This window comes from Phenylobacterium sp. SCN 70-31 (assembly GCF_001724605.1).
Lineage (GTDB): Bacteria > Pseudomonadota > Alphaproteobacteria > Caulobacterales > Caulobacteraceae > Phenylobacterium.
The window spans coordinates 1-55,808 of the sequence record NZ_MEEX01000031.1 but is presented as its reverse complement, the minus strand read 5'-3'; the positions used below and the strand labels follow the sequence as shown (position 1 = coordinate 55,808).

Sequence of the window (55,808 nt, the reverse complement as noted above, 5' to 3'; positions counted from 1 at the left end):
GCCGGGCGAAGTAGACCGTCACGATGCCCTTGGCCCGGCGGTTCAGGACGCACTCGGGCAGCCGGTCGGCGAAGACGCTCCGGGCGAACGCCCGGTCGTAGCTCGAGCCCGCAAGGGCGGGCGTCGGGATCCGCAGGGCGTGCTCGAGCACAGGCTGGGCGAAGAGGGGGTAGAGGACATCCGCTTCGTGCCGCCGGCGGCTTGGGCCCTCGTTCAGGAAGAACCGGGCAAGCGCGTGGATGTGCAGCTGCTTTCCGGGCCCAAGCCCGCAGTGCTCCGCCTCATGCAGCCACTTGGGCTTCAGGTCGGCTGTGGCGGCGCGCACCTCGCGCGAGATCAACGACGACCAGAGACCTTCGACCGGCGGCGCCCGGCCAACCGCTTCGGCGCGAGCGGACCGAAGGACCTCCCACACCGAGCGCCGGGTGCGGCGCGCGACGTTCGCTAGGACGGGGTCCCGAAGGACCGACCAGCCCTTCACCCGCCAGGCGTCCGCGACGATCCCGGCGCCGGCCATCTGCATGAAGACGGCGTCGCCGCCCTGGCCCGAGATGATCGCCTCGGCGCCGGTCTCCCGAATCCGCTCGATCTCGTCGCGGTCCCATTTCGGATCCACGGCGTTCGCGGAAGGGCGCTGCTCGCGCGCGAACGCCTCCAGGTCGCTGAGGTCCAGGGCCGAGGGCTCGTGCCGCCGTTGGACGAGGGTAAGGCCGGCCCGGGCCGCCACCGCGGTCGCGTAAGCCTGTTCATCCGACTCCGGCCGTCCGAACGCGATGTTGATGGCCTCCACGACCCGGGAGGTCCGGCCGGAGGCGTGCAGGGACCCTGCAATGATGGCCGAGTCCAGACCCCCGGAGACCTCCAGGATCACGCGCTTGTAGCCGCCAACCAGCGACGCGGCGCAGGCGCTGACGCGGGCGCGGAGCTCGTCGGCCGCAGCGCCGAGATCATCGATGGGATTGCCGGCGAAGGCCGAGGGGCTCCACACGACGTCCGACGTGCCCGTGGACCCAAGTCGCAACGCCTCCCCCGGCTGCACCGCGATGACGTCATCCACCAGGACCTGGGTCGCGCAGACCGCGGGCTTCGCGACGAAGTCGGCGATCCTGTCCCAATTGAGCAGCGGCCATCGCGGCCCCACGCCGGCCGGCAGGCCCGTCATCGCCGATCCGACCACTTCGAGTCCGTCGCCCAGCGACCAGGCGAAGCCGGGAAGGGCGCCGCTCGGATCCCGGTACACCCAGGTTTCGCCGCCGCGAGCACTGGCGACCAGCGCGACGTAGCGGCCCCACCGACGCCGGCTGAGCTCCGCGATCAGCTGTCGTGGCGTGGCGTCGGGAAGGTCCCGGCAAGGCGGCGCCCCGGGCATGGGGAACGTGGCGCCGATCAGCACACCGCGGTCGCCATCGATCGGCTCCACGCTCAAGGGCGCGTGGGTCGACGTCCAGACACGAAGGCCCGCGGCCGCATGGGCCAGGCCCCAGTCGGAGGTCGCGGCCAAGGCTTCCCCGAGCTCCCGCGCGCGGCTGGCGGCGCACGCCGACTCCAGGACCCATGACAGAGCGAGGAAGGCGGCGCGCACCGTCACAGGACCATTATCGGCGTGAAGGCCCGGATGCGGTCCGGTTCGTCGTCGAGGACCAGGTCCTCGCACTGCAGCCAGCAATGGGCGTGGAAGGGCCAGGTTCTCACGCCGAAGACCCACAAGGCGTCGTGGCCCTGGCGGCGTAGGAGGCGGAGGAGCATGAAGGCGCGAAGCAGGCACTTGGCGCTCGTCGGCGCGAACGGCGCCCAGCGATGGAAATCGTCGACCGTCTCCACCAACTGCTCGCTCACGGAGGGCGGTCGCGTGCGCTGAGCCCGCCCGGCGTCGACGATTTCCTTGAACGGCCGCCCGCGATAGGCCGCGAGCATGTCGGCGATGGCGACGGCGATCTGCATCCCATCGCGCAGTGTCGGGACGCCGTAACGGTCGCGCAGGGCGCTCTTCGCGGGGGTGGCGAGGGCCGGCGGCTGCGGCGACTCGCATGAGTTGGCTGGCGACCACGAAGCCTGAACCAGGCCCACTTCGAGAAGGTCCTGCGCCATTCCCGGGTCAGTCGGGCAAAGGGCTCGGCGGCCGGGTTCGAGGGGAGCCCGGTGCTCGCCTTCGGGCAAGCAGACGTAGGCGTCTCGCTCGACGTCGAGGAAGACGAGGTCGCCGTTCACGCCAACGGCGTGGACGTGGTCAGCGAGAAACAGTCTCTTGGCCATCCGCAGCGCCGGTGACCCGTCCCGGCGCGAAAACGCCGGGACGGGCGCAGGCCTTATTCCGGCAGGCCGTCGTCGGGCTGGCCTTCGGCGTCGCCGAAGTAGCCGGCCTTCGTGGCGAGCTTAGCGCCGCCCAGGCAGATGAGACGGCTCGTCGGGATCGACAGATGCTTGGACATTGTAGTCTCCTGCTTCAGTGAATGCCGCGTTTGCAGCAGAAGCAGTTCGCGCTCCGGTTGTGATATATTCAAACTATATCGACTCTATAGTGTCGGCCGCGTCCAGCGCCCTGATCAGGGCCGCGGCGACGCCGATGCGGCGGGCGAAGAAGGCGTTGAGCGCACTGCGGACCGTCTCCGTCGCGCCGCTCGATATGACGTCCAGGAGCTGACCGAACTCCGCCGGCAGGCCGTGCAGGACGCGGGGTTCGACGGTGCGCAGCGGCGCGAGCTGATCCTGCAATCGAGCCAGATGCCGCGCCAAGGGCGGGCTTGAAGCCGACGCGAAGACCCGGAACAGCCGCTCACTGGCAAGCACGAAGGCCGCGTCCGGCGGTGTCTCCGTGGCCGTGGGGACGAGCCGGTCGAGGTCGAGAGGGGGTAGCGAAGATCGCTCGTCGCAGGCGATCAGCAGCAATTCCAGCTCGAGGCGGAAGAGCGCGATGAGATCCTGTTCGGCGAGGCTTTGAACGAAGAAGCCCTGCCCGCGACGATCCAGCAGCAGACCTTCTCCGGCCAGCCGGGAGAGCGCTTCGCGCACGGGGGTCTGGCTGAGGCTCAATCGTTCAGCGATGTCGTTGGCCGTGAGCCTGGAGCCCGCTCTGTGGACGCCTGCCCGCAGTTCCTCCCTCAGCGTGTCGAGAGCGATCTTGAATGAATCAGCGCGCTTCCTCGTCATGGGGTGCTCCGCAACAAGGCCGCAGACTGAAGCCAAAATCCGGATCATGTCGAGATGTCACGACCTCCGTGATTGATAACCCGACAATAATCGTCGGACATTCCGACAAGACGCGTCGGATCAGACGGCAAGTTCATCATGAAACAACAAGCATCATCATAACTAAACTTGGTTCAGGCGCGGAATGGCGTGCAGATTGCGGGTCAGTGCCTTCCCCACCTGTGCATGGATCGCCTTTGACGGATTGACGACGACCTAGGGCTGCTCTGAGGATGCGGCGAAATGTAAGGTTGTTGGTGTGGTTCGGGCGATGTCGCGTTCGAGTTCGAGAAAGCCGCGTGAGCGCGACGAGGCCCTGTCCTGCGTCCTGAAGGCGATCCGAAATCACCGGCGGATGACCGTGCAGCAGGTGGCCGACCTGATGGCCCTGAACAAGCGGACCTACGAGCGCTTCGAGGCCGGCGAGGGTTTCCTCAAGGTCGACAGGATCTTCGCCTTCGCCCGCGCCACCGACAGCGATCCCTACGCCAACTGGGCCAGCGTGAAGATGGGCGCGCCCGACTTCGCCATCGCCTGCATCGACAGCAAGCTGTTGCTCCTCTGCGTCGCTCACGCCCGCGAGCTCTTTCTCCAGGAGGGCGCCGACCTCGCCAACCTCCAGGCCGCTCCGATCGTGGAGGCGCTGAAGGTGGCCTTCACCATGCTGAGCGCAGAGCTGGACCGAAGCCGCAAGGCCGCGAACCGCTGGCTCGGCGATCCAGGCGATCCAGGCGACCCCGGCGATCCGACGGCGGAGGACTGATCGCCCGTCGCAAGACCGACACTTCTTGTCGGTCCATCCGACAAACAATGTCGGAAAAATAAATAAAAACAAAGAGTTGGAACGATATCGCGCCGATCTCGGTTCTGACGCCAGTGGAAGCGTCGGTGCAGCTCCAAAGATGAGTGGCCTTGTCAGTCGTCTCACGGCCGTGGCCCTTGGCGCCCTTTCGGGGCTGCAGGCCGCGACCCAGTATGTGGCCTGGTCGTTTCGCTACGCCTCGCCCCTCGGCGATGGCCTCCCGCTCGCAGATGACGCCAGGCTCTACGCGCCCTGGTCGGTGCTCCACTGGCGGGCCGAGTTCCTCAACGAAGGTCCCAGGGTGTTTGCGGGCGCGGGCGCGCTCATGATGCTCGGCGTGGCCCTGGGCCTCGGCGCCTGCATGCTCCTCGAGCCCACGGCGGGACGGCGCCGTGCGCGGGGGTGGGGCGGTCATGACGAGGCGCGCCGGGCGGGCCTCACCGCGCGCACGGGATGTGTCCTCGGGGACCTCGACGGACGCCTCCTGGTGACGGCGGACCTGCGCCCCACGCTGGTGACCGGCGGCACGCGCTCCGGGAAGGGCCGCGGCCACGTCGTGCCCAGCCTGCTCTGCTGGACCGAGAGCGCCATGATCCACGACCCGAAAGGCGAGCTCTGGCGGGTGACGGCCGGATGGCGGGCGACCTTCTCGCACGCCCTTCGCTTCAACCCGCGCGATCCGGACACTGCCCGATGGAATCCGCTGGCCGAGATCCAGCCGGGGCCCGGTGAACTCGCCCAGGTGCAGCGCCTCGTGGCGATCCTCTCCGATCCGGGCGGCGTGCGCGACGAGGAGGCGATCTGGGACAAGTCGGCGTCGGAGATCCTCGAGGCCGTGATCCTCCATGTCCTCTACACCGCGGACGACGAGGCCAAGTCGCTGCTGAAGGTCCGGGAGCTCCTCGCGGACCTGGACGAGGCGGCGGAGGCGATGGTGCGCACGCAGCACGTGGTCGGCGCCGACGGGGAGCCCGCGACCCACCCCTTCATCCGCACGGCGGTGAAGGGCTATGCCGCCATGCACGACCGCTTCCGTACGTCCGTCCAGGGGACTGCGCGCTCCTATCTGAAGTGGCTGGCCGGGGCCGACGTCGAGCGCGCTCTCTCCGCATCGGACTTCGCGGTCGGCGACCTGATGTGCGCCGGGGCGCCGGTGAGTCTCTACGTTCAGGTGGCGCCGGCCGATGTGTCGGCGTTGAAACCCCTGGTGCGCTTGCTGTTCTACGCCGCCGCCCAGTCGCTCACGGCGCACGAGCATACCGACGCCAACGGGCGGCCCAAGCGCCACAAGCTCCTGATGGCGATGGACGAGTTTCCGCTGCTGGGCCGGGTCGAGTTCTTCGAGAAGAGCCTGCGCCTGATGAGCGGCTACGGCCTGAAGACCATGTTCGTCGCCCAGAGCCTGAACGACATCGTCGAGACCTACGGCCCCAACAACACCATCCTCGACAACTGCTTCGTCTACACCGCCTTCGCAGCCCTCGACCCCCTGACGCAGGACAAGGTCTCGCGCCTGACCGGCGCCATTTCCGAGACGCGCACGAGCCGTAGCGGTCCCGCGGGCCTCGGCGCCGGCCGCAGCTCGATATCCCGGTCCGAGGTGGAGCGTCCACTGCTTGAGCCCGGCGAAATCCGCGCGCTCGCTGACGACGAGCAGCTCGTCTTCGTGGCCGGCCGTCGTCCGCTCCGGACCCGAAAGGTCCGCTACGACGTCCGCGAGCCGTTCCGCTCACGCGCCGCGATCGAGGCGCCGGACGGCGCCGTCGACACGCCCGGGCGCCCCTCGCATCCCTGGGCAGGTCAACGCGCGCTCGGCGAAAATCCCGCCGCCAGCTTGCCGCTCTTCAAGGAGGTGGCGGCCGCCATGGACGACAAGAAGGCCGCGAAGAAGGCGGTCCAGATCTACGAGCGCGTCGCCGAGGAATTCGCCGCCCAGGAGGCCGCGCTCGATCACCTGCAAGGACGCAACAATGGCCAAGGCTGACGACCGACCGACTCCCAGGGTCCAGGTCTATTTCGAAAACCCCAAGACCGAGGTCGCGCTGCGCCGCGAGGCGCGCGCGAACCGCATGACGCTGAGCCGCGCCGCCGAGCAGGCGATCGCGCGCGGACTTCAGCGCCGGCCCGCTGCCGATCCGGAGGATCGCGTCCTCGCCCTGGACCGCGCGCTGCGCGATCACATGCGGGCCATGGCGAGGGACATGACCATCGTGCAGGAACTCATGGTGGAGTTCGCCCGCGCCTTCTTCTCGCGGCTCCCCGACACCGCCGCCGACCAGGACCCCGTCCTGCGGGCCGCGGTCGAGGCCCGCATCGAGCGGCTGCTCGACGCCGCGGCGGCGCGCATCGTGGCCGGCGGCGCCCAGCCGCTCGGCCCGCAGGCCGAGACGGAGGCGCGCAGCTTCGCGCCGGCGGCCGAATGACCGCTGACGCGCTCGGCGCCCAGCGCAGACGCGACGCGCTCCACCACGCCCTGGGGCCGGTGATCCTGGCGGCGCTTGCCGAAGCTGACGTCGTCGAGATCCTGGCCAATCCGGACGGGCGCATCGTGCTCGACCGGACGGGACGCGGGCGCGAGGACACGGGACATCTCATGGCGTCCGGGGCGCGGGAGCGGGTCATCCGCCTGGTCGCCGACCACGTCGGAGAACCGGTCCTCCGCGACGACCCGCGCCTGTCGGGCGTCCTGCCCTCGGGCGAGCGTTTCCAGGGCTTCCTGCCACCGGTGTGTGCGCAGCCGACCTTCTCGATCCGCAAACGGCCCGGCGTCATCTGGACCCTCAGCGACTACGTGCGCGACGGCGTGATGCGTCAGGCGGACGCCGAGACGATCGCCGCCGCGGCGCGCGAACGCCGCAACATCGTGATCTCCGGGGGGGCCGGCTCCGGCAAGACCACGCTCGCGAACGCGGTGCTCGCCGAGCCGGCCTTCGCCGCGGATCGGGTATTCATCATCGAGGACACCCCCGAGCTCCAATGCGCGGCGTGGGACTGCGTGGCGGTCCTGACGCGGCGGAGCCCGAAGCCCATCGGCGTGGTCGATCTCGTACGGGACGCCCTGCGGATGCGGCCTGACCGCATCGTCCTCGGAGAGATCCGGGACGGCGCCGCGGCGCTGGAGGCGCTGAAGGCGTGGAACACGGGCCACCCAGGTGGCGTGACAACGGTCCACGCCAATTCGGCTGCGGAGTGCGTGCCGCGGCTCGAGGACCTGCTGCGGGAGGTGGTGGTCGATCCGCCCAGGCGCCTGATCAACCAGGCCGTCGACCTGATCGTCCATATCGGCCGCACGGGCGCCGGACGACGGATTGAAGGCCTTCTTGGACGCGAGGACTTCGCCGGTCCCGGCTGATGCCTGGTGGCGGGCTCAGAGCCCGCTCACGTGGGGCCGAAGCTCGTTGACGGTCTCGGTGAGGCCGGCCGCCTCCAGCCTGAGCAGGAACTCCTCCGCGCCCATCCGCGGCGGGTTCTTCAACCGCGCGCGCATGAGGCGCACCGCTTCGACGCCGCGCCCGATGTGCAGGCTGAGGGTGTCCGCGATGAAGGCGTCCGCGGACTTCGCCTCGATATTGAGGGGCCCAGCACGAGCGCCGGGAAATCCTTCAGGTTCTCGGTGACAATCATGTGCGCTTCGGTCTTCAGCGCCGCGGCCAGAACGTGGGCGTCCTTGGGGTCCGGCAGCCCCGCGCTGGTCGGCAGGAAGTCGGCATAGCCGCAGACCATCGCGTCTTCGAAGGCCTCCTCCATGGCGCGGCGGTTGCGCAGCGCCTGGTCGGCGGCGTCGGCCACGCCCTGGGCCGAGAGGATCCTGGCGATCGCCCGCTCGGTCTCGTGGAGGATCTCGTCCGACCAGCGGAGGCGGAAGAACTCCGCCTCCGCGAGCGTCAGGAGAAGGTTGCGCGAGGCCACGCCCGCGAGAGAGCAGGCGTCCACGAGGGCGGTGAAGCGGTTTGCGAACACATCCTAAAGGTAGTCCGAGTCGGCCGCTGCCAGGTCTTCGAGGGCGCGGCCCCGGCGGGCGTCACGATCCTTCTTGTAGGCGAAAAGGTGCTCGGCGCGGATGCGTCGATGGCGACCCACCAGGTGATGCTCGATCTCGCCGCGATCGAGGAGCGACACGAGGTGAGGCCGCGAGACGTTCAGGATGTCGGCGGCCTGCTGGGTGGTGAGCATCTGGCTCACCGGCACCAGGGTGACGGCGTCGCCGCTGCCGATATGGCGCAGCAGATCCATCAGCAGGCGCGAAAGGGCCGGCGCGAGGATGATTTCCGCCGTCTGGTTGTCCGCGTCCAGGACGCGGAGCGTCTGGCCCGCCTCGTCCGTGGCTTGAGCGGCGAGGATCTGGCGCAACCGATTGGCCGCCGCCTTCTCGTCGGCGGACGGCAGCCGATCGCCGAAGGGCTCGGCGAAGGCGGGCAGGGTCATGAGGGGCTCCGGGTTCCAGGCAAGTCCTACTGCATATTCGAAATAGACGCAACAAACGAAACGCCCGAAACCCGAGCCCGGTTCATGACAGCGCACGGCCGACTCTCAATCACGCGGGGCGCCGCAGAGGCGTGCCGATGACTTCGCGCGTTCGCCGAGGCAAACCGAAAGTCATCTGAAGGTTGTGCGCATGTCGTGAAAGACCTGCGCACAAGTCGCAGAAACTATTTCATATTTTTCCACATGACCGTGTTGACAACTCGAATCGCGCTGCGCTTGGATTGCAACTATAGCGCGACGAAGCGCTGAGGATTGCACGAATGCGCAAGGAACTCTTACGCGGCCTCTCGGCCGCGACGGCGGCTTGCGGCCTGATGATCGCCGGCCCTGCCATGGCCGGCGGCGCCGGCATGCCCTGGGAGGGGCCGCTCCAGCAGATCGTCGAGTCCGTCACCGGCCCGGTGGTGCAGGCCGCCGCGGTGGTGGCGGTGGTCATCTTCGGCGCCGGCATCGCCATGAGCGAAAGCGGGTCGGGCATGCGGCGCGGCCTGGGCATCCTCTTCGGCCTCTCCATCGCGTTCGCGGCCTCGACCTTCTTCCTGGACTTCTTCGGCTTCGCCGGCGGCGCGGAGATCGGGTGATGAGCGAGCTCCTCCATCGGGAAGGCTGGGACGTCCCCGTGGCCCAGGGCCTCGCCGAACCCGTCCTGCTCGCCGGCATGCCCCGCGACTATGCGATCGTCATGGGCACCGTGGCGCTGGTCCTTGGCCTGGCGCTGCGCATCTGGTGGCTCGGCCTGCTCTGGTGGGCCGCCGCCCATGCGCTCGGCCTCTATGTGGCGCGCGCCGACAAGCGCTTCTTCGATGTGCTGCGCCGCCACCTCGGCCGCGCCGGCCACCTGGACGCGTGAGGCGGCGATGCGGTTCCTCGACGAAGCCCGCCGTCGTCCGGCCACCCTGGCCGACCACCTGCCCTGGGCCGCGCTGGTCGCGCCCGGCGTGGTCCTCAACAAGGATGGGTCCTTCCTGACCGGTCTCGGTTTCCGCGGTCCGGACCTGGAGTCCTCCACGGAGGACGAGCTGATGGCGGTCCGCGCGCGCCTCAACAACGCCTTGCGGCGGCTGGGGACGGGGTGGTGCGTGCATGTCGAGGCGCGTCGTCGGCCGGCGGAGACCTATCCCGCGAGTGAGATCCCGGTCGCCGCGGCCTGGCTGCTGGACGCGGAACGGCAGGCCGCCTTTGAGACGGCGGAGCCCGCGTTCGAGACGGACTTCCGTCTCAGCCTGACTTGGCTGCCGCCGGCCGACGAGACGCGCCGGATCGAGCGGGTGATGTTCGATGGCCTGGCGCGCGGCGGCCGCGACTGGCGCGCCGCACTCGAGGCGTTCCAGCGGGAAGCCGACGCCATCCTCGACCTTATCGCCGACACGCTGCCTGAGGCGCGGCGGCTGGACGACGCCGACCTCCTGTCTTGGCTCCACGCCTGCGCTTCCGGACGCACACAGCGCCTCGCCCCGTCCGAGACGCCGATGTTCCTGGACGCGGCCCTGGCCGACGAGGCCCTCACCGGCGGGATCAGCCCGCGGCTGGGCGCTCAATGGCTCAAGGTGGTCTCGGTGCGCAGCCTTCCGGCGGCGACCCGGCCCGGCCTGCTCGACGCGCTCTCCTGCCTGCCGTTCGAGTACCGGTGGACCGCGCGTTGGATCGCCCTCGACAAGGCCGATGGCGAACGGGAGATCACCCGCCTGCGCAAGCGCTGGTTCGCCAAGCGCAAGGGCATCGGCGTTCTCCTGCGTGAGGCCATCACCAAGGAGGAGGTCCCGCTCCTCGACACCGACGCGGCGGGCAAGACCGAGGAGTGCGACGGGGCGCTCGCCGCCCTCGGGGCCGAGACCTGTGCGTTCGGCTACCTGACCCTCACGGTGACGGTGTTGGACGCGGACGAGGAGCGCGCCGCCGAGAAGGCCCGGCTGGTGGAGATGGCGCTGAACGCCCAGGGCCTCGTCGCGCGCACCGAGGACCTCAACGCCGTCGAGGCCTGGCTGGGGGCGTTGCCCGGCGAGCCTTACGCCGACGTGCGGCGTCCGCTCGTCAGCACCCTGAACCTCGCCGACCTGCTGCCGGTCTCTGCGGTTTGGGCCGGCCCCCCGGGCGACGCCTGCCTGGACGGGCCGCCGCTCGCCGTCGCGCGGACCACGGGCTCCACGCCCTTCCGCCTCGTGCTGCACGTGGGCGACGTCGGCCACGCGATGGTCGTGGGACCGACCGGTTCGGGCAAGAGCGCCTTCCTCTCGTTCCTGGCGCTGCAGTGGTTCCGCTACCCCGGGGCGCGCGTGGTCTTCCTGGACAAGGGGCGCAGCGCCCGGGCCGCGACCTTGGCCAGCGGCGGCGCCTGGTGGGCGCTCGAACCCGGCGCGGGCCTCTCTCTGCAGCCCCTCGCGCGGGTCGAGCAGTCCGCGGAGCGCGCCTGGGCGGCCGAGTGGATCGAGGATGCGGTGCGCAAGGCCGGCGTGGAGATCACACCCCGCCTTCGCGAAGAGGTGTGGAGCGCACTGGGCGCGCTGGCCGACGCGCCAATGGAACAACGGTCGCTGACCGTGTTCTGCGCCCTGGTGCAGGACCGCGCCGTCGCCGCCGCGCTCGAACCGCTCACGCTGAAAGGGCCGCACGGCAGCCTGCTCGACGGCGCCGGCGTCGCGTTCGGCGAGAGCCCGTTCGACACCTTCGAGCTCGAGACCCTGATGGCCACCCGCTCGGCGCTGGCGCCGGTGCTCGCCGCGCTGTTCCACGAGCTCGAGCGCGGTTTCGACGGCCGGCCCACGCTGCTCGTCCTGGACGAGGCTTGGCTGCTCCTCGACGACACCACGTTCGCGGCCAAGATCCGCGAGTGGCTGAAGACGCTGCGCAAGAAGCGTGTGGCCGTCGTCTTCGCCACCCAGTCGCTGGAGGACGTGGCCGGATCATCGATCGCGGCCAGCCTGATCGAGTCCTGCCCGACCCAGGTCTTCCTGCCGAACCCGCGCGCCCTGGAGCCGGCGTCGGCGCCGCTCTACCAGGGATTCGGCCTCAACCGGCGGCAGCTCGAGCTGATCGCCTTCGCGACCCCCAAGCGCGCCTACTATTGGCGACAGCCCCAGGGCCGCCGGCTCTTCGACCTGAAGCTCTCCGGCGTGGGCCTGGCGCTCTGCGGCGCTTCGTCTCCTGAAGACCAGACCCTCATCGACCAGGTCCTCGCCCGCGCCGGCGCCGACGGCTTCGCGCGCGCCTTCCTCGCAGCCAAGGGGTTCTCCCATGTCGACACCCTCTTCGATGCCCTCGCCGAGCCGCCGATCGCGGCGGAGTAGCTGGATCGGCGCGGTGGCGCCGTTGGTCCTGGCGCTCACCGCATGCTCCGAGCCGAAGCCGGCGCAGGCGCAGCAGGTGGTGTTCGACCCCAAGAACCATCTCGAGAACGCCCTGCAGGCGGCCCGCCAGTTGGAGAGCCTCGCCAACGAGGCCCGCAGTCTCGCCAACCAGGCCCGTGAACTCGCGTCGTCGCCGTACAGCCACCTCGCCGAGACCTCCCAGACCCTCAAGGACATCGGCGAGCTCGCCCGTTCGGTGCGCGGCATCGCCAGCGACGTCGACGGCCTGCAGAAGGACTTCGAGAAGCTCTATCCCGCGACGGTCGACGGGCTCGATCCGCGCCGCGCCCTGGAGCAGGCGAGAGCGCGCAACAGCCAGGCGCGGGAGACCGCGCAGGACCTGGCGCGAACCGCCGCCGAGCTCGAGCGGCTGAGCCGCGGCCGCACCGGTCGCCTCGAGGGCGCCCTCGGCGCCAGCAAGGCCGCCGACGGCCAGACCGCCGCGATCCAGTCCTCGACCCAGGTCCTCGCTGTGCTCGCCGAAGACCTGGGTTCGATGCGAACCCTCCTCATGGCGCAGTCGCGGCTCCTGGCGGCGGAGAGCGCGCGACGCGCCTCGGAGAGGGCGGCCAGCGCCGAGGCGCGACGGCAGTTCTGGGGTCGGGAGAAGACCACGATCCCGAACCCTGATTTCGACCCGTTCCCTCACGCGCGTAAGTGAGGAGGGCCTAGATCATGGCGGCCAGTCCCCAGACTGCAAACGACCTGATGACGGTTTTCTCGAATACCGTCTCGGCCGGCTTTGATGCGCTCAGCGGCGCTGTGAACGGCGTGTTCGGTCTGATGATCGCCCTCGTGGTGGCGCTGACCGGCATTCAGTGGGCGCTGTCGTCGAACCGCGAGGTCTTAGCGGCAGGCTTCGGAAAGGTGCTGCTGATCGGCGCCTTCGCCTACCTGATCAATGACTGGCAGGGTCTCTCCCAGACGATCCAAGTCGGCTTCATCGAACTCGGCCTGACTGCCGGCGGGGGCAATCTCTCACGCGCCGACTTCCTCAACCCCGGCGCCATCCTCCAGCAGGGCTGGGAGATCGTTAAGTCGCTTGGCGAGTCGCCGATGCCGGCAGCGGACGTATGGGATGTCGGCGGCAATCTGATGGACGCCCTGATCCTCGGCCTGGCCATGATCGGCATCATGCTGGCCTTCGCGGTGCTGGCGCTGCAGATCATCGTCACCCTGCTCGAGTTCAAGATCGTGACCCTCGGTGGCTTCGTGCTGCTGCCGTTCGGCATCTGGTCGAAGTCATCGTTCCTGGCGGAGCGCCCTCTCGGGTTCGTCGTCTCCTCCGGTCTGAAGGTCCTGGCGCTTGCGATCGTGGTCTCCGGCGCCCGGTCCGTGTTCGACCAGCTGCAGCCCTCGGCCAACCCGGACCTCTACGAGGCGCTCGCCATCCTCGCGGCGTCTCTGCTCCTGGCAATGCTCGCGCTCTTCATCCCGAACCTGGCCTCGGCGCTGGTGACCGGCGGACCGGCCCTCGGCGCAGGTGCGCTCGCCGCCGGGACGCTTGCGGTCGGCGGCGCGGCGGCCGCCGCGGTCAGTGGCGTCGCCGCGGCGACGGGCGCCTCCAGGATCGCCGCGCCCAGCCGCGCGGCCGCCGGCGCCGGATCCGGGCGTCCGCCATCCGCGCCCGGCACGCCGCCGCCGCGACCGTCGAACGACAACCCGCCGAGAGGTCCGGGCTCGGGCCCGACGGCGTCGGGGTCGGGGCCCGGCATGGCCGAGGCGCCGGCGAAATGGACGTCCGCACCGGACGGCCCAGCGGTCCCGAAGGACGCCGCCGCGCCCGACGCCGAGCAGGGACCCGCCCCATCGACGCGCATCGCCAACGAGAACGAGGCCGCCAGGCGGGCCTTCCATCGCGCCCTCGAGGCTGAGCGACGGCCGCAACCGCCCCCGGCTCGGAGCAGCCGAAACGCGGCCATGCGGGCCTTCTTCGTCGCCAACGCAGGACGCGCCCTGCTGCCCGGCAACGAGGCCTCGGGCGCGCTCGCGCCACAGATCCGCGACGAGGAGGCGTAAGCCATGCACCCCTTCTTCCGTCCGAAGCGCGCACTGTCCGCCAGCCCCGAAGCGACGCCCTATCAGCGCGCCGGGCAGGTGTGGGACGACCGCATGGGGCTCAGCCTGGCGCACGCCCGCAACTGGCGGCGCATGGCCTTCGCGAACCTCGCCGTGGCCGCGTTCCTGGGCGGCGGCTGGTGGATGCAGGCGCAGCAGGCGGTGGTGAAGCCCTTCGTGGTGGAGGTGAGCCAATGGGGCCAGACCCAGCGCATCACGGCGATCGGGGGACGCTACGAACCCACCGAGGCGCAGGTCGGCCATGCGCTCGCCAGCTGGATCCGCAGCGTGCGGGCCAAGTCGGTGGATCCGGTGGTGATCCGCCAGAACTGGCTCGCGGCCTATGACTTCGTCACCCCCAAGACGGCCAGCTTCCTGAACAGCTGGGCGCAGGCCCACGATCCGTTCGCCGAGGTCGGCCGCGAGGCCGTCAACGTCGAGATCCTCAACGTCGTGCGGCGCAGCGCCCGCACCTACGACCTGCAGTGGCGCGAGACCCGCTTCGTCAACGGCCAGGCGGCCGCGACGGAGCGCTGGCGCGCGTTGATCACCGTGAAGCTGCAACCTCCGAAGACGGAGGCGGAGCTGCTCAAGAACCCGCTCGGCATCCGCATAGAGGACGTGTCATGGACGCCCGACGCCTCCTGATCCTGCTAAGCTGCAGCCTGCTGTCAGCGGGCTGCGCGACGCTCGAGCGCTTCGGCGTTGACGACCCGCCGGCCGGCCCCCCCGAGCCGGTCGCGGCCACCACGACAGCGCCGGAGCCGACGTCAGTGGTCGGCGCCACCGATGCGCCGACGGCCCCAACGATTTTCGCGACCATGGCGCCGATCCCGGATCCGCCCGCGGCCGACGCCCGCGGCGTCCGGCCCAGCGCCACGGCCAGTACGCCGCGTGTGGTGACCGGCCGGGCGGCGATCGCGGCCGCTAACGCGACGGCGCGTGAGACCTCGCGGTCACGTGGCTTCGTGGGCGGCGTGCAGGTCTTCGCCTACGACCCGGGGCGGGTCTACGAGGTCTGGACCGCACCTCTTCGCGTTACGACCCTCACCCTCTCGCCAGGTGAGACCGTCACCTCCAAGGCGGCCGGCGACACGGTGCGCTGGCAGATCGGAGAGACGTCGTCCGGGGAAGGTTCGAACCAGCGATCTCACGTGATGATCAAGCCGCTGCAGCGCGGGCTCGAGACGAACCTCGTGCTGGCCACCAATCGCCGGGTCTACCTCCTGCAGCTGCGCAGCGGCGCCGCCGAAGCCTTCAATGCGGCGGTGACCTGGGACGTGGCGGCGGTCCTCGAGGGGCCGGACCCAGGTGCGCCGCCGGCCACACCAGAGCCCCAGGGGCTCGTCACCCCGCAGGGGCCGCTCGACGCCGGCTTCCGCATCACCGCGAAGGGCAGGCGCCCGGCGTGGATGCCCGCGGCCGTCATGACCGACGGCGTGCGCACCTTCCTGACCTTCCCGCCGAGCGTGACGGCCGGCGAGGCCCCGGCCCTCTTCGCGCTGGCCCCCGATGGGAAGGCGCAGCTCGTGAACTACCGCCAGCAGGGCGGCCTCTGGGTCGTCGATCGGGTGCTGCACGCCGCCGAGCTGAGGGTGGGCGGGCGCCGGCCCCAGGTGGTCCGCATCGAACGCGTAGGAGCTTCGTCATGACCGATGCTGCGCCGTCGAACGATCGCGCCGGGCCACTGCCGAAGGCGCCCATCGCCCCCTTGGACACCCGCGCGCCGCGCCCGCCGGTGGTGCGGCTGCGCAAGGGCGTCGTGACCGGCCTCGTCATGGTCGCGTCCGGCCTCGTGGCGGGTTCGTTGGCCTGGGCCTTCGTGGTCCAGCCGGAATTGCGCGCGCAGGCCGCCGAAGCCCGGCTGGAGGGTCGCGCGAACGAGGTCCGCGGCGCGGTTCGGCCGAGCGACCGGGTGACCGATGCGCCGGCAACCTACGCCGACCTCGACCGCCTCCCTGAGCCCCGCAAGCTGGGCGGCTCCGCCGACGAGACCCCGCGGGCTGTCCCTGGAGCCCCGGTCGACCGATCGCCGCGCCGCACGCCCGCCGGCGGCCTGTCGCAGGACGCCCGCGCCTCCGGCCTCTTCTTCGGCGGTGTGTCGCCGAGCGCGCCCACCGCTCAACGGTCGGCCACGGGCCAGGGTCGAGAAGACTATGGCCAAGTCTACAACACCCACGCGCTCCTGCCGCCGCTCAGCCCCTACGAAGTGAAGGCCGGCGCCATCCTGCCGGCGGCGCTCCTCACTGCGGTCGACACCTCGCGGGCCGGCCCCGTCACCGCCACGGTGACCGAGAACGTCTTCGACAGCGTCAGCGGACGCCACCTCCTGATCCCCCAGGGCGCGCGGCTGATCGGTCGCCACGAGGGCGAGAGCCGGCATGGCGACCGCCGCGCCTTCATCCTGTGGGAGCGGCTCATCCTGCCAAACGGCAAGAGCCTCGTCCTGCCCAAGGAGCCGGGCGTCGATGCGCACGGCGCGATCGGCGCGAGGGGAGAGGTCGATCGGCGGCTCTTTCCGATGGTCGTCGCGACCCTGTTCGCCGGCGCGATCACGGCCCTGGGCCAGGCGGCGCGCGATTCAGACGATGACTCCGGTGGCCTGCTGGGGGACGCCGGCGACGCCGCGTCGATCGAAGCCGCCCAGGTGGGCGGCAAGCTCATCGACCGCGAGCTTGAGGTGCGCCCGGTGATCCGCCTGCGGCCAGGTACGCGGGTCCGGGTCTTCATCACCCGCGACCTCATCCTGGAGCCCTACCGCTCATGACCCGCGGCCGGATCCTCCTCGCCCTCGTGGTGGTGACGGCCTCGGGCGGAACGGCGAGCTGGCTGCAGGCGCAGCCCACGCCCTGGCTGATCAATGAGACCGACAGCCTGCCGCGCGGCGTCTACCTGCGCACCGCGGGCGCACTACGGATCGGCGTCGTTGTCGCCGCCGCGCCTCCGATGTCTGCGCGGTCCTACCTCGACGAGCTCGGCGCTTCGGCCGACGCGCGACTTCTGAAGCGCATCGCGGCCGGCCCTGGCGAAGAGGTGTGCCGCGACGGCGCGAGGGTGAGCTGGCCGCGCGGTGCGGTGGTGGCGCGGGTCGCCGACCGGCGCGGTCGAGCGCTGCCCACCTGGAGCGGCTGCCGGCGCCTGACGGGCGATGAGTTCCTGCTCCTGGGCGACACCGCGACGAGCTTCGACAGCCGCTACTTCGGCCCGGCGCCGCGGGCGGCGATCCACGGGATCTACAAGGAGGTCTGGCGATGGTGAGGGTCTGGATCATCGGGACGCTGGTCGCGGCGGCGGTGGCGCCGGTCGCCCGCGCGCAGCCCGACTGGCGTTCGGCGGGCGGCGAGATCTTCGCCTCGTCCGAGCCATCACCCGAAGTCGACCCGAACTCAAGGGAGCCGCGGCTCCCAGAAGGCAGCCAGCCCTTCGACGCAGCGGTGGGCGCGGCGGCCGCACGCCATCGCCTGGACCCTAAGCTCTTGCATGCGTTGGTTGCGGTCGAGAGCGCCTACCGGCCGCGCGCGGTGTCACCCGCGGGCGCCGGAGGGCTCACCCAGCTCATGCCAGGCACCGCCACAGCCCTCGGGATCGTGGACCGCTTCGACGCCGCGGCGAACCTGTCCGGCGGCGCGGATTACCTGGCGCGTCAGCTCCTGCGCTTCGGCGACGTGCGCCTGGCGCTCGCGGCCTACAATGCGGGGCCGGAACGGGTGGCGCGTCTCGGTCGCATTCCCAACATCGCCGAAACCCAGTCCTACGTCGCCGCCGTCATCGAATGCTACCTGGCGCTTTCGGCCGGCCGGTCGATCCGGTCGGCTTCCGACTGTCGGAGGGGGCCATGACCTTGCCCACGACCGAGGCGGCCACGGGGCCGGCCGAGCGCGACGACGACCTCCTCACACGCGCGGAGGCGTCGGCCTATCTTCTGCGGTTCGCCGTCCATCTGAAGCCTGCGACCCTGGCGCGGATCTGGTCGACCGGCGGCGATGGCCCGCCCTGTCAGCATATCCGGGGCAAGCCCTGGTACCCTCGCGGCGCACTGCGCGACTGGGCGCAGACGCAACGCACCGGCCTGCGCCGTAACCGGCGCGAGGCGAAGCTCGACCCCCGCGTCGGGAGCTGAGGCGTTGGCCAACTGGCGCACCTTCCTCGACGCGGAAACCTCGGGCGGCCGTTTCCTGCCCTGGCGGGAAGTGGCGGTGTCCACGGGGCTCAGCCGAACCACGGCATGGCGCCTCCAGAAGCGCGGTGACTTCCCGTCTCCGTATGCCATTTCACCCGGCCGCGTCGGATACCGCGAGGCTGAAATCGAAGCGTGGCGCGTCTCGCGGGGCCACAGCGTCGGGCGGGCGAGCGCGAGAGGCTCGGCGACCCCTGGCGGCCCGGAGAGGTGCGCGACCTCACGTGACCGCTTAGCGTCGCAGGGGCCCCGTTTGGACGGGCCGTTGGCCGAAGGCGCCGACAACCGCGAGGCGAAGGCGCCGCAGGTGGTCGGCAGCGTGGAGCGGGCTCGCGCCGCGACCCGGCGGGGAGCGGCTGGGCGACGCCGTTCGCAGCACGCGAAGGCGATCGCTCAGCAGATGTTGTTCGACTTCTGACGCCTGCGAGCGACGGGACGGTCGCACCGTCGATGCATCCTCGGGGGGCAAGTCTGGGCGGGCGAGCCGCGTCCTTCGAGTCTTCCGGACCAGAGCCTCTGGGCGCCCCCCGCCGCGGCACGCCGGTCGCCGAGGGATCCGGCGGCGCCGTGAGAGCCGAGGCGCCACTGCGGCGGACCAGGCTCAAGGCTTCTCCTAGCGCAGTCAGATGCGGACAGGGCGCAATATCCCGCCACGAGGGAGTCGCCCGACTGATCCGAGATCCGCGGATGTCCGTGGAGCCGCGCGCGGTCGGGGCCGGGTCTTCCTCGACGTGTACCCGTCGCAACCCCGACCGACGGGCCGGATGTCTGGGTCGTCCACTCCGTGGCGCGCCACGCACTGGCCGGCGTCTCCGCGGGCTCCGGTCGCGCTGGGCGCGGTAGCGGGCCGAGGCGCCGCGGGCTGAGATCGGCAGCGAATGACCTGTGCGTCCACTACCCGCGATCAGGCGATCCCTCAGGCAGGGGCGTCGCCTCGGCGCGCCAGCCCAATCCCAGCGACTTCTGGATCGCCACCCAGCTGGTGGTCATCGCCGCGACCGCGCGGCTGAGGTTCGCTCTGGCCTGGGCCCGCTGGCGGAGCGCCAGGTTGAGGTCGCTCCGCCCGATCGCGCCTGCGGTGAAGCGCTGTTGGTTGAGCTCGGCCGCCGTGTCCGCCTGGCGGCTGATCTGCGTGAGCGCCGCGACGTTGATGCGATGCTGGCCAAACCTTTGGAGCGACTGTTCGGCGTCCTGAAGCGCGCGGAGCACGACATCGCGGTACCGCGCGTCCGCCTCGCCACGCGCGGCCTGGGCCTGGTCGATCGCGGCTGCGGTCCGCCCGAAATCCAAGAGACTCCATTGCAGGCGCGGCAGTGCGATCGTCGAGAGGTTCGCCACGTCGAAGACGTCTTCGGGGTCGGTTCCCCCGAGTCCCAGGATGCCCATGAAGGACAACCGCGGAAAGCGTGCAGCCTCCGCCACGCCAACCCGCGCGTTCGCGGCGGCGAGCCGGCGCTCGGCGGCGCGGATATCCGGTCGACGTGCGATCAGCCCGGCCGGGTCGCTTACGGCGATGGAGGCAGGCGGCAAGGGAATAGGCGCCGGCGCCGCCAGCAGATCGTCCAAGCCGCCCGGCGCACTCCCCGTGAGGACCGAGAGCGCGTCCTTGAAGACCGCAATGTCGGCCTCCGCTTCGGCGATCTGCGACCTCAAGAGCTCCAGCTCGGCATTCGCGGCGCCGACCGGAAAGAGGGGCAGGGCGCCGGCCGAATAGCGCTGATACGTCAGCTCCAGGGTCTGCTGCTGCAGAACCTGCTCCTGACGCGCGAGCTCGAGCCGGAGCTGCGCCTCGCGGAGGCTGATGTATGCGCGCGCGACTTCCGCGGTGAGCTGTACTTTCGCGTCGTCAACGGTCGCGACCAGGGCCGCGGCCTCGGCGTTGGCGCTTTCGATGCGCCGAGATTGCCCCCCTGCGAAGTCCACCTCCCAATTCGCATTCAGCCCGACGTTGTAGATGCTGAGACGGTCCTGCGTCTCTGCGGCGGTTGGATTCGACGGGGTCGCTGGAGGCGTGGCCGGCAGGTCCAGGCCCGGAACCCGGGCTTGAACGGTCGTAACCTGCGCCGCGAGCGCCGGCAGTCGATTGGCTTGTTCCCGGCGCACGGTGGCGCGGGCCTGGCTCACGCGCGAGCGCGCGGCGGCGAGGCCCGGGTTTCCGGCCAGCGCCCGCGCTTCAAGTTGGTCGAGGAGGGGGTCGCGAAGCAGGGACCACCACTCCTCGAGCAGCGGGCCTGGAGCGACGATCTCGCTGTTGGCTCGCAGGAACGGCTTCGACTCGCGGCCGGCGATCGAAGGCGGTCCGGCGTAGTCGGGGCCGACTGCGCAACCGCAGAGCAGGATCGCCGCCGGGACGGCCAGGAGTGCGTTTCGCATGCGACGTCTCAATGCATGGAGAAGCTGGTGGTCTTCGGAAGGGGGCGCAGGAACAGCACCAGCGGAAGCGTCGCCAGCGTGATCACGCCCATGACGGTGAACACGTCGTTGTAGGTCATGACGAAGGCCTCGCGTTGGATCGTCCCCGCGAGAGCCCTGGTCGCCGCGTCCACGCCCCCAAGGGTCACCGCCAGGCTGTCAAGATGCTCCTGCAGCCGCGGGCTGTTCGCATTCAGCGTCTCCTCCATGCGGCGACTGTGGTGCCAGATCCGCTGGTCCTGAAAGGTGGCGAGCCCCGCCAGCGCAAAGGAGCCCCCGAGATTGCGGGCCGCATTGAAGATGCCGGAGGCGTCGCCGGCATCCTCGGCCGGCACCGAGGCGACCGTCGCCTGATTCAGGAACATCATGGTGAGGATCATCCCGACCCCGCGCAGGAACTGGCTTTCCGTGAAGACGCCGCCCCCGGACTCGGCGGTGAGTCTGATGCTGATGAAGCAACTGAGGGCCATCAGAGCCATCCCAACCCCGACGGCGATGCGGATGTGCATCCTGCGGATCATGAGGGGCAGGAAGGGCATCAGCAGAAACGCCGGCACGCCCATCCAGAAGATCACCAGCCCGGTCTGCAGGGCGTTGTAGTCCGAGATGAGGGTGAGGAACTGGGGAATGACGTAGGTCGATCCGTACATCACCATGCCGAGCGCCAAGGCCATGACCACCACGCTCATGAACTGGCGGTTCAGCATCAGCCGGAGCTTCAAGACCGGCTTCCTAGCCTTCAGTTGGCCGTACGCCAGCAGGGCGAAGCCGAGGACCGACACGGCGGTCAGCTGCACGATCAGCGCAGATGCGAACCATTCCTCGCGATGCCCCTCCTCCAGCACCACGGTCAGGCCGCCGAGGGCGAGCACCATGCCGGCGATTCCGGCCCAGTCGGCATCGCGCAGATAGCTCCAGTCGGCGCGCTCATGCGGCAAGCCGATGAAGAGCAGGACGAGCAGGAGCGCGCAAACCGGCACGTTCACGAAGAAGGCGTAGTGCCAGCTGAGATTTTCCGTGAGCCAGCCCCCCACCAAGGGACCCATGACCGGGCCCAGGATCACTGTCATCCCGAACACCGCCAGTCCAATCGGCTGCTGGGCCGGTGGAAGTCGCTTGGCCACGATGGTCATCGCCGTGGGGATAAGCACGCCGCCCGTCAATCCCTGGCCGGTGCGCCCGATGATCATCGTCGTAAGATCGCCAGCCAGGCCGCAGACGACCGAGAATGCGGTGAACGACGCGACGGCCACGATCAGCAACGTGCGCAGTCCCAGGAGTCGTTCGAGCCAGGCGCTCAGAGGAATGATGACGATCTCGGCGACAAGGAACGCTGTGGCCACCCACGTGCCCTCGGTCCCGGAGGCTCCGATCTCCCCCTGAATAGTGGGAAGCGCCGAATTCACGATGGAGATGTCGAGGGTGGCGAGCATCGCCCCCAGCGCGCCGGCTGCGACCGCGAGCCACGCCGTCAGGTCGGCGCGATCGGTCCGCGCGAGCGGCGGCCCAGCGCCCGAGGAAGGGTCACGGGTTGGCACGACGTAGCCTGTCGAGCTGACCTCGGGCGTTGCGGGTGTCGATGGTCACGACGACAGACATGCCTGGCACCAGCAACCGACGGACTTCCGGCGTGGAAAGCAGCGCAATCCGCACCGGCACGCGTTGGACGATCTTGGTGAAGTTCCCGGTCGCATTCTGTGGCGGAAGGATCGAAAACTCCGCTCCTGTTCCGGGCGCGATGCTTTCGACACGCCCTCGCAGATCGACCCCCGGCAACGCGTCCACCTCGATCCGAACCTCTTGCCCGGGGCGGATGAGGCCGAGTTGGGTTTCCTTGAAGTTCGCCGTCACGTAGACACGATCCCTGGGCACGATGCTCATCAGGCGTTGGCCGGGCTGGACGAATTGACCGGGCCTGAGCGTGAGATCGCCGACCCGGCCTGAGATACTCGCTCGCAGGGTCGCGGAGGCGACGTTGAGTTGCGCGGCCTCGAGCTGGGCCTGCGCGGCCTCGGCCTGCGCGCCCGCTTGGCGCAACTGCGCGCCCAAGGTGTCCCGCCGCCGTTCCGCCGCCGCCAGGGTGGCTCGCGCGGCCGCGACCTGCGAAGCCGCCTGCTCAGACTGCATCTCGAACTGATCGAGCTTCTCGCGCGCCTCCGCACCCGTCGCCGCCAGGGGCCGATATCGCGCGACCTGTTGGGAAGCCAGTCGCGCCTGGGCGGCGATCGCGCCCAGTTGGGCGCGTGCCTGTTGGATGGCGGCGTCCTGTTCGCGCCGCTGCGCGCGCAGGGTGTCTGCGCCGGCAAGCGCGACGGCGATCTGCGCGCTCGCCTGGCTCGCCTGCGCTCCATAGTCGCGGGAATCAATCTTCGCGAGCGCCTCTCCGCGCCGCACGAGCTGATTGTCCGTTACAAGAACGGCGTCCACGTACCCGGCGATCTTCGATGCGACCACGACGCTGTCGGCCGCGATGTAGGAGTTGTCGGTCGATTGCTGGAATCTCCCGAATTGCTGATGTCGGACGAACCAGAAGGCCCCCAAGACGGCAAGTACGAGCGCGGCCAGGAGCAGCCCGCGGCGGACCCTGGGGTCAGCGAGCCCCCGCGGTCGCGCTGGATTGTCTTCTGCAGGGTTCGAGCCGTCGGTGGTTGTCATGTGCCTGGTAGCCGTCGGGAGAGGCCGCTTGGCCCGCTTCGGGCGGTATAGTCGCTTTCGAAAATAACTGAAGTCCTTTACTAAAATAACTGAAGTCCTTTATGAATGACTCCTATCCGAAGCGCGTTCCGGAGGCTCTCGCGATGCGCGAAGCGGACTATTCAGCGATCGTCACGGATGATGATCGGCTTCTCTTCCTGATGGATGAGATCAGCCGCGCGGCCCGTCGAGCGTTCGACGAGAGGGTGCAGGCAATTGGCCTCAATCGCACGCAATGGCACGTACTCGCCGAGTTGGTCAGGAACCCTTCCCTCACGCAGTCGGAAATCGCGAAGCGGCTGGAGTTCGAGGCCGCGACGATCGGCCTGGCGGTGTCGGCCCTGGAGCGCCGAGGATACGTCCGTCGCAAGCGCGGCACACGAGATCGAAGAGTCTGGAGCTTGGAGCTGACCTCTGCGATGGAAGCCATCCTCCCCGATGTTCGCCGCGCTGCCGACCTTACGCACCATTCGCTTTGGGCTGGCCTCACGCCCGCAGAAAAGAAGGTGATGAAGCAGCTGCTCGAGCGCGTGAGCGGCAACGTGCGTTCTCCGACCTGAGCGCCCCGGATGCACTCGCCTTCCGCTGCTCATCGCGGGCCGCACGCTCAAGCGAACGCCGACGAACGACGACGGCCGCTCAACGCAGCACCTTGCATCCGCGTGCGGCTTGCAGGCCGCGTAGAAAGCCTCGCCGGGCAAGCGCAGCGTCCAACGCGAGTTCCGCTTCCCGCTTGGCGGCGGCCGCGCCCGTCAATTCCCGCACGACACTTCGGAACGGCACCACTGAATTGACGAGGGACCGTCCCCCGGCTTCAACGATACGTGTTGCGCGGTTGTCCTTCGGCAGCGGCGGCGCATCGAAATCCGGTCCCAAGGCGACGTCGAGCTCGCGAACGGACGCGGCCAGCGCGCGGCAGCTTCCAAGGCCTCGAGGGCTGTAAGGCGCTGCGGCAGCGTGAGAGATGACCTCCGGAATCTTAGGCGAAACGACGCCGAGGTCGCGAGCCGGCTGGGTCACCACCGCTCTCGCGCCGTCGAGGCGCACCGCCCTGGAGGCCTCGTCCTTCGGCTGCGCCAAGGTCCCCGAAGGCCACGTCACGGCTAGAGCAACGATCACCGCCACGCTGGAAAATTTGTAAGCCATGATACAAAAAGTGTCATTGCCCCCGAAAGTTCCGAGGCCGCCGTCACCCCGCCTTGCACTGGCCGCTTGTCGCCATATTGCGGTCGCGGCATCCGCCGCCTCATCATTGCTGGCCAGGTTCCATGGGCGCGGCCGACCTTCTGCGCCTCAGGGCCGAGCCATCTCTGGCCGGTCCGCCGCCGCGATGGGCGCGCTCGAAACTCATCTCTCGCCTTCCCGCCCTCAGGCCGGACCAACTCGGGTCCCTTCGGCCTTTGCGAACCCAAGGTTCCTAAGGCGCAAATGGTCCGCCACCGCTCGTCGCTGGGGCGCCGGACGAAGGTGAAGGCAGCTGCGAGCGCGCCTCTGCTGAACATGCGCATTCGCGCCTTGGCTTCCCCAGGGACATAGGCGACACACTCGTGATATAGCGCGACACATATGAGCGAGAGTGAAGATGCACGAGGTCGTTGGCTTGGAGCGCATCGGCCACGTGGCCATCGTGACACTCAACCGCCCTGAGGCGCGCAACGCCCTCAACCCGGAGATGATCGTGCGCCTCGCCGCCGCATGGCGGACGGTGCGCGACGATCCGGACATCCGCGCCGCCGTCGTGACGGGCGTCGGGGACAAGGCGTTCTGCTCCGGGGCGGACCTCGGCCGTCTCATCCCGCTCATCAGCGGGAGCCGCGAGCCTGAGGACGACTGGGATCGTCAGGTCGTCGAAGACAGGGAGATTCTCGGGACGGCGCTGCTGCGGACGTTTGATGCGGTCAAGCCGGTGATCGCGGCGATCAACGGCCACGCCATCGCCGGCGGCATGGAGTTGGCGCAAGGAACGGACCTTCGCGTGGCGTCAGACTCCGCCAAGCTCGGCGTGCAGGAAGTCAAATGGGCGATCTTTCCGGGCGGGGGATCGACCGTGCGCCTGCCGCGGCAACTCCCCTATGCGCGGGCGATGGAACTGCTGCTTACGGGGGATCTGATCTCCGCCGACGAGGCGCTCACATGGGGCTTCCTGAACCGCGTCGTACCGCCGGGTGACGTTCTGGAGGCGGCTCTTGAGTTGGCCCAGCGCATCGCCGCCAACGGGCCGATCGCCGTCCAGGCGATCCGCCGGTCCGCACGCGCCTGCCTCGGCCGGCCGGAGGAAGAAGCGATGTCCCTGGAGGCGAAGTTCTCCGCTCCGGTGTTCCGGAGCGAGGATGCGCGCGAGGGGCCGCGCGCCTTCATGGAAAAACGCCCACCGGTATTTTACGGGCGCTGAGGCGCCAGGGAAACGTCAGCGAGAAAGGTCGCCATGCCGCTGCACAGCCGAATTTGTGAGATCCTCAACATCCAGTATCCGATCGTTCTGGCGGGCATGGGCGGGGCGAGCGTGCCGCGCCTGGCGGCCGCGGTGTCCAACGCCGGGGGCCTGGGCGTGCTGGGGGCGGCCGCGTGCCCCCCGGAGCAGCTGCGCGCCTGGATCCGCGAAGTCCGCGCGCTCACGGACAAGCCGTTTGGCGTGGACACGCTACTGCCGGCGTCGGTGCGACGCAGCGGCGGACCTGCGGCCGGCGAGGCCTCGGGGGGCCTCTCGCCCGTCGACCGCCTGGAAGAGGCCCGTGCGTTCGCTGGCGAGTTCATGCGGCGCGAAGGCCTGGAGGCCTCGTCGCGACCGCCACGCGCAGCGGATGACGGAAGCGCCGTCGAGGGACTGGCGATGTTCTCGAAGGACTTCTTCGAGGCGCAGATGGAAGTCGTGGTCGAAGAGAAGGTCCCGGTCTACGCCGCCGGCCTCGGCAATCCAGGACCGTGGATGGATCGTTTCCGCGAGAACGGCACGAAGGTGATGGCGGTGATCGGATCGGTGAAGCACGCACTGCAGGTCGCCTCCTCGGGCATCGACGTGGTCGTGGCCCAGGGCCATGATGGAGGCGGCCACAATTCCCCGATCGGCACCATGGCGCTGATCCCGCAGGTGGTGGACGCCGTGGGCGGTCGCCTGCCGGTCCTCGGCGCGGGCGGCATCGCGGACGGTCGCGGCGTCGCCGCGGCTTTCATGCTGGGCGCGGAGGGGGCCTGGGTGGGGACGGCCTTCCTGGCGACCGAGGAGGCAGGGCTTCTTCCGTTCCAGAAGGAAGCCCTCGTGGAAGGCGGTGATGGCGACACCATGGTGTCCAAGTCCGTGACGGGGAAGCCGGCGCGCGTGATCCGAAACAAGTGGGCCCAGGCGTGGGTCGATGCTGGCCGGGACCCGCTGCCCATGCCCTTTCAATCCATGGTGGCCGGCCCAGTCATGTCGGCGGCTTCGCGCGCGGAGCGCAAGGACATCGTGCCGGGGTTTGCCGGCCAGGGCATGGGCCTCATCAAGGCGATCCGCCCCGCCCGCGATGTGTTTGCCGATCTCGTGTCCGGCGCGGAGGCTGCACTGGCCCGCGCGCAGACCTATTCCTGATCGGGAGGTTACGATGATCGCGCGCCGCATGCCCGACTTCCATCCCGAGATGGTCGACGGCTTCATCGCCAGTAGCAACCGGATGACGGGCCTGCCCGAGTTCCTCGGTATCCGAGTGACCAACATCGAGGCTGGACGCCTCACGGCGGAGATGACTGTCGATCCAAAACTGTTGACGAGCTTCGGCAACATGCACGGGGGTGTCCTCTCGGCGCTTTGCGACCACGTGCTGGGATGCGTGTGTTACCCGCACATGGAGAAGGGGCAGTGGGCCGCGACGACAGAGTTCAAGATCAACCTGCTGGCGCCGGTCTCCACGGGGGCGGTGCGCGCGCACGCCGAGATTCTGTCGATGAGCAAACAGACGGCCGTCGTGCGGATCGAGATGGAGAACGAGGGCCGGCTATGCGGCTCGGCCCAGGGAACCGTACTGATCCAGAACCCCCGGCCAAAGGGCTAGCGTCGCCGCCCGCCGGCACAGTGTACACAGCGCCCGCCATGCGGGTTTTCAGGGAGAGCCAGGATGCCCGACGCGCCACAAGCGCCCGAACCGAAGCCGGCCGCGACGGTGCTGCTGCTGCGCGATCAGCCGGAGTTTCAGGTCCTGATGGTAAAGCGTCACCATCAGATCGATTTCGCTTCCGGTGCCCTGGTGTTTCCGGGCGGCAAGACCCACGCGGGCGACAGCGATCAAGGTTGGGCACAGCATGCGTTGGGGTGGGACAAGCTGGATGCCGTGCAACGGACCTTGCGCATTGGAGCAATCCGTGAGGCCTTCGAGGAGGCGGGCATTCTGCTCGCGCAGTCTTCGGACGGCGCGCCGTTCGAGGCGCCGTGCGACGCGTCGGTCCGCAGCGCAGTGGACGCCGGCGAGCTCGCTTTCATCGACGTGGTGCGCGATCTCGGCGTCAAACTTCGGCTCGACGATCTGGCCGTCTTCGCCCGCTGGATCACGCCCACCATGATGCCGAAGCGTTTCGATACATGGTTCTACGTCCTGCACGCTCCGCCGGGACAAGTGGCGGCCTGCGACGGGCGCGAAACCGTCGACGCGGAATGGATTGCGCCCGCAGAGGCCGTCCGAATGGCCGCGTCGGGCGAGCGCACCATCATCTTCCCGACCCTTATGAACCTGCGACTCCTCGCGGAGGCCCAGACTGCGCGCGAATGCCTGGACCGCGCCCAGGCCCGGACGTTGGTCACGGTGCTGCCCGAAGTCACGGTGCGGGATGGAGCGCGTGTGCTCGTGATCCCGCCCGACGCCGGCTACGGTGACGTGTCGCAGCCCCTGAGCGCCCTGCGCTGAGGGCGGGCAAACCTAGGCCGAGGCCCGCTCAGCAGGCGCGAGGTCGGTAAGGGCGCTTCGGAGAATGTCGAGGATCTCCGTCCTGCGCCCCTGGAAGAAGGGCTCTGCGGCCGCCACCGCGAGGGCGAGCGGCCGGTTGGCGTAGCCCGCGCGCAGCGGGACAGCGAGCATCGCGGCGTGCGGCGTCACCAGCCCGACGTTGAACGCGAAGCCCCGGGCGGCAGCCTGGCCGGCTTGCTTCTCGATAGCCTCCGCGGCCGGCGCGGCCTCGGGTCCATCCCACGTCGCCAGGGCCCGGAGGATCAGAATGCGTCGGCGTTCCGCAGGCTCTTGTCCAAGCAGGACGTGGCCCAGCGTGGAGCGAGCCAGGCACCGCCGGTCGCCGGCCTTCACGTGATATCGGATCGGCGTTTCCGCCTCGAGCACACGCACATACTGGCAGTAGCCGTCGCTGATCGACCCGAGCACAACGGTCATGCCCGTCGCATCTGCGATCGCGCGCATCTGGTGCTGGATGCCTCGGAGCGAGAGGATTTCCTCGCCGACCCAGTGGCCCAGCAGCGACACGCGGATGGACGGAAAGAACGTCTTGTCCGTGATCGAGTATTCGAGGTAGCCGAGGTCCGCCAGGCTGCGCAGCAGCGCCGCGGTGCTCGAATGCGGATAGCCCAGCGCCTGCGCGACGTCGTGGATGGGCGCCGGACGCCGCACGGCGTCGAAATACTCGAAGATCTCAAGCGTCCGAGCGGCGGACTTGACGATGGAAGCGTCGGGACTGCGCATGGACGAACCTACTCCGTGAACCTCGCCTCGGCGTTGGACAGCACGATCCGGCCGTCCTGCGTCTCGGCCTGCACGAGGGCCCGACCGGGCCCGTCCCGCCAGATGCGCGTCGTGATGGTGTCGCCAAAGCCCACACGATCTGCGAAGCGGCCCCGCATGGCGCGAAACGCTGCGGGGTCGTCATGGCATAGTTCCCGCAGGATCGCACGGCCGACGACGCCATAGGTGCAGAGGCCGTGCATGAAGGGCGCCGGAAAGCCGCCCTTCAGCGCGAAATCCGGATCGATGTGAATCGGGTTCAGGTCGCCGGAGAGGCGGTAGATGGCGCCCTGTTCCGGGCGTGTCTCAAACGCCACGGTGATGTCCGCCGCGCGCGCCGGTGGCGCCGCGTCGGCGGAGGCTGGGCCTCTCTCGCCGCCGAAGCCTCCGCCGCCCCGCACGAACAGGGTGGCGTGGGTCCGGAACAGCGCGCCGTCGCTGTCGAACCCGTGACTTTCAATGCCGATGACGGCGGCCTTGCCCTTGTCCCAAACCTCGGTGATCCGCCCCGTCACCGTCACCTCGGCCTGCGGAGGAAGGGGTCGGAAAAGCTCAACGGACTGCTCTCCGTGCAGCAGCATCTCCAGACGCATGTCGACGTCTCGCATGACGGCGCTCATGGCCCCGCCGCCCGCGATCACGGCGAAGGTCGGCAGCACCTTGGGGCCTCGGCCTTCGTAGACGTACTCGAGATCCTCGGCGGGTCTCGCGCCGACGCCGAGCGCATAGAGGATCGCGTCGCGCGGGGACCAGATGCGCGTCACGGCAGGAAGCGTGAGACCGACGAGTTCGGCCGAGATCGGTTTGCGCGGCATCAGGGTTGGGCTCCGACGAAAGGGACTTCACCATCCGGCGGCCAGGCTGCGACCCCGTCTTCGAGCGGCGCCTGCAGGCTTCGCAGCAGCTGCGAGAACATGGTCCAGTTTCCCAGGGCGATGACCAGCTCGATCCTCTCCTGATCCGAGCGGAGGTGGCGGCAGCAGGCCGCCCACGCCTCGTCGCCGATGGCCCCTTTGTCGAGGGTGTCGTCGGTCGCCTGCAGGACGGCCCGATCAGCCTCGCTGAGTTCCGCCGCCTCGCGCCAACGCCGCACCGCCAGGAGATCGGCTTCGGGGATATCCAGGCCGCGTGCGACCCGCCAGTGCTGGGTCCATTCGTAGACTGCGCCCGTCCGCCAACCGATCCGGAGGATGAGCAACTCGCGGAGCCGCGGGTCGAGCGCGTTCCCGGTGAACAGGAGCGTCTGCAACAGGTCGCCGAGGCGCTGCGCCACCGTCGGGTGGCGTAACAGGATGCGGAACACGCTCAGCTCGGCGAAGGCTTCGGGCAGCCCATGCCGGCGCGCCGCGTCGCGCGCATCGGGCAGATCCAGCATCGGCACCCGGGGTTCCACGTGCATCTTGGGTCACTTGCGTCATCACACGGATATGCGTTAGGTGTGACACAAGCATGTTATGGACGTCTAGCCTTGATCGGGTTCTTGGATGTTGCCGAAAACCACGCTCGCCATGGTGCAGACCGGTCCGCGGCGCCTCGAGGCCCGCGAGCTGCCGATGCCGGCGATCGACGACGACAGCGCCATTCTCCGGGTTGAAGCCTGCGGTATCTGCGGGAGCGACTACGAGCAGTTCGAGGGTGTCCTGCGCGTCCCGACGCCCGTCGTGCCGGGCCATGAGCCGCTCGGGGTGATCGCGGCCATCGGCGACCGCGCGGCGCGGCGTTGGGGTGTCGATGTCGGCGACCGCGTTGCGGTCGAAACCATGCTGGCTTGCCACTGCTGCGACACCTGCCTGGGCGGGCGCTACCACCTCTGCAGCCACCGCCAGATCTACTCGTACATTCCCCTGAGCTCGGAGCCGGGGCTTTGGGGCGCCTACGCCCAGTATATGTGGCTTGCGCCGAATGCGATCCTGCACAGGATGGATCCTGCCCTCCCGCCCGAACTCGCGGTGATGTTCAATCCGCTCGGCGCCGGGTTCCGGTGGGCGGTCGAGGTGCCCCAGACGCAGGTCGGGGACACGGTCCTGATCCTGGGCCCGGGACAGCGAGGCCTGGCGAGCGTGGTCGCCGCGCGCCATGCCGGCGCCGGAAAGATCATCGTGACCGGCCGGTCCGCCGACGCTCGCAAGCTGGAGATCGCGCGGCGGCTCGGCGCCGACCACACGATCGACGTCGACAACGAGCCGGCGCTGGAGCGGATCAAGAGTTACACCGGTGGCCGCGGCGCCGACGTGGTGGTGGAGGTCACCTCCTACGCGACCGAACCCGTGCGCGACGCCCTGGGCTATGTCCGGCCCGGCGGAACGATCGTGCTCGCGGGCGTCAAGGGCTTCAAGCCCGTCGATGACTTCGTGTCCGATCTGATCGTCCTGAACGAAATCACCATCAGGGGCGTCATCGGCGTGACGTCGTCCGGCTACCGCAAGGCGATCGATCTGATCCACGCCCGCACAACGCCGCTCGAGATCATGCACACGCACGATTTTGCCCTCGAGCAGGCCGAGCGGGCCATCCGGACGCTGGCGCGCCAGGTCGAGGGCGAGGAGTCCATTCATTCCTGCCTCATTCCACCGGTCTGACAGATGATGAGCCGCGAACAATTCCATTTCGCCGACAAGGCCGCGATCGTCGGGATCGGCGAGACGCCCTACGTCAAGGGATCCGAACGCACGGCCGTGGACCTGATGTTGGAGGCGTCCCGGCGGGCCATCGCCGATGCGGGTCTTGCGCCGCGCGACATCGACGGCATGGTTCCGCCCCCCATCTACACGACGTCCGAGGAACTCGCCGCAAACCTGGGCGTCGACGTACTGCGCTACGCCTCAACCGTACACATGGGGGGCGCCAGCCCGACCACGGCCCTTCAGAACGCGGCGATGGCGGTCGCTGCGGGGATCGCCGACAACGTGCTCGTCGTGCTCGGCTGGAACGGCTTTTCAGCGCTACGACCGAAGGCGGGCGCGCCGCCGCAGCGGCCGATGAACATGAACACGCTGACGCGGACGATCCAGGGCTTCTATCTGCCCCACGGCGTGACCCTGCCTGTGCAGATGTACGCGTGGCTGGCGATGCGGCACAAGCAGCTGTACCGCGTTCCGGGCCAGGCGATGGCGGAAGTCGCGCTCGCTTGTCGCGAACATGCGCAGCTCAACCCGCGGGCCCTCACCTATGGGCGGCCGCTGGACGTGGAGACCTATTTCGACGCGCGCTGGATCGCGGAGCCCTTCCGGCTCTACGACTGCTGTCTCGAGACCGACGGCGCGTGCGCCGTGGTCGTGACCAGCGCCGAGCGGGCGAAGGACTTGCCGCATCGGCCCGTCTACATCGCGGGAGCCGCCGAAGGGCATCCCTATCCCGCCGACGACATCCCGTCGCGCCCCGACATGTTCAAGATCGGGCTGAGCTACGCCGCGCCGCGCGCCCTGGGGATGGCGGGCGTGTCGATCGACGAGATGGACTTCCTCCAGGTGTACGACTGCTTCACCTACGTGGTCCTGCTGCAGCTCGAGGCGCTCGGATTGTGCGAGCCAGGCGGTGTCTACGATGTCGTCAAGGACGGCCAGCTCCGCCTCGGAGGCCGACGTCCGCTCAACACGCACGGGGGGCTCCTGAGCGAGGCGCACGTCTGGGGTCTGAACCATGTCGTCGAGGCGGTGCGCCAACTCCGAGGCGACGCTGGCGAGCGTCAGGTCCGGGGCGCTCGCATGGGTCTCGTCACGGGTTGGGGCGATCTCGGCGACGGCAGCCTCGCCATCCTTCGGAACGACATATGACCCCGACGCCCCGCACCCAGGATCCCCTCGACGAGGCCTTCTGGTCCTATTGCCGACAGCGCGAGCTGCGGTTCCAGCGCTGCGGCGGCTGTGGCGCATGGCGGTTCCTGCCACGCTACATGTGCGCACACTGCGGCTCGCCCGACTTCACATGGTCCGAGTCGAGCGGGCGTGGGGTTCTCTACACGTGGACCGTCATCCACCAGGCGATGCACCCGGCATTCGCTAAGGACGTCCCCTACGTCGCGGCCGTCGTGGAACTGGAGGAGGGGGTGCGGCTCGCAACCCGCCTGACGCGCTGTGCGCCGGACGAACTGCGGTTGGGGCTCCCGGTGCGGCTGGCCTTCCACGATCTCGGCGATGGCGTCATGGCGCCCTGGTTCGAACTCGTCGAACCGACAGCCGACAGGACGGACGGACAATGACGGACGCCGCCGCCCCATCACCATCGGCCGAACCGTTCGAGGTCATCGTCGTAGGCGCAGGCTTCAGCGGCCTCTATCAGCTCCGGCGGTTGCGGGAGCTTGGGTTCCGGGTCCGCCTGCTCGAGGCCGCTCCGGACCTGGGCGGGATCTGGTACTGGAACTGCTATCCCGGCGCACGGGTCGACAGCCATGTGCCGCTCTACGAGTACTCGGACCCCGAGTTGTGGCGGGACTGGTGCTGGAGCGAGCGCTTCCCGGCCTGGGCGGAACTTCGCCGGTACTTCGAGTATGTGGACCGCAAACTCGATCTGCAGAAGGACATCCAGTTCGGCTGTCGCGTCGAAGGCGCCCGCTTCGACGACACGCGGCATACCTGGCAGGTCCGCACCAACACGGGCCAAACCCTCGAAACGCGCTTCCTGCTGATGTGCACCGGGTTCGCCGCCAAGCCGTACACGCCCGATCTCCCCGGCCTCGACCGCTTTGAGGGTCTTGCCCACCACACCGCCCTCTGGCCGCAGGACGGCCTCGACATGGCCGGCAAGCGGGTCGGCGTCCTGGGGACGGGCGCCAGCGGGGTCCAGGTCGTCCAGGAGGCAGCCGCCGTCGCACGCGAGGTCGTCGTCTTTCAGCGGACACCCATAATCGCCTTGCCCATGCGCCAGCGACGGCTGAGCCGGGAAGACCAGGCGGCGCTGAAGCAGGAGTATCCCGCGCGCTTCGCGAGCCGGCCGCTCAACTTCGGCGGCTTCGATTTCAAGCGGATCGGCGGCGAGTCGGCGCTGGCGGCGTCGGAAGAGGAGCGGCGACGCGTCTACGAAACGTGCTGGGCCGCGGGGGGCTTCGCTTTCTGGTCCGCCACCTTCGGCGACATCCTGACCAATATGGCGTCAAACCGGACGGCCTATGATTTCTGGCGGGAGAAGGTGCACGAACGGGTCGAGGATCCGGTCGTCGCCGAGACGCTCGCGCCCTCGGAACCCCCGCACCCGTTCGGCGTCAAGCGGCCGTCCCTGGAACAGACCTACTACGACGTCTTCAATCAGCCGAACGTCACGCTGGTGGACTTGAGGGCCGATCCAATACGGGACGTGACCGCCACGGGTGTCCGGACCGCGCAACGCGGGCACGACCTCGACCTCCTGGTCCTCGCCACAGGCTTCGATGCGGTCACCGGCGGTCTGACACAGATCGATATCCGCGGACCGAGCGGCGCGAGCCTTGCTGAGACCTGGGCCGCCGGCGCCGCCACCTACCTGGGCATGGCAACCAAAGGGTTCCCGAATCTGCTCTTTCTCTATGGTCCGCAAAGTCCTTCAGGGTTCTGCAACGGGCCGAGCTGCGCCGAACTGCAGGGCGAGCACGTCGTCAGGCTGCTCGCGCATCTGCGCGCCGGCGGCTACCACCGCCTCGAGGCCAAAGCGTCCGCCCAGGCGGCGTGGTCGCAGCATGTCGAGGACGCTGGAGCGATGACGCTCTTTCCCTATGCGGACTCCTGGTACCTCGGCGCGAACATCCCCGGCAAGCCGCGGCAGTTTCTCAACTATCCGGGCGGCCTGCCCCTCTATCTGCAGGCCTGCGAAGCGTCGGCCGCAGCCGGCTACGACGGATTTGACCTGTCTCGATGAGGCCCAGGGATCAGAGCCTCGACACCGATCACCGAGCGGGGGACCGCCCCCTGTAGGAGCCCAGCAAGATGACCGCATTCTCCTTGGACGCGCCAACCCGGCGGCCCAGCGCCCACGAGATTCCGCTTGCACAAATCGATGTCAGCAAACCCATCCTCTTTCAGACCGATGTGGTGGGCGACTACTTCGCCCGCCTGCGGCGTGAGGATCCCGTCCACTACTGCGCGGAAAGCGCAAATGGGGCCTATTGGTCACTCACCAAATTCGACCACATCGTGCAGGCTGACACCAACCATCAGGCGCTGTCGTCCGACTCGAAGTGGGGTGGGATCGCGATCCAGGATCTCAACAGCATCGAGGCCGCGGTTCCCATCGAGATGTTCATCGCGATGGATCCGCCCAAGCACGATCAGCAGCGACGCGCCGTCAGCCCCGCAGTTGCGCCGGGCAACCTGAAGCTCCTCGAGCCGATCATCCGCGCCCGCGCCGGCGAGATCCTCGACGCGCTTCCGGTCGGCGAGGAGATCGATTGGGTCGATCTCGTCGCGATCGAGCTGACGACCATGACCCTGGCTACGCTCTTCGACTTCCCTTGGGCCGAACGGCGCAAGCTGACCCGGTGGTCCGACGTCACCACCGCCTCACCTGAGACGGGCATCGTCGCGTCCTTCGAGCAGCGCCGCGACGAACTGTTGGAATGTGCAATGTACTTCAAGGCGCTCTGGGACGAGCGGGCCAAAGCGCCCCCGCAACCCGACCTCATCTCGATGATGGCGCATGCCCCGGCGACGCGGGATATGCCGTTCGTCGAGTTCATGGGGAACCTGCTGCTCCTCATCGTCGGCGGCAACGACACGACCCGCAACTCGATCAGCGGCGGCGTCGTGGCGCTCAACCAGGCGCCGGACGAGTACCGCAAGCTGATGAGTGACCCGTTGGCGCGCATTCCAGGCATGGTGTCGGAAATCATCCGCTGGCAGACGCCCATCACACACATGCGGCGCACGGCGCTCCAGGACGTCGAAATCGGCGGCAAGACCATCGCAAAGGGCGACAAGGTCGTGATGTGGTACCTGTCCGGCAATCGCGACGACGAGGTCATTCCGCAACCGGACGAGTTCATCATCGATCGGCCGAACCCGCGCCATCACCTGTCGTTTGGATTCGGAATTCACCGCTGCATGGGCAACCGCCTCGCCGAGCTCCAGTTGCGGATCGTCTGGGAGGAGATCGCAAAACGGTTTCGGCAGGTAGAACTCGTCGGCGAGCCCCAACGCACCTACTCCAACATCATCCGGGGCTTCACCGCCTTGCCCGTGAAGCTTCACGCTCACTGAGGCGCGGCGGCACGACGCCGCCCCCTCCGGCGACCCGCAACGCCGCCGCCGCTCGGCGTTCTGACTGTGAAGTCATGAGGCGGTAAGCTAGGATTTCAGGAAGGATAGGGACATGCTCCGCAAGCCGATTTCGGCAGACTCGCATATCACCGAACCGCCGAACTGGTACGTCGATCACATCGATCCGGCATATCGCGACGGCGCGCCACGGATCCACAGCCTCCCGAACATCGGCGACGCCTTCGTCATCGAGGGGATGGCGACCCCTGTTCCCCTCGGGCTCCTCGCGGCGGCCGGCAAGGACCCGAAGGACATAACGACGGCCGGCGTGCGTTTGCGGAGCTGTGGCGAAGCGGGTGGGATCCGAAACATCGCCTGGCCGATCAGGACCTGGACGGGGTTGCGGCCGAGCTGATCTATCCCACCGTCGGGATGCTTCTCTGCAACCACCCCGACTTCGATTTCAAGAAGGCCTGCTTCGAGGCCTACAATCGATGGCTGGCAGGGTATTGTGCGGAAGCGCGCCGCAGCGCCTCTATGGGCTAGCCCAGGTCTCGATGAAGACGCAAGCGGTCGGCGTCGACGAACTGCGGCAAGCGCACGTCGCGGGGTTCAAGGGCGTGATGATGCCCGGAGATCCGGGCGAGGCCGACTATGACGACCCGATCTGGGTGCCCGTCTTCCGAACGGCGGAGGACTGGACATGCCGCTCTCGTTCCACATCCTGACGACGAAATCGGGGTCGCTCGCTCAGAACCCTCGCGGACCGCGGATCAACAGTTTCCTGTCCATCATCCGCGGCAATCAGGACATCATCGGCACGCTGATCTTCGGCGGCGTGTTTGACCGCCATCCTAAGCTGAAGATCGTCTGCGTGGAGGCCGACGCCGGGTGGGCGCCGCACTACATGTACCGCATGGATCACGCCTACAAGCGCCATCGCTACTGGATGAAGGCCCCGCCGCTCGCGCACATGCCGAGCGACTATTTCAAGGAGCACATCTACATCACGTTTCAGGACGATTGGGTCGCGTTCAGCACCACGGAGCTGATGAACGAGCGCCGGCTGGATGTGGGCCAGCGATTTCCCTCACTCGGACTCCACTTGGCCCAACTCCCAAGCGGTTCTCCAAGAACACACCCGAGGTCTGTCCACGGCCACCCGCGACCGCATATGCCACGACAACGTCGTCGAACTCTACGGTCTCTCGATCGCCTAGCCGCAGGCGGCATCTGCGCCGGCGCCCTTCGCCCATTCTGTCGTCCGGCATCCGCAGCGCCGACGCGGATGCGGCGTCCGGTCACGCGGGGGCGTCAAGCCGCGATCCGGCCTCGGAGTCGGACCGACTGGGCTCGCCCACCACCGTCAGGGATTCGATGCCGCGGAAGAAGGGCAAAGTGCGCCATTTCGGCGGATCCGTTTGGGTCAGTCGCAGGGCGGGGAAGCGCTCGGCCAGGCGTTGGAGCGCGCGCTTGGCTTCGAGGCGCGCCAAGGGGGCGCCAATGCAGATATGGGCGCCGCCGCCAAAGGCCACATGCGGCGCCCGCTTGCGGGTGATGTCGAAATGGTCCGGTTCCTCGAACACCTCGGGGTCCCGGTTCGCGCCATGCAACGAGGTGATGAGCAACTGGCCGGCGGGGATTTCGCGCCCGCAGACCTGGCGGGGCGCCTCGGTGACGCGGCTGGTGATGGCGACCGGCCCCTCGAAGCGGAGGATCTCCTCGACCGCGGAACCCGAGAGCGCCGCCGGGTCGGCCGTGAGCTTGCGCCATTCCTCCGGATGGGTCAGCAGCAGCCAGACGCCGTTGCCGATCAGGTCCGTGGTGGTGAGGTTGCCGCCGACCAACAGCGCGGACAGGTTCACGCGGACCTCATCGTCGGACAGCGCCGCCCCGTCCGCTTGGAGCTTCACCATGTCGCTGATGAGGTCTTCCTGGGGCGACGCCCGCCTCATAGCCATCAGGTCGGTGAAATAGGCCGTGAGTTGCGCCGAGCCCCATTCGGCGCGAGCGGCCTGCTCAGGAGAGCGGAACGGGTTGAGGCTCAGGATCACGGCCTCCGACCAGTCGCGGAACTCCCTGCGCCGATCCGGCTCGACCCCCAGCACATGGGCGATCACCAGGATCGGCACGGGGATGGCCACGTCACTCATCAGGTCGAAGGGCTGGCCGCTCGGCAGTGCGTCGATCACCTCGTCGATGACCTCTTCGAGGCGCAGCTTCATGCGGTTGATGCGCCCGTAGAACGCCTGGGCCAGCGGCGGTCTGACCCGAGCGTGGTCAGGGTTGTCGAGGGTGAGGATGCTCTCCTGACGGCCCAGCATCTGTTCGGGAGGGCGCTTGAGCAGCGCGCCGTCCTCGGCGTGGCTCGAGGCCCGCCAGATGGACGCATCGTTGACGGTTTGCCGGACGTCGGCGTAACGCGTCAGGAACCAGCTCTTGACCGGCTCGTCGCGCATGACCGGGCACCGCTGGCGCAAGGCCTTCAATCGGCTGTGCGGGTCGTCGCGCGCGGCGGGATCCAGAGCGGTGGTCTGGATAATGTTCCATTGCGGTTCGCCCGCACCGGCCGTCTCGGTATCATCTGGCATCGCGATCCTCCTGAATGTGTCGGCCGCCGCCCGGCGAGCGACTTCAGTCTCAGTGCGGGGGCGTCGTGGCCGACAGGGCAGCGGTCTCGGCGCACGCTTTGGCGGCGGGGTAGTCCGCCTTGCCATTGCTGACGCGCAGCGGCCGGTCGGCGACGAAAATCCGCTTTGGGGCCTTGTAGGCCGCCAGGGTCGTGCGGACGTGCGCCCGCACCACCGCCTCGTCGAGCGTCTGCCCGGCCGCGAGCTCGATGACCGCGGTCACGGCTTGACCCCACTTCGGGTCCGGCAAGCCCACGACCAGGGCATCGGCGACGGAGGGATGGGTTTTCAGGGCTTCTTCGACCTCCTCGGGGAAGACCTTCTCCCCGGCGGTGTTGATGCAGGCATTGCCGCGCCCGAGCAGTGTCAGGCTGCCATCGGCCTCGACCAGGCACCAGTCGCCGGGCATCGAGTAGCGTACGCCGTCGATGACCCTGAACGTGCGCGCGGTCTTCTCCACGTCCTTGTAGTAGCCGATGGGGTTGGGCGGGCCGAGCGCGACCACGCCCTGCACGCCCGATCCCGGGAGGACGGCGCGGTCGTCCTCGTCGAAGACGCGGCAACGGTCGGTCAGCGCGAATTTCGCGGTCTGGACCTCGCCCGCGCGGGTCATGACTGACGTCCCCATGCCCAGGGCTTCCGAGGACGAGAAGGCGTCGTTCAGCACCGCCTGGGGCATGTGACGCAGGAGTCCACGCTTCACCTCCAGGCTCCACATGACGCCGGAGGACACGATCGCGGCGACCGAGGAAACATCCCAGCGACCGGGTTGAGCGTCCAACGCTTCGAGGATGGGGCGCGCGAAGCTGTCGCCGACGATTGTGAGCGACTGCGGGCGTCGGCGCTCGATCGCATCGAGCATTTCCACCGGGTCGAACGCCTCACCCGTCAGCGTAACGATGCAGCCACCGGCGAGGTGCACCCCCATGGCCGTGAGAAGGCCGGTGCCGTGCATCAGGGGCGGCGCGATCAGCGCGGCGGGTGCGGGCCCCGCCTTGCGGGTATGCTCGCGTAGCGCCTCCAGCGTTTCCGGGACCGGCCCCAGCTTCCGCGCCGCCTGCAGCGTGATCTCGCGCAGGTCGTGATGCGGCCACATCACACCTTTCGGCATCCCCGTCGTGCCGCCGGTGTATATGAACAGCAGATCATCGCCCGCGCGCTTGATGGAGAGCGGGGCGCCGTCGCCCTCCGCGGTCAGGGCCTCGAAGGGCTCCGCAAACTCGGCGGTCCTGCCATCCTCGGAAACCTCGATCCAGGTCGTGACGCCGGGCAGCTTGTGGCGGATCTGCGCAACGGCGTCGCGGAATTCCGAGGCATAGACCACGGTCTGCGCGTCGGAGTTGTCGAAGATGTACCAGACCTCGTCGGGGGTGTATCTGTAGTTGACGTTCACGTGCGTCAGGCGAGCCTTGAAGGCAGCCGCCAGCGCAATCATGTATTCGGGCCGGTTGCGCATATAGATCGCGAGCTTGTCGCCGGGCGCGGCCCCTCGCTTCAGGATCGCCTGCGCAAGGTTGTTTGAGGCGCGCGTGGCCTCCCGCCAGCAGATCACCCGGTCGCCATGGACCAGCGCCGGGGCGTCGGCCGGGAGGACCGGCTCGACGGCGTCCAGTATGTCTCCGAAGTTCCAACCCATGCCGGCCTCCTGTTCTGGCGATCGGATCAACTTGTCCGCACGGCGCGGAACGGGACGTCGCGATCGATTTCGGGTTCCTTGGGAAGACCCAGCACGCGTTCACCGATGATGTTGCGCTGAATCTGGTCGGTGCCGCCGCCGATCGACGTGAAATAGGCGTTGAGCGTCAGGAAATTGGTATCGTCGGCGCGCGGGTGATCCGGACCGTCGAGCAGGCTTTCCGCACCCAGGATGAGTGTCCGGACCCGCGCCTCCTCGTGCAGGATCCGGCTCATCGCGAGCTTTCCGAGGCTCATCAGCGACGAGGAGGTTCCTTGGCGCATGTCCGCCTTGGCGCGCGTCGCATTGAGGGTGTTCAACCGCTTCAGGATCACCACCTTGGCGATCTCTTGGCGAAGCACCGGGTCCTCCATCGCGCCCGCCTCCCGCGCCAGCGCGATCAGGGGGTCGTCTGCCGGTGCGGACTGGCCCATGCCGCGTCTCGGGCCGCGGGCGGCCTCTCCCATGGCCGACCGCTCGTAGGCGAGCGCGGTCTGAAGGACCCCCCATCCGTCGGTCGCCTCGCCGAGCAGGTTTTCCTGGGGGCACACCGCGTCGGTGAGGAACACCTCGTTGAACTGGCTTTCGCCTGTGATCTGACGCAACGGGCGCACCTGCACGCCCGGTTGCTTCATAGGCAGGAAGAAGAAGCCGATCCCCTTGTGCTTGGGCGCATCCCAGTCGGTCCGCGCGATCAGCATGCCGTAGTCCGCCGTGGCGGCGAAGCTTGTCCAGACCTTTTGGCCGTTCACCCGGAAATGGTCACCCTGGCGATCGGCCCTCGTACGCACGCTGGCGAGGTCCGATCCCGCGCCGGGTTCGGAATAGAGCAGGCACATCCCAACCTCCCCGCGCAGCAGGGGCAGGACGAGCTTCTCCTTCAAGGCGTCGGTCCCGCGCGCCAGCAGCGTGTTCGCCCAGAGATTCGTGCGGTCCTGTCCCGCGCCGGGGGCGCCGACGGCCGCGAACTCGGATTCGACGATGCGCGCGTGCTCGTCATCGAGGTCTCGGCCCATCCAGACGGCAGGCCACCGTGGCACGGCCCATCGCCCCTCGACGACCTTCGCGAGCCAGCCGTGCGGCGCTTCGCGATCCCGGCCGGGCCAGTTCGCGTGCAACCACGCGCGCACTTCATCGCGCAGCGCCTCCTGGCTCCCGCGAGGTGTTTGACTCGTCATCGTCAGGCTCCCATGGCCCTGAGGTACTGCTCTCGATGGAAGGCCGGCGTTCCGAAGAGCTGGGCGTCCGCGCGAGCGCGCCTCAGGTAGAGGTGCGCGTCGTGATCCCACGTAAAGGCGATGCCCCCGTGCATCTGGATCGCGTCGGCGGTGACCTTCACGAAGGCGTCGCCACAGGCGCTGGCCGCCAGACTGACCGCGGCCCCGGCCGAGGCGGACCCCATCGACAACAATCGTGCGGCTTCGCGCGCGGCGGACGTGGCGCTCTCGACCTCGAGGAGAAGGTCCGCCGCCATATGCTTGATCGCCTGGAAGCTGCCGATCGGGCGACCGAATTGGATTCTGGACTTGGCGTAGTCGACCGTGATGTCCAGGACCCGCCGCGCGCCCCCGGCCTGCTCGCCCGCCAGGGCGACCCGAACGAGGTCCAGTGCGTTCGCCAGAGCCTCGGTCGTTTCGCGGCGCGCCTCAATCCGCCGCGCGGGCGTGGCGTCGAACCGAAGTCGGCTCAGCCGGAGCGTCTTGTCGAAGGTCGAGAGTGGTGATCGCGCCAGGCCGTGGGCATTGCCCTCGACGAGGAACACCCTCAGACCCTCCGAGGTCTCGGCCGCCACCAGTAGGATGTGCGCGGCGTCCGCATGGATGACATAGGCGACTTCCCCCTCGATGCGCCATCCGGACGCCTTCTGCCGCGCCTTCGGCGCAACACCCGACTGCGTCCCGGCGGCCGCGGCGTCTTGAACGGCCACAGCGGCGATCAGGGAACCGGCCGCCATCTGAGGAAGCAGCTTCGCCGAAATCTCGGCGTCGCCCAGGTTCTCGAGCAGGGCCGCCGCGAAGACCGCGCTGGACAGAAAGGGACCGCAGACGAGCGCGGCCCCGACTTCTTCCATGAGCGCCTCGATGAGGACAGCGTCGCCGCCGATGCCCCCGAACCTCTCCGGGACAGCGACACCAAGGACTCCCATCGCCGCGAGCTCCTGCCAGAGATCCGCGTCAATACCGGTGGCCGTTTCCATGGCGGAACGCACGCTCGAAAGCGGGCTCCGCTCGGCGAAGAGCCTCGCCACCCCATCCCTGACAGACGTTCGATCTTCCGCGGAGAATGTAGGCATCGATTACGAATTCTAATATAGGACGGAGGTCGTCAGAAAATCGCAGTTGGACGCTGTGCGCAAGCAAATCTCAGCTGATCAAGTCACGCTCGCGCCAGGCCGCGGGCGACCTCGCGACCCGGAGATCGAGGGCAGGGTCTTCGATGCGGCGATGGCGCTCTACGCGGACGTGGGCTGGGCGGGCTTCACGTTCGAGGCGGTGGCGCGAACTTCGGGCGTGGGCAAGGCGTCGCTTTATCGTCGCTGGCCCCGGCGCGGAGACCTGCTCCGCCAGACGTTCGAGGCGCGATGGCTACGGGTAGGAAGCCTCGATCAGGGAGACATTCGGACCGATCTTCTGGCCCTGGCCTGGATCGTCGCCCGCGCCTTGACGGGTCCCTATGCCGGCGCGCACAAGCGCCTTCCTCTAGACATCGCCGAGCACCCGGAGGTCCTCGAGTTTCTGCGACCCTACGCGGAGGCGACGGTCGCCGAGGGACGGGCGATCGTTCGGCGCGCCGTGGGGCGTCGACAGCTCCCCGCCTCGACGAACCCCGGCCTCGTCATGGATCTGGTGGTCGGCGCCATCTCGAACCACGTGCGCATGACGCCGGCTCGCCTGCGGTCGCGGATGCTGCGGCAACTGGACAACTTCCTCGTGGAATTGGTCGAGATCGTGCTGGCCGGCGTGGAAAAGTCGTCGCTCTATGGCTCTGCCAACGAGCGCGATGACCCACCGTGACGCGTGCGGCCCGTCAACCGATCCCTCGTTCGAACGTCAATCTGCGTTAGGTAGGCGGCATTTGTTGGGATGAACGCCAATGTCGAAGCTGATCTGATGACACCGACACCGCGGAGGCCGTCAGCCGCACGTGGCGGTCCGGTTCGCAGTGACGCGTGCCAGCTCGAAATCGCACCCTCCGCAGAGACTACGACGCTCATTGGCGACCTAGCTGAACGGTGCGGTCATGATGTCGCAACTGCGCTCTGCGCCATCCTCTACAACGACATCTGCAAGCCTTGGGAAGCTAGAAAGCTTGAACGTGGTTGTACTGGATTGGCACCCGCGACGGGCCTTGTCCAAGACGTTCCGCAGGCCGGTGGCGGTGGCGTCCCAAGTCGCCTCCCCGCAGGCGATCAGGTCGCGCGGCCCGACGTCCTTTGGCCGGGCCCCCACAGTCGTCCCGCGGCATGGCTCGCACCTTCCCGCATGCGCCCGATGGCGCCGCCCAGAATTTGCGCCGGCCGCGACCGGCGCTTGGCGCAGTCGCGGCGGCTGATGCGGCACTGGTCGCCCGCCCTGCTGTGGAGCAGCGGCAAGCGACCAGGTCGTTCCGTATTAGAAGCGGTACTGGAGCTCGATGCCGTAGATGCGGGGCGGGGTGAGTTCCACCTCCTGGGAGCCCGTGGCGAACCGGTCCGACGGCACGGTGGGACTGTTGTTGCGGCTCGATCCGGCGAGCGCGGCTTGGTAGCCCTCGGTATCAAACACGTTCTTGACGTAGGCGATCACTGTGTACTTGCCGCCGGTAGGCGCCCAGTAAGCGCGGAGATCCACTTGATCCCATGAAGGGGCCTTGTTGTATTCGCGTGTGAACACGTTGGCGTAGGCCTCGGACCGGTAGAGATAGGTCGCGCCAAGCGTGAGGGCGCCTGGTTCGAACTCGAAGGTGTAGGAGCCGTTCAACGCCAGTTTGTGCTTCGGCGCCTGGGGTAGCTGGTTTCCGACCACGCTGACGGGGCCGGTGTTGATGTTGTCATTGGTATCGATCAGCGGGATGCTCTTCCGAATCTTCGTCGGATTGTAACCGTAGTCCACCGTCAGGCGTACTGGCCGGATCGGCTGCCAGATCATGCCGAACTCCAGGCCGCTGGACCGCGACTTGGCGATATTGACGAACTGACCGACGTTCGTCGGGCCCACGCGCACGGTGACCGGCGCCTGCAGGTTCCGGTAATCGAGATAGAAGAGCGCGGCGTTCACCTGCAGGGTGGAACCCACGTTCTTCTTCAGGCCGATCTCGTAGGAGTTGACAGTCTCTTCGTCCGCCTTGGGGTCGGCCAGGAACCCACCGGCCGAGAAGCCGAACGCCTTGTAGCCGCGGCTGTAGCGGGCATAGGCCATGGTGTCGTCGTCCGGCTCCCACTGGAGGCCGAAGGTCCCCGTCCAGGCGTCCGACGTATCGCCGAGCTGGCGGCTGGCGATGCCGTTGGAGCCGATCGTGTACTGGCGGCAGACGCCCGCCGTGCAGACCGAGGGGCTTGTCACCCCTTCGATCGGGCCGGCCGTACTCTTCGGCGCGAGCGTGTCAGTCAGGTCCATGGCGCCGTTGCCAAGGCCGCCGAGGGGGGCGAGCGCGTTGCCCAGCCCCAGGGCCTGGCCGACCGCCGGCAGGGCGTTGAGGTTGCCGAGCAGGCTGCCCCAGTTCGCCGCCGTGCCGGGACCGAAGGCGCTGAGGCCCAGAGCCGGGTAGAGGCCAGGATAGCAGGCGTCCGAATTGCAGACGATCCGCCGGAACTCGGTCCCGGACTTCTTGTCCTTGGTATAGCGCAGGCCGGCCGTGACCTTCAGGGTTTCAGTCGCCTGCCAGTCCACCTGGCCGAACATAGCCTTGCTTTCGGTGGTCAGGTCGTAGTTGCCGGTCGACCAAATACCCAGAGGATTGGGCGCAGCGCCCAGGATCGGCGTGCGCAAGCTGGATGGGCCATTGAGAAAGAAGTCGGCGGTGCTCCCGGTCCCGGTGTACTTTTCGTTATAGTAGTACGCCCCCACAATCCATTGAAGCGGCCCATCGGTAGTCGATGAGATGTTGATCTCATGGCTGTACCATTTCGGATATTCGAAATAGTGGAATGTATTGTCCGCGTTTACGGTCAACGGTGCGCAGTTGACCGTCGAGCGTCCGGCCGCGAACAGGGCTCCAACGGTTCCACAGATCGATCCGGGCGCAAGGGGTATCTGGAACGACTGGACGTTGGTCGCGTCGGTGTCGCCGTAGAGGTCGTACTTGTACTCTTGAATGCCTCCGACGTACCTGATGTCGATGCTCGGCAAATGGTAGACGAAGTTGGCCGTCAGCGAATTGACGTCCCGCAGCCTGACACGTTCGGGCGTGTTCGTGTTGAACTCGTGTGAATCTGCCAAAGCCGGATTCACGGTTATGTTCGTGTTGCCGAACTGGCGCAGGCTGCCCGGGACGATGCCGTTGACGCCGGTCTCGGGCGTGTAGCCGTGGGCGGAGTTGTAGACGATCGAGAAGTTCGGATCGAGGCGGCCGGTCTGATAGGGGTCGTTGAGGTAGCCGGCGCGCGCGCCGGGACCGCCGCGGTTGTGCCAGGCCAGGGTCTTGTAGGAGACCCACAGCTCGGCGTTCTCGCCGAGGTCGGCGGCGAGTTGGGCCTGGACCTGGTATTCGTCGCGCTTGCTGCCTTCCGACGGGCCGCCGGCGAGGTTCTTGAAGTAGCCCTTGCGCTGGTCGAGCTTGTAGCCCGAGACGCGGAACCTCAGATTGTCGGCGATGGGTCCCGACACCGCGGCCTGGAAGTTGGTGAACCCGTAATTCTCCGCAATCGCCCGAACCTCGGCGTAGAAGTCCTTGGTCGGACGCACCGAGATCACGTTGACCGTGCCGCCGATGGCGTTGCGGCCGTAAAGCGTGCCCTGCGGCCCGCGCAGGATTTGGGCCGCCGGCCAGCACGGTCGAGGTGGTGAAGAGGCCGTCGATGTAGATCGACACGGCGCCGTCGACCGCGTGCACGTTCGTCAGACGACCGATGCCGCGCATGCTCGCCCGGTCGTTCCCCGACTGATAGGTGAAGCCTGGCGTGAAGTTGGTGAGATCCTGGACGGAGTTCACGCCGACGAGGTCACGTTGCTTGCTGGTGAAGGCCGAGATGGCCACCGGCACGTCCTGGAGGCTCTGCTCGCGCTTCTCGGCGGTGACGACCAGTTCCTCAATGACATTAGCGGTCTGAGCCTGGGCGGATCCGGCCGCGACGGCCAGAAAAGCGCCGGACAGCAACAGCTTATTTCGAAAGGTCATACTTGTTTCCCCCGGTAGTTTTTATGAAAACAGAAGATCGGCTCAGGCCGTAAAGGCGGATTGTTGGCAGATAGGGGGACGCCCTCAGAACTGAGGGCGCCCAGCATCGAGACCGCTCTGACTAGAACCGCTTCTTGAAGCCCACTTCGAACACGCGGCCCAGCGGATTTCCATTGGTGTAGTCGTAGTTGTATTGGCTTGGTACGTAGGGCGGATCCTTGTCGAACACGTTCTGAATGCTCGCCGTGACCGTCGTGTCCCAGGGCGCCTCCCAGCGCACCACCACGTCGTGTTGCCAGAAGTCCTTCGACTTGCCGACGGGGACCAGGTCTCGCCCGCCGGTCGCACTCGGGTTCGGGACCGTCACGAAGAGCGGTGATCCGAATGCCGGCGAGGTGCCTTCGGCGTAGCGCGTCTGCCAACGCACGGAGAGCGGGCCTCGATTGAACGCGGCGAAGGCATTCGCACGCAGTTTCGAATAGGAGAAGAACTCGTTGACCAGGTCGCTGAGGCCGGCGCGATCCTCGGCCGGGGAGATCGCGATGTCCGTGCCGAGCAGGTTCGTGACGCCCCGCTTGTACTCGATCAGGTAGGTCGCCTCACCTCCGATGGCCCATCGGCCATCGAGCCAGCCTTCCCAGTCGTACTGCGCGCGGAACTCCAGCCCGGAGGTCTTCGTGTTGGGCCCGTTGATCGTGAAGCTGCGGAGCCGCGCCACGTTGGCGGCGCCACAGGCGCCGGCGAACGTGAATCGGGCCTGCAACTGGGCGAACGCCGGATTGCCGCAGTTCACATTCGACCCACCCGGGAACATGCTGGCGTAGAGACGTGCGCCGCTCTCCTCGGTAATCTCGTCCTTGAACTTGAAGTTGAAGTAGTCGAGCGTCGCACTGAAGCCGCCGAGTTCGAGGATCGCGCCGACGTTGAAGGTGTCGGCCTTCTCCGGCTTCAGATCCGGATTGCCGCAGCTCTGAAATGCCCGATAGGCGCTACCCAGCACCCGGACGCCGTTGTTGCAGTCCGTGGAGACCAGACCGGGGCTCGGGGCCCGGAAGGTCGTGCTCGCGCTTCCGCGGAGCGCCAGGAAATCGGTGACCTGCCATTTGGCGGCGACCTTGGGATTGGTCGTCGAGCCAATGCCGCCCTGATAGTCCTCGTGGCGGATCGCGAAGTTCAGATTGAGGTTTTCGAGGACGGGAACCTGGAGCTCCGCAAAGATGGCCTTGACGTTGGCGTCATCGTCGCGATCCACGGCCGATCCGAAGAACTGCAGCGGGCCGCTCTCGTCGGCGCACGCGGGGCGGTCCGGACAGGGGGTCTCGTTGGAGTTGAAGAATTCGCCATACTTCCGGGTTTCTTGCGTATAGCGATATTGCGCGCCGACGGCCCACGCGACCTGTCCCCCAGGGAGCTCCAGACCGGTTTCGCCGGAGAACACCATGTCCGCCACGAGCAGCCGGTTGGTCAGGACGTTGGTGTAGTTGCCGTAGAGCCAGGCCACGACCTGCGGGTCGTTCGCAACGGCGGCGTTGAAAAACGGATTCGCCGCGCCGTTTACGACGCTGGTCTGGGTGCCGTTTGTGAAGGGATTGAAGTAGTAACACCCCAGCGCCCCATTGCCGGCCCCAGACGTGAAGTTGTTCGTTTCGGCCGCCGTACAGCCCCCCGGATCATCCGCCTTGGCTCCAAAACCGCGCAGGCCCAACTGGATCCGCGAGACCAGGAGGTCGTTGGTATCAGAAGTGTTCTTCTGCTCCATATAGGTGATGGCGGTGTCATATTTCACCCCGCCGAAGATCTCGCCTTGAAAGCCGCCGGAGATACGAAATGCGTCGTTGACGATCGACTGGTGGTCCGCCTTGTCGGAATTGAGCGGATGGCCCGCAAACGCGATGGCGCGCCATCCCAGTTGAATGATGTCGACACCGCGGGCTCCGAGAGGGGCCCCGGCTTGAGCCCCCACCGCGCTGTTGGCCGACGCCCGAATGGCCGCACACTGCGCGGCCGTCAGCGGCGAGCGGCAGTCGTTGAGCAGGGCGACGAGGCCCGGGTGGTTCGCCGGGATGTTGTAGGGCACCGAGAAGTTGGGGCCGTTCGGGGCGGTGGGTGAGAAGGACGTCCCTCCGACCGCCACCGGCGACGGATACTGCGCCGTGAGGTTGGCGGGAGAGATGCGCTGGACCGGCGTGTCGTTCTTGGTCCAAGCGACCTCGCCGTGGAAGGCCAGGTTCTCCGAGAGCTCGAAGTTCACCTCACCGTAGAGCTGATAATGGTCCTCGCGATTGACGAGATCGTTGAAGTTGGAGAACTGGAAGCGGCACGTGGACGTCGCCGTGGCCGGGTTCTGCGCGCCCACCGGAACGGCCACGGTCGCTGTCGCGCCCTGTCCCAGCGTCCCGCTCAAAGGGTTCGGATAGGTGACGTTGTTGGTCAGCACCCCGCCAAGCTCGGCGCACCCATTGTCACGGAAGAGGTTGGCTCCGGCCAGGAAGAGTCCCGGGTTGGAAGCGCCTGTCCAGCCGCCCGCGCCGGCATAGCCGCCGAAATCGAAGCCGCGCAACGCCCAGTCGCGGTCGTGGATGTCGAGCCGCGAGCGGTGGCGGTAGCCGGCCGTGAGCAGGACGTTCCCGTTCTCGAATTTGCGCCCCCACGCGGCGTTCGCCTCGTAGTCTCCGTTGGAACCGTCGATGAGCGCGTACTCGCCGCCGAGTTCGAAGCCGTCGAGATCCGTCCGGGTTATGAAGTTGACCACGCCGCCGATCGCGTCCGAACCGTAGGTGGCCGCGGCCCCGTCCTTCAGCACCTCGATGCGTCCAACCGCAGCCGTCGGGATGAAGTTGAGGTTCGCGCCGCCGCCTTGGAAGGCGGCCGACGGGCTGTCAGCCAGACGCCGGCCGTTCATCAGCGTCAGCGTACGCGCTGCCCCAAAACCGCGCAGGTTGATCGATGCAGTGCCTGCGCCGCCATTGTACCGATTGCTCTCGCCCAACGAGGATTGAGACGAGGTTATTGTCTTGACCAGCTGGATGACGGTCGGGGCGCCCTGGGCCTCAAGGTCGCGACTGGACAGCACATCGACCGGTAGCGCAGCGTCTTCCGGAGTCCCGGCGATGAAGGAGCCGGTGACGACAACCTCCTCGACTTCCGATACCGGCGCAGATGCGACGGTCTGCGCCATCGCGGAGCTACCCGTGATCGCGATCGCCAGGGCGATCATGGATCCGCCCCCAAGGTACGTTCGAACAGACATGGAATCCTCCCCTTCCGCTCCCGCGTTGTTTGTGTGTGCGGTTCCGAGCGCAAAAATGTTTGTGAGTTCGCGACTGCGCGGCTGTTCAAGCTCTCTAGCAGAACCCCCCGATAGCCCCGCCCATGGCGGGCGCATCTATAACGTATCCTACAATATCGTTCCCGCAAGCACCTCGCGCGCACGCGAGGAGACTGACGAGGGGTCAGCGGATCGATGGGAGGCAAAGGGGGTCAGCAATATTGGGTTGTCGGCCACCGATGCCTCAGGCACGGCGCCTGCCCCCCAACTCCAGGTACAAGCCAACGATCGAAGGCGGCCTCTTGCCGGGCGCGCGCGGCGCGCGCCACCTGCCGAGGCTTCGGAAAGGACACCTTCTTAAGCGTGGCGAGGTTTAAGCGTTACCCGAGATGAAGATATGATATGCCTACGTTACAATTATAACTCTGGAGTGAGGGCATGATGCTATCGAGAAACATCATCTTAGCTGTAGCTATGGTCGCCGGGGCGAGCGCGTCGAATGCGTCCCCTGCAGAGCATGTCGTGGCGACCTTCGCGCGTACGGACATCCCCCGCTCGAAGATCGTCGCGGGGGGCGCGGTGTTTCATTGTGAGCAAAGCCAGTGCGTGGCCAGGGCGCCCAGCTCTCGCACACTAAGTCTTGAGGCCTGCAAGGTTCTGGCGAAGCGCTTCGGACGCGTCGAGACCTTTGGCGAAGGGGGCAGGGCGCTGCCCGCTGAGAAGTTGCGAGCCTGCGTGGGCGGAGCAGAATAGCCGACCGGTGGCTCTGGCGAGCGATTGAGGCGAGCCTGGCGGCTGGAAAGCACGCCGCGCGCTCGTCGAGCGCGCGGCGCAAGTCGTTGCCCTTGGGAAGAAACAAAGTCCAAAAGCAGATGTATGCTACAATACAAGTGCGCGGCCGCGCAAGCGGGGCGGTGCTTGACGGACGCGCCGTTGCAGGCGCCGACCGCGTCGCGCGGCAGGATGCCCCTTGCATGACGCCACGGATGCCTGAACCATTGGCGTTGTGGCGAACCAACCTAAAACCCGACCCATCACCCGCCGGCCCCCCGGACTCGCCGAACCGGCGACGGCCAGCCGGGAGGCGCCGTCGCTTGCGGCGGCCCGCATTGAGAACGTGGGTTTTTTGATTTCTGACGTGACACGCTTGATGCGAAAGGGGTTCGATCGGCGGGTTCGCGCGCTTGGTCTAACACGGCCGCAGTGGCGGGTTCTCGTCTACGTCCTCCAGAACGAGGGGCTTTCGCAGTCGGCGCTGGCGCGCGCCATGGATATCGAACGCGCCCCGCTCGGCCAGCTGGTGAGAGCGCTCGAGACCCTGCAGTTGGTCAGGCGTCAACGATCCAGCGTGGATCAGCGGGAGTGGCAGATTTTTGCCGGGGAAGGCGCGGCTACAGCGGTGCCGGAATTGGTCGCCGCCGCCGAGTGGCTGCGGGGAGTGTATTTTCAGGGCCTCACACGGAGCGAGGAGCTGATGTTGCGCCGGATTCTTGAGCGCATGCGATCAAACCTGAGCTTCGAACTGGAACGATGACCAGACAGTTCGCCTGATTCGGCGACAGCACCCCGCGACAGAGACCCTTGGTCTGTGTCGGCCGTTACAATTTTCTCCCCTCACTATTGACGCACTCGGCGAGGTGACAGACCGTGACCGCAAGGCGCGCTGAGACGCGCCTGAAACGAAGGGCGGGGAGTTGATATCGTATGATAACGATAAGAAGTTTGACCGCAGCGTCTGAAGGCGCGTGCCGTTTGAGGATTGGCCGGCCACAGACCTGGCGGATAGCGACTGCAAAGAGACTTCTACTCGCCAGCTGCGCGGCGTTGGCAGCCGGAGCGGCTGCGGCTCAGCCGGCCAATACGATCGAAGAGCTTGTCGTGACGGCGGAGCGCCGCGAGCAGAACCTGCAGGACGTGCCTGTGGCGATCTCGGCGTACACCTCCGAAAAGCGCGACCTCCTGGGAATCACGACTGTAACTGACCTCACCAACTTTACGCCGGGTCTCCAGTATTCGAGCCAACTCGACCGCGTGTCGCTTCGCGGCGTGGGGCGGACGAGCAATGTCCACGCCGCCGACCCGTCTGTCTCCGTTTATTCGGATGGCATCTACACGACTTCCACCATCGAGGCCGGAAAGTCGCCCTTGTTCCTGGAGCGGGTCGAAATCCTGCGGGGACCGCAGGCGACGCTCTACGGGCGCAACGCCATCGCGGGCGCCATGAACTTGGTGTCCAAGCGGCCCACCGACGAGATGTATGCAGAAGTCCGTGCGACGTATGCCAATTACGATCGACACATCGTCGAAGGCGCGATCTCGGGACCAACGGCGATCCCTGGCGTCCAGTTCCGGCTGGCGGCGAATTGGGAAAAGCAACGAAAGGGCTGGTACGACAACATCGTTCCCGGGCAGCCGGACGAAGGCAATGTCATCGACACCAACATCGTCGAGGGCCAGCTCAAGTTTGAATTCAACGAGAATTTCGAAGGCTGGGCCAAGCTCACCACGATCCAGTGGCGAAACGGCAGTGGCGGACCCGGGTCACGCGGGAACTCTACCCCTGGGCCATACGCGACCTTCGAAATCGCCAACGGAGCCACCAGCCTTGAGCCGGGCTACGGCTGCAGTGGCCGGGTGACCAACGTCAGCAATCCTTCACCGCTGGGATGCGCCAACCCCACCACAGCGGATCCCCGCAAGTTCGCGTCAACAATTCCCTATCAGGTCAAACTCAACGACACCTTCATCTTCGCGAGCGAATGGACCTGGCACGCCTCGGACTTTGACGTGAAATATACTACGGGCGGGACTCGGTACCATTACAAGCTGAACCGTCCCGCGGACGACACCGTGGCGCCCGTTGAGCGGTTCACGCTGCCCGGCGGCCTGACCGTGTTCCCGCAGCAACTCTACAACTACCAGGAGATCGAGGAGTGGTGGAGCCACGAGCTTACCGTCGCATCGACTTCCGACGGACCGCTGCAATGGCTGGCCGGCGTATACTCCTGGAACGAGCACTTCGAGCAGCCGACTTCTACCTATCTCTACAGCCAGCCGCAGATCGCAGCGCCACTCGGGGCGAGTTGTCCGCGTTTTGGAAATGTCTGCCCGCCAAATCCACTCTTGCAGCGCACGATCGACACGCCGCGTTTCCACATACAGTCGCAGGCAATCTACGGGCAATTGGACTACAAGTTCACCGACGCCCTGAAAGCCACGGTTGGTCTACGTTACTCGAAGGATACCAAGACGGGGTCGGAAGAGGCGCGCGTCCTCTGCTTCGCCTTCTTCGCCTGCACCCCAGGGCTGACCCCGGAGCAGACCGGGCCGTTCACGCCCGCGATCGACCTGACCCAGGCGCTCTTCATTCCCGGCGCGACACCTCCGAAGGGCGTCTCGCGCGACTTCACATTTGACCCGGCCACGGGGCGAGCGCGGCGGGAGTATGACGCCGACTGGGATGCCGTCACCGGCAACGCGACGCTGCAATGGGAACCTGATCGGGACACCACGGCCTTCGTTCGATACAGCCGCGGCTACAAGGCAGGCGGCTTTCGGATCGGCGTAGACACGGCCCTCACGGCGAACCCGTACACGGACGCTGAGTTCCTCGACAACATCGAGTTCGGGCTGAAGAAAAATTTCGGCCGCACCCTGCAGGCGAACATCGCGGCGTTTCACTACTGGTATAAGGACGCTCAGATCCCGCTGACCATTGTCAACACGGCCGGCGGGATCACTCAGGCGCAGTCGGTGTTCTACAATGTGCCCCGCGCCACCTCGAAGGGGGTGGAACTGGAGGCGATCTGGCAGCCGATCGAGGATCTGCAGATACTCTTCAACTATTCTTACCTGGACTCCCACATTACGCGGGCGCGCGGGCCAGTCGATCCGGCCGATCCTGCGGCGCTCGATCCCCGGTCCACGCCCATCGGGTCGCTGGCCGATTGCCAGGCAAGGCTGCTCACGCCCGCCGTGGCGGACAACTGCGCGGCCGATGTCTTCACCGCGCTAACCGGGGGGGCTTTCAGCTTGGCCAGGACTTGAAGGGTCAGAAGCTTCCGAACGCGCCGAAAAATAAGATCGCCGTCAACGTCAACTATACCTGGCGACTGCCTGGTTATGCACTGACCGGCTCTGTGAACTATACATGGCGTGATGCACAGTACGGCAGCATCTTCAATCGCGCCTACACGCGCTCGCCGTCTTGGGATCAGGTTGACGCGCGACTCACCCTTGCGCCCGAAGACGACCGTTACACAGTTATACTGTTCGCGCGGAATATCTTTGATGACATCGGCTACGAAGGTGGCGCGGTCGCTGGCCGCCGCACCGGCTACATCGGCCCCGCCGCGGCCGGAGGGGCGACCATCGTTCCGGTCACTCAGGGGATTGCGACGAGTTACCCGCTCACGCCGCCTCGAACCTACGGGATCGAGCTTCAGTATCGCTTCTTCTGACACAGGGGCAGGCGCGGAAGCGCTGCGTCGCGCGCCTGCCTCTCTCTTCGGCCCTCGGAGAACCTCGCACACCGGATCACTGGATGCCGCCCAGGTCCTCATCGCCGCTGCCTCCGTCGCAGGAGGACTTGGAGTTCGTTCAGGCAGCTAGGCGCTTCAACGCGACGGGAGCGATCTGGCCGTCGACGGTGCTGCCCCCCCGTTCGAGGGCCTTGGCCAAGGAAGGAGACCAGGAAAACTGGCTGTTCGAAATCCACGAGCGGTCCTGCCGGGCGCTCGGCTGGCATCTGAGCGGTGCGATGCGTCGGCACAGCAACCCTCTCAAGGTCGTGACGTCTTTCGTCGCGGGCGTCTGCAACCCAAGGCACGCTGAGTTGGGGGCGCTGGGTTCCGTCTGGTCTCTCCCGGAAAGCCGCCGGCGACATGTCCAGGGCGCGTTCCAAGAGCTCGCGAATAGGCTGGCCTCCGTCCTCGAGGCGGGACGTTCGGCCGGGGCAATCCGAAGCTGCGATTGCCTGATCGCCTCTCAGCTCATCCTCGGCCTTGTGCTTTGGACGCCTGTCGCCGTGTGTCAGGCGCCGCCACGAAAGCTGCTTAACGGCCGCCGCCTTGTCGAAGGCCTACAGGACTTGGTCCTCTACGGGCGCTCGGGCGGTGGTCCTGAGGCACATCGACTCTCCCAACTAGCGCACAACTTCTTGGTCGGGGATCAGGGTGACCCCCTACAATGCCTGGTCTCGCGGACAATCAATCGCGCTGGCGCGGAGGCCGTCACGGCGGCCTTCATCGCTTCGGAGCTGCCCTGCTCTGAAATGGAAGCGAACCAGGCCTTGCGGAGACTTCATCCGGTTATCGATTCCTGCCAACAGCGAGCGCTCGCGCTGGTCCTGGAGCTCCGCGATCACGCATTTGGGGGGAGCGAAGATCAGCGGGCGGGCTTCGCCGCGTTTATGTGCGGGCTAGCCGAAGCCTACCTTCGCGATGATGTCCAACCTTTGAGTCCTCTAGCCATTTCCTCATCGGTCGGGCCTTGCGATGCCGTCCGAGTGAGGTGGCGCGCGATTTGGGAACTGCTCCGGCAGCGGCAGGTCGAAGGCGTGGCAAAGCAACAGGTTCGGGAGCGGTTCTACGACCTCTCACCCATCTTCGTGTCGGCGATATGCGCATTCCTGTGTTCGGGGCTTTGGACGCCCAGCGCGAAGGAGGCCGGGTATGCCGCCCGCGAGGTCGCCGCGCTGACGTGGCTGGGCCTAGCTCCCCCCGTCGGGGGCGCCTGAGCAGCGCCGCAACCTGTCTCAGGTAAGACCGTACCCCCGGCCGAGGCGAGGCGAGGTGGCCGGCCTTAGGTCTGCTGACGTGACCCCCTGAAACTCAGCCAGGAATAGCTAGAGTCCGCCCGACCAAAGGACGGACGAATGAAGCGATCAAGGTTCACGGAAGAGCAGA

At 67.6% G+C, this 55,808-nt stretch carries 53 protein-coding genes and 1 pseudogene (1 of these 54 running past the window's edge); 34 read left to right on the top strand and 20 right to left on the bottom strand.

Features of this window, described 5'->3' with window-relative positions:
- The 4 genes from ABS78_RS19530 to ABS78_RS19515 form a co-directional block, all read right to left on the bottom strand.
- Nucleotides 1-1,501 carry the 5' portion of an asparagine synthase-related protein gene (locus ABS78_RS19530; protein WP_293383347.1) on the bottom strand. The gene continues 224 nt to the left of window position 1, outside the view, so 1,501 of the gene's 1,725 nt are visible here — the first part of the coding sequence; it begins with the start codon at nt 1,499-1,501; its stop codon lies off the left edge, out of view.
- An 83-nt stretch (nt 1,502-1,584) separates the two neighbouring features.
- Nucleotides 1,585-2,253 (bottom strand): lasso peptide biosynthesis B2 protein, encoded by a 669-nt coding sequence (locus ABS78_RS19525; RefSeq protein ID WP_293383344.1) that lies wholly within the window; start codon nt 2,251-2,253, stop codon nt 1,585-1,587.
- Between the two features lie 53 nt (nt 2,254-2,306).
- Nucleotides 2,307-2,429 carry a hypothetical protein gene (locus ABS78_RS19520; RefSeq protein WP_257836365.1) on the bottom strand — a complete coding sequence of 41 codons (123 nt, stop codon included), beginning with the start codon at nt 2,427-2,429 and terminating at the stop codon, nt 2,307-2,309.
- Nucleotides 2,430-2,502: 73 nt separating this feature from the next.
- Nucleotides 2,503-3,195, bottom strand: coding sequence for a GntR family transcriptional regulator (locus ABS78_RS19515; protein WP_293383341.1), 693 nt, complete (start codon nt 3,193-3,195; stop codon nt 2,503-2,505).
- A 262-nt stretch (nt 3,196-3,457) separates the two neighbouring features.
- On the opposite strand from ABS78_RS19515, the gene ABS78_RS19510 reads away from it, so the two are divergent.
- The 4 genes from ABS78_RS19510 to trbB all read left to right on the top strand — a co-directional run bounded on the left by ABS78_RS19510 (nt 3,458) and on the right by trbB (nt 7,340).
- A complete protein-coding gene (locus ABS78_RS19510) occupies nt 3,458-3,949 on the top strand; it encodes a helix-turn-helix transcriptional regulator (protein ID WP_293383338.1) in 492 nt (163 codons plus the stop codon).
- 139 nt (nt 3,950-4,088) lie between these two features.
- Nucleotides 4,089-5,972: a type IV secretory system conjugative DNA transfer family protein gene (locus ABS78_RS19505; protein ID WP_293383335.1), complete on the top strand. Its 1,884-nt coding sequence runs from the start codon at nt 4,089-4,091 to the stop codon at nt 5,970-5,972.
- Nucleotides 5,959-6,411, top strand: a complete 453-nt coding sequence (locus ABS78_RS19500) for a hypothetical protein (RefSeq protein ID WP_293383332.1) — start codon at nt 5,959-5,961, stop codon at nt 6,409-6,411. Before ABS78_RS19505 ends, ABS78_RS19500 begins: the two co-directional genes overlap by 14 nt.
- Nucleotides 6,408-7,340 carry a P-type conjugative transfer ATPase TrbB gene (gene trbB / locus ABS78_RS19495; RefSeq protein ID WP_293383329.1) on the top strand — a complete coding sequence of 311 codons (933 nt, stop codon included), beginning with the start codon at nt 6,408-6,410 and terminating at the stop codon, nt 7,338-7,340. Before ABS78_RS19500 ends, trbB begins: the two co-directional genes overlap by 4 nt.
- A gap of 119 nt (nt 7,341-7,459) precedes the next feature.
- Here the strand turns inward: trbB and ABS78_RS19490 are convergent, their stop codons facing one another.
- Nucleotides 7,460-7,948: a PIN domain-containing protein gene (locus ABS78_RS19490; protein ID WP_293383326.1), complete on the bottom strand. Its 489-nt coding sequence runs from the start codon at nt 7,946-7,948 to the stop codon at nt 7,460-7,462.
- Nucleotides 7,949-7,951: 3 nt separating this feature from the next.
- A complete protein-coding gene (locus ABS78_RS19485; RefSeq protein WP_293383323.1) occupies nt 7,952-8,413 on the bottom strand; it encodes a helix-turn-helix domain-containing protein in 462 nt (153 codons plus the stop codon).
- 320 nt (nt 8,414-8,733) lie between these two features.
- Between ABS78_RS19485 and ABS78_RS19480 the strand changes: the two genes are divergently transcribed.
- Genes ABS78_RS19480 through ABS78_RS19425 form a run of 12 tightly spaced genes read left to right on the top strand, consistent with a single transcriptional unit; the run spans nt 8,734 to nt 18,470 of the window.
- The gene (locus ABS78_RS19480; protein ID WP_293383320.1) at nt 8,734-9,054 is read left to right on the top strand and encodes a TrbC/VirB2 family protein; all 321 of its coding nucleotides are present in this window, start codon (nt 8,734-8,736) and stop codon (nt 9,052-9,054) included.
- The gene (locus ABS78_RS19475) at nt 9,054-9,323 is read left to right on the top strand and encodes a VirB3 family type IV secretion system protein (RefSeq protein WP_293383317.1); all 270 of its coding nucleotides are present in this window, start codon (nt 9,054-9,056) and stop codon (nt 9,321-9,323) included. Before ABS78_RS19480 ends, ABS78_RS19475 begins: the two co-directional genes overlap by 1 nt.
- Before the next feature lie 7 nt (nt 9,324-9,330).
- Nucleotides 9,331-11,757 (top strand): conjugal transfer protein TrbE, encoded by a 2,427-nt coding sequence (gene trbE / locus ABS78_RS19470; RefSeq protein WP_293383314.1) that lies wholly within the window; start codon nt 9,331-9,333, stop codon nt 11,755-11,757.
- 13 nt (nt 11,758-11,770) lie between these two features.
- Nucleotides 11,771-12,478 (top strand): conjugal transfer protein TrbJ, encoded by a 708-nt coding sequence (locus ABS78_RS19465; RefSeq protein WP_293383311.1) that lies wholly within the window; start codon nt 11,771-11,773, stop codon nt 12,476-12,478.
- 14 nt (nt 12,479-12,492) lie between these two features.
- The gene (trbL, locus tag ABS78_RS19460) at nt 12,493-13,836 is read left to right on the top strand and encodes a P-type conjugative transfer protein TrbL (RefSeq protein WP_293383308.1); all 1,344 of its coding nucleotides are present in this window, start codon (nt 12,493-12,495) and stop codon (nt 13,834-13,836) included.
- Between the two features lie 3 nt (nt 13,837-13,839).
- Nucleotides 13,840-14,523 (top strand): conjugal transfer protein TrbF, encoded by a 684-nt coding sequence (gene trbF / locus ABS78_RS19455; RefSeq protein ID WP_293383305.1) that lies wholly within the window; start codon nt 13,840-13,842, stop codon nt 14,521-14,523.
- Nucleotides 14,502-15,527: a TrbG/VirB9 family P-type conjugative transfer protein gene (locus ABS78_RS19450; RefSeq protein WP_293383302.1), complete on the top strand. Its 1,026-nt coding sequence runs from the start codon at nt 14,502-14,504 to the stop codon at nt 15,525-15,527. Before trbF ends, ABS78_RS19450 begins: the two co-directional genes overlap by 22 nt.
- Complete coding sequence (locus ABS78_RS19445; RefSeq protein WP_293383298.1) at nt 15,524-16,642, top strand: TrbI/VirB10 family protein; 1,119 nt, start codon at nt 15,524-15,526, stop codon at nt 16,640-16,642. Before ABS78_RS19450 ends, ABS78_RS19445 begins: the two co-directional genes overlap by 4 nt.
- The gene (locus tag ABS78_RS19440) at nt 16,639-17,133 is read left to right on the top strand and encodes a S26 family signal peptidase (protein ID WP_293383295.1); all 495 of its coding nucleotides are present in this window, start codon (nt 16,639-16,641) and stop codon (nt 17,131-17,133) included. Before ABS78_RS19445 ends, ABS78_RS19440 begins: the two co-directional genes overlap by 4 nt.
- A complete protein-coding gene (locus ABS78_RS19435; RefSeq protein ID WP_293383292.1) occupies nt 17,127-17,714 on the top strand; it encodes a lytic transglycosylase domain-containing protein in 588 nt (195 codons plus the stop codon). The genes ABS78_RS19440 and ABS78_RS19435 overlap by 7 nt, the downstream gene beginning before the upstream one ends.
- Entirely contained in the window at nt 17,711-17,995 is a 285-nt protein-coding gene (locus ABS78_RS19430) for a hypothetical protein (RefSeq protein WP_293383289.1), read from the top strand. Before ABS78_RS19435 ends, ABS78_RS19430 begins: the two co-directional genes overlap by 4 nt.
- 4 nt (nt 17,996-17,999) lie before the next feature.
- Entirely contained in the window at nt 18,000-18,470 is a 471-nt protein-coding gene (locus ABS78_RS19425) for an AlpA family phage regulatory protein (protein WP_293383286.1), read from the top strand.
- 476 nt (nt 18,471-18,946) lie between these two features.
- Here the strand turns inward: ABS78_RS19425 and ABS78_RS19420 are convergent, their stop codons facing one another.
- From ABS78_RS19420 to ABS78_RS19410, 3 genes are read right to left on the bottom strand one after another with little or no spacing between them, the layout of a single operon-like run.
- On the bottom strand, nt 18,947-20,425 hold the full coding sequence (locus ABS78_RS19420) for an efflux transporter outer membrane subunit (protein WP_293383283.1): 1,479 nt from the start codon (nt 20,423-20,425) through the stop codon (nt 18,947-18,949).
- Between the two features lie 8 nt (nt 20,426-20,433).
- A complete protein-coding gene (locus ABS78_RS19415) occupies nt 20,434-22,002 on the bottom strand; it encodes an MDR family MFS transporter (RefSeq protein WP_293383280.1) in 1,569 nt (522 codons plus the stop codon).
- Nucleotides 21,989-23,119 (bottom strand): HlyD family secretion protein, encoded by a 1,131-nt coding sequence (locus tag ABS78_RS19410; RefSeq protein ID WP_293383277.1) that lies wholly within the window; start codon nt 23,117-23,119, stop codon nt 21,989-21,991. The genes ABS78_RS19415 and ABS78_RS19410 overlap by 14 nt, the downstream gene beginning before the upstream one ends.
- Nucleotides 23,120-23,220: 101 nt before the next feature.
- Between ABS78_RS19410 and ABS78_RS19405 the strand changes: the two genes are divergently transcribed.
- Entirely contained in the window at nt 23,221-23,718 is a 498-nt protein-coding gene (locus tag ABS78_RS19405) for a MarR family transcriptional regulator (protein WP_293383274.1), read from the top strand.
- A 79-nt stretch (nt 23,719-23,797) separates the two neighbouring features.
- Here ABS78_RS19405 and ABS78_RS19400 read toward each other — a convergent pair whose 3' ends face one another.
- The gene (locus ABS78_RS19400) at nt 23,798-24,304 is read right to left on the bottom strand and encodes a hypothetical protein (protein WP_293383271.1); all 507 of its coding nucleotides are present in this window, start codon (nt 24,302-24,304) and stop codon (nt 23,798-23,800) included.
- A 436-nt stretch (nt 24,305-24,740) separates the two neighbouring features.
- Here ABS78_RS19400 and ABS78_RS19395 point away from each other — a divergent pair, with 436 nt between their 5' ends.
- From ABS78_RS19395 to ABS78_RS19380, 4 genes are all read left to right on the top strand, one after another.
- Nucleotides 24,741-25,550 carry an enoyl-CoA hydratase-related protein gene (locus tag ABS78_RS19395; protein WP_293383268.1) on the top strand — a complete coding sequence of 270 codons (810 nt, stop codon included), beginning with the start codon at nt 24,741-24,743 and terminating at the stop codon, nt 25,548-25,550.
- Between the two features lie 33 nt (nt 25,551-25,583).
- Nucleotides 25,584-26,723 (top strand): nitronate monooxygenase family protein, encoded by a 1,140-nt coding sequence (locus ABS78_RS19390; RefSeq protein ID WP_293383265.1) that lies wholly within the window; start codon nt 25,584-25,586, stop codon nt 26,721-26,723.
- A 13-nt stretch (nt 26,724-26,736) separates the two neighbouring features.
- Nucleotides 26,737-27,183, top strand: a complete 447-nt coding sequence (locus ABS78_RS19385; protein ID WP_111275441.1) for a PaaI family thioesterase — start codon at nt 26,737-26,739, stop codon at nt 27,181-27,183.
- Between the two features lie 63 nt (nt 27,184-27,246).
- Complete coding sequence (locus ABS78_RS19380; protein ID WP_111275442.1) at nt 27,247-28,029, top strand: NUDIX hydrolase; 783 nt, start codon at nt 27,247-27,249, stop codon at nt 28,027-28,029.
- Nucleotides 28,030-28,041: 12 nt separating this feature from the next.
- Here ABS78_RS19380 and ABS78_RS19375 read toward each other — a convergent pair whose 3' ends face one another.
- The 3 genes from ABS78_RS19375 to ABS78_RS19365 are packed head-to-tail and all read right to left on the bottom strand — an operon-like array spanning nt 28,042 to nt 30,250.
- Entirely contained in the window at nt 28,042-28,812 is a 771-nt protein-coding gene (locus tag ABS78_RS19375) for a helix-turn-helix domain-containing protein (protein ID WP_293383262.1), read from the bottom strand.
- Between the two features lie 8 nt (nt 28,813-28,820).
- Complete coding sequence (locus tag ABS78_RS19370) at nt 28,821-29,666, bottom strand: MaoC/PaaZ C-terminal domain-containing protein (RefSeq protein ID WP_293383259.1); 846 nt, start codon at nt 29,664-29,666, stop codon at nt 28,821-28,823.
- Nucleotides 29,666-30,250 (bottom strand): carboxymuconolactone decarboxylase family protein, encoded by a 585-nt coding sequence (locus ABS78_RS19365; protein WP_293383257.1) that lies wholly within the window; start codon nt 30,248-30,250, stop codon nt 29,666-29,668. The genes ABS78_RS19370 and ABS78_RS19365 overlap by 1 nt, the downstream gene beginning before the upstream one ends.
- An 85-nt stretch (nt 30,251-30,335) precedes the next feature.
- Here ABS78_RS19365 and ABS78_RS19360 point away from each other — a divergent pair, with 85 nt between their 5' ends.
- The 8 genes from ABS78_RS19360 (at nt 30,336) to ABS78_RS23940 (ending at nt 37,234) form a co-directional block, all read left to right on the top strand.
- The gene (locus ABS78_RS19360; protein ID WP_293383254.1) at nt 30,336-31,430 is read left to right on the top strand and encodes a zinc-binding dehydrogenase; all 1,095 of its coding nucleotides are present in this window, start codon (nt 30,336-30,338) and stop codon (nt 31,428-31,430) included.
- Between the two features lie 6 nt (nt 31,431-31,436).
- A complete protein-coding gene (locus tag ABS78_RS19355; RefSeq protein ID WP_111275532.1) occupies nt 31,437-32,624 on the top strand; it encodes a transporter in 1,188 nt (395 codons plus the stop codon).
- Entirely contained in the window at nt 32,621-33,049 is a 429-nt protein-coding gene (locus ABS78_RS19350) for a Zn-ribbon domain-containing OB-fold protein (protein WP_111275447.1), read from the top strand. Before ABS78_RS19355 ends, ABS78_RS19350 begins: the two co-directional genes overlap by 4 nt.
- Nucleotides 33,046-34,677 carry an NAD(P)/FAD-dependent oxidoreductase gene (locus tag ABS78_RS19345; RefSeq protein WP_111275448.1) on the top strand — a complete coding sequence of 544 codons (1,632 nt, stop codon included), beginning with the start codon at nt 33,046-33,048 and terminating at the stop codon, nt 34,675-34,677. Before ABS78_RS19350 ends, ABS78_RS19345 begins: the two co-directional genes overlap by 4 nt.
- Nucleotides 34,678-34,745: 68 nt before the next feature.
- Nucleotides 34,746-36,014 carry a cytochrome P450 gene (locus ABS78_RS19340; RefSeq protein ID WP_111275449.1) on the top strand — a complete coding sequence of 423 codons (1,269 nt, stop codon included), beginning with the start codon at nt 34,746-34,748 and terminating at the stop codon, nt 36,012-36,014.
- Between the two features lie 112 nt (nt 36,015-36,126).
- Complete coding sequence (locus ABS78_RS19335) at nt 36,127-36,429, top strand: hypothetical protein (protein ID WP_293383251.1); 303 nt, start codon at nt 36,127-36,129, stop codon at nt 36,427-36,429.
- Nucleotides 36,430-36,571: 142 nt separating this feature from the next.
- Entirely contained in the window at nt 36,572-36,742 is a 171-nt protein-coding gene (locus tag ABS78_RS19330; protein ID WP_205854105.1) for a hypothetical protein, read from the top strand.
- A gap of 342 nt (nt 36,743-37,084) precedes the next feature.
- Nucleotides 37,085-37,234, top strand: coding sequence for an amidohydrolase family protein (locus ABS78_RS23940; RefSeq protein WP_205854106.1), 150 nt, complete (start codon nt 37,085-37,087; stop codon nt 37,232-37,234).
- An 81-nt stretch (nt 37,235-37,315) separates the two neighbouring features.
- On the opposite strand, the gene ABS78_RS19325 is transcribed toward ABS78_RS23940, so the two are convergent.
- The 4 genes from ABS78_RS19325 to ABS78_RS19310 are packed head-to-tail and all read right to left on the bottom strand — an operon-like array spanning nt 37,316 to nt 42,612.
- Nucleotides 37,316-38,605, bottom strand: coding sequence for a cytochrome P450 (locus ABS78_RS19325; RefSeq protein ID WP_165843930.1), 1,290 nt, complete (start codon nt 38,603-38,605; stop codon nt 37,316-37,318).
- Nucleotides 38,606-38,654: 49 nt separating this feature from the next.
- Nucleotides 38,655-40,280 (bottom strand): acyl-CoA synthetase, encoded by a 1,626-nt coding sequence (locus ABS78_RS19320; protein WP_111275451.1) that lies wholly within the window; start codon nt 40,278-40,280, stop codon nt 38,655-38,657.
- 26 nt (nt 40,281-40,306) lie between these two features.
- Nucleotides 40,307-41,497, bottom strand: coding sequence for an acyl-CoA dehydrogenase family protein (locus tag ABS78_RS19315; protein ID WP_111275452.1), 1,191 nt, complete (start codon nt 41,495-41,497; stop codon nt 40,307-40,309).
- Between the two features lie 2 nt (nt 41,498-41,499).
- Complete coding sequence (locus ABS78_RS19310) at nt 41,500-42,612, bottom strand: acyl-CoA dehydrogenase family protein (protein ID WP_111275453.1); 1,113 nt, start codon at nt 42,610-42,612, stop codon at nt 41,500-41,502.
- A 151-nt stretch (nt 42,613-42,763) separates the two neighbouring features.
- On the opposite strand from ABS78_RS19310, the gene ABS78_RS19305 reads away from it, so the two are divergent.
- On the top strand, nt 42,764-43,333 hold the full coding sequence (locus ABS78_RS19305; protein ID WP_111275454.1) for a TetR-like C-terminal domain-containing protein: 570 nt from the start codon (nt 42,764-42,766) through the stop codon (nt 43,331-43,333).
- Nucleotides 43,334-43,930: 597 nt separating this feature from the next.
- On the opposite strand, the gene ABS78_RS19300 is transcribed toward ABS78_RS19305, so the two are convergent.
- The 3 genes and pseudogenes from ABS78_RS19300 to ABS78_RS19295 all read right to left on the bottom strand — a co-directional run bounded on the left by ABS78_RS19300 (nt 43,931) and on the right by ABS78_RS19295 (nt 49,851).
- On the bottom strand, nt 43,931-46,201 hold the full coding sequence (locus ABS78_RS19300; protein WP_293383248.1) for a TonB-dependent receptor: 2,271 nt from the start codon (nt 46,199-46,201) through the stop codon (nt 43,931-43,933).
- A 103-nt stretch (nt 46,202-46,304) separates the two neighbouring features.
- A pseudogene (locus tag ABS78_RS23935) lies at nt 46,305-46,634 on the bottom strand (TonB-dependent receptor plug domain-containing protein); the annotation flags it as partial.
- A 121-nt stretch (nt 46,635-46,755) separates the two neighbouring features.
- Nucleotides 46,756-49,851 (bottom strand): TonB-dependent receptor, encoded by a 3,096-nt coding sequence (locus tag ABS78_RS19295; protein WP_293383245.1) that lies wholly within the window; start codon nt 49,849-49,851, stop codon nt 46,756-46,758.
- A gap of 1,057 nt (nt 49,852-50,908) precedes the next feature.
- Here ABS78_RS19295 and ABS78_RS19290 point away from each other — a divergent pair.
- From ABS78_RS19290 to ABS78_RS19275, 4 genes are all read left to right on the top strand, one after another.
- A complete protein-coding gene (locus ABS78_RS19290) occupies nt 50,909-51,436 on the top strand; it encodes a MarR family transcriptional regulator (RefSeq protein WP_133255264.1) in 528 nt (175 codons plus the stop codon).
- Between the two features lie 290 nt (nt 51,437-51,726).
- Nucleotides 51,727-53,949, top strand: a complete 2,223-nt coding sequence (locus ABS78_RS19285) for a TonB-dependent receptor (RefSeq protein ID WP_293383242.1) — start codon at nt 51,727-51,729, stop codon at nt 53,947-53,949.
- A complete protein-coding gene (locus ABS78_RS19280) occupies nt 53,946-54,362 on the top strand; it encodes a hypothetical protein (protein ID WP_293383239.1) in 417 nt (138 codons plus the stop codon). Before ABS78_RS19285 ends, ABS78_RS19280 begins: the two co-directional genes overlap by 4 nt.
- A gap of 128 nt (nt 54,363-54,490) precedes the next feature.
- Nucleotides 54,491-55,639 (top strand): hypothetical protein, encoded by a 1,149-nt coding sequence (locus tag ABS78_RS19275; protein ID WP_293383235.1) that lies wholly within the window; start codon nt 54,491-54,493, stop codon nt 55,637-55,639.
- Nucleotides 55,640-55,808: the final 169 nt, after the last annotated feature.

Excerpts from the sequence above, each read along its gene's own strand:
- ABS78_RS19410 (WP_293383277.1), bottom strand. The coding sequence starts at position 23,119 with ATGACAACCACCGACGGCTCGAACCCTGCAGAAGACAATCCAGCGCGA.
- ABS78_RS19400 (WP_293383271.1), bottom strand. The coding sequence starts at position 24,304 with ATGGCTTACAAATTTTCCAGCGTGGCGGTGATCGTTGCTCTAGCCGTG.
- ABS78_RS19420 (WP_293383283.1), bottom strand. The coding sequence starts at position 20,425 with ATGCGAAACGCACTCCTGGCCGTCCCGGCGGCGATCCTGCTCTGCGGT.
- ABS78_RS19380 (WP_111275442.1), top strand. The coding sequence starts at position 27,247 with ATGCCCGACGCGCCACAAGCGCCCGAACCGAAGCCGGCCGCGACGGTG.
- ABS78_RS19480 (WP_293383320.1), top strand. The coding sequence starts at position 8,734 with ATGCGCAAGGAACTCTTACGCGGCCTCTCGGCCGCGACGGCGGCTTGC.
- ABS78_RS19440 (WP_293383295.1), top strand. The coding sequence starts at position 16,639 with ATGACCCGCGGCCGGATCCTCCTCGCCCTCGTGGTGGTGACGGCCTCG.
- ABS78_RS19295 (WP_293383245.1), bottom strand. The coding sequence starts at position 49,851 with ATGATCGCCCTGGCGATCGCGATCACGGGTAGCTCCGCGATGGCGCAG.
- ABS78_RS19450 (WP_293383302.1), top strand. The coding sequence starts at position 14,502 with ATGGACGCCCGACGCCTCCTGATCCTGCTAAGCTGCAGCCTGCTGTCA.
- ABS78_RS19520 (WP_257836365.1), bottom strand. The coding sequence starts at position 2,429 with ATGTCCAAGCATCTGTCGATCCCGACGAGCCGTCTCATCTGCCTGGGC.
- ABS78_RS19515 (WP_293383341.1), bottom strand. The coding sequence starts at position 3,195 with ATGATCCGGATTTTGGCTTCAGTCTGCGGCCTTGTTGCGGAGCACCCC.
- ABS78_RS23940 (WP_205854106.1), top strand. The coding sequence starts at position 37,085 with ATGTGGGCCAGCGATTTCCCTCACTCGGACTCCACTTGGCCCAACTCC.
- ABS78_RS19375 (WP_293383262.1), bottom strand. The coding sequence starts at position 28,812 with ATGCGCAGTCCCGACGCTTCCATCGTCAAGTCCGCCGCTCGGACGCTT.
- ABS78_RS19445 (WP_293383298.1), top strand. The coding sequence starts at position 15,524 with ATGACCGATGCTGCGCCGTCGAACGATCGCGCCGGGCCACTGCCGAAG.
- ABS78_RS19340 (WP_111275449.1), top strand. The coding sequence starts at position 34,746 with ATGACCGCATTCTCCTTGGACGCGCCAACCCGGCGGCCCAGCGCCCAC.
- ABS78_RS19435 (WP_293383292.1), top strand. The coding sequence starts at position 17,127 with ATGGTGAGGGTCTGGATCATCGGGACGCTGGTCGCGGCGGCGGTGGCG.
- ABS78_RS19395 (WP_293383268.1), top strand. The coding sequence starts at position 24,741 with ATGCACGAGGTCGTTGGCTTGGAGCGCATCGGCCACGTGGCCATCGTG.
- ABS78_RS19405 (WP_293383274.1), top strand. The coding sequence starts at position 23,221 with ATGAATGACTCCTATCCGAAGCGCGTTCCGGAGGCTCTCGCGATGCGC.
- trbL (WP_293383308.1), top strand. The coding sequence starts at position 12,493 with ATGGCGGCCAGTCCCCAGACTGCAAACGACCTGATGACGGTTTTCTCG.
- ABS78_RS19430 (WP_293383289.1), top strand. The coding sequence starts at position 17,711 with ATGACCTTGCCCACGACCGAGGCGGCCACGGGGCCGGCCGAGCGCGAC.
- ABS78_RS19505 (WP_293383335.1), top strand. The coding sequence starts at position 4,089 with ATGAGTGGCCTTGTCAGTCGTCTCACGGCCGTGGCCCTTGGCGCCCTT.
- trbF (WP_293383305.1), top strand. The coding sequence starts at position 13,840 with ATGCACCCCTTCTTCCGTCCGAAGCGCGCACTGTCCGCCAGCCCCGAA.
- ABS78_RS19385 (WP_111275441.1), top strand. The coding sequence starts at position 26,737 with ATGATCGCGCGCCGCATGCCCGACTTCCATCCCGAGATGGTCGACGGC.
- ABS78_RS19500 (WP_293383332.1), top strand. The coding sequence starts at position 5,959 with ATGGCCAAGGCTGACGACCGACCGACTCCCAGGGTCCAGGTCTATTTC.
- ABS78_RS19315 (WP_111275452.1), bottom strand. The coding sequence starts at position 41,497 with ATGACGAGTCAAACACCTCGCGGGAGCCAGGAGGCGCTGCGCGATGAA.
- ABS78_RS19335 (WP_293383251.1), top strand. The coding sequence starts at position 36,127 with ATGCTCCGCAAGCCGATTTCGGCAGACTCGCATATCACCGAACCGCCG.
- ABS78_RS19510 (WP_293383338.1), top strand. The coding sequence starts at position 3,458 with ATGTCGCGTTCGAGTTCGAGAAAGCCGCGTGAGCGCGACGAGGCCCTG.
- ABS78_RS19305 (WP_111275454.1), top strand. The coding sequence starts at position 42,764 with ATGGCGCTCTACGCGGACGTGGGCTGGGCGGGCTTCACGTTCGAGGCG.
- ABS78_RS19310 (WP_111275453.1), bottom strand. The coding sequence starts at position 42,612 with ATGCCTACATTCTCCGCGGAAGATCGAACGTCTGTCAGGGATGGGGTG.
- ABS78_RS19330 (WP_205854105.1), top strand. The coding sequence starts at position 36,572 with ATGAAGACGCAAGCGGTCGGCGTCGACGAACTGCGGCAAGCGCACGTC.
- trbE (WP_293383314.1), top strand. The coding sequence starts at position 9,331 with ATGCGGTTCCTCGACGAAGCCCGCCGTCGTCCGGCCACCCTGGCCGAC.
- ABS78_RS19350 (WP_111275447.1), top strand. The coding sequence starts at position 32,621 with ATGACCCCGACGCCCCGCACCCAGGATCCCCTCGACGAGGCCTTCTGG.
- ABS78_RS19485 (WP_293383323.1), bottom strand. The coding sequence starts at position 8,413 with ATGACCCTGCCCGCCTTCGCCGAGCCCTTCGGCGATCGGCTGCCGTCC.
- ABS78_RS19365 (WP_293383257.1), bottom strand. The coding sequence starts at position 30,250 with ATGCACGTGGAACCCCGGGTGCCGATGCTGGATCTGCCCGATGCGCGC.
- ABS78_RS19390 (WP_293383265.1), top strand. The coding sequence starts at position 25,584 with ATGCCGCTGCACAGCCGAATTTGTGAGATCCTCAACATCCAGTATCCG.
- ABS78_RS19475 (WP_293383317.1), top strand. The coding sequence starts at position 9,054 with ATGAGCGAGCTCCTCCATCGGGAAGGCTGGGACGTCCCCGTGGCCCAG.
- ABS78_RS19320 (WP_111275451.1), bottom strand. The coding sequence starts at position 40,280 with ATGGGTTGGAACTTCGGAGACATACTGGACGCCGTCGAGCCGGTCCTC.
- ABS78_RS19370 (WP_293383259.1), bottom strand. The coding sequence starts at position 29,666 with ATGCCGCGCAAACCGATCTCGGCCGAACTCGTCGGTCTCACGCTTCCT.
- ABS78_RS19360 (WP_293383254.1), top strand. The coding sequence starts at position 30,336 with ATGTTGCCGAAAACCACGCTCGCCATGGTGCAGACCGGTCCGCGGCGC.
- ABS78_RS19325 (WP_165843930.1), bottom strand. The coding sequence starts at position 38,605 with ATGCCAGATGATACCGAGACGGCCGGTGCGGGCGAACCGCAATGGAAC.
- ABS78_RS19355 (WP_111275532.1), top strand. The coding sequence starts at position 31,437 with ATGAGCCGCGAACAATTCCATTTCGCCGACAAGGCCGCGATCGTCGGG.
- ABS78_RS19525 (WP_293383344.1), bottom strand. The coding sequence starts at position 2,253 with ATGGCCAAGAGACTGTTTCTCGCTGACCACGTCCACGCCGTTGGCGTG.
- trbB (WP_293383329.1), top strand. The coding sequence starts at position 6,408 with ATGACCGCTGACGCGCTCGGCGCCCAGCGCAGACGCGACGCGCTCCAC.
- ABS78_RS19345 (WP_111275448.1), top strand. The coding sequence starts at position 33,046 with ATGACGGACGCCGCCGCCCCATCACCATCGGCCGAACCGTTCGAGGTC.